The organism is Lysinibacillus sp. DFXJR4 (assembly GCF_057196045.1).
This window is the reverse complement of record NZ_JBXUNW010000009.1, coordinates 79177-136847: the sequence shown is the minus strand read 5'-3', so window position 1 is coordinate 136847 and position 57671 is coordinate 79177. Positions and strand designations below refer to the sequence as shown.

General features: G+C 35.9%; 46 protein-coding genes and 1 riboswitch (2 of these 47 only partly in view). Of the genes, 42 read left to right on the top strand and 4 right to left on the bottom strand.

Annotated features, from left to right (window positions below; all coding sequences use genetic code 11):
* The 10 genes from AC2CGN_RS17325 to AC2CGN_RS17280 all read left to right on the top strand — a co-directional run.
* On the top strand, nt 1-4580 hold the 3' portion of the coding sequence (locus tag AC2CGN_RS17325) for a phage tail tape measure protein (protein WP_484515165.1). It extends 196 nt beyond the left edge of the window; only the last 4580 of its 4776 coding nucleotides appear in the window; its start codon lies off the left edge, out of view; its stop codon occupies nt 4578-4580.
* A complete protein-coding gene (locus AC2CGN_RS17320) occupies nt 4577-5389 on the top strand; it encodes a distal tail protein Dit (protein WP_484515163.1) in 813 nt (270 codons plus the stop codon). Before AC2CGN_RS17325 ends, AC2CGN_RS17320 begins: the two co-directional genes overlap by 4 nt.
* A gap of 22 nt (nt 5390-5411) precedes the next feature.
* Complete coding sequence (locus AC2CGN_RS17315) at nt 5412-8321, top strand: hypothetical protein (protein WP_484515161.1); 2910 nt, start codon at nt 5412-5414, stop codon at nt 8319-8321.
* A gap of 32 nt (nt 8322-8353) precedes the next feature.
* On the top strand, nt 8354-8650 hold the full coding sequence (locus tag AC2CGN_RS17310; RefSeq protein ID WP_484515159.1) for a hypothetical protein: 297 nt from the start codon (nt 8354-8356) through the stop codon (nt 8648-8650).
* On the top strand, nt 8650-8808 hold the full coding sequence (locus tag AC2CGN_RS17305) for a hypothetical protein (RefSeq protein WP_484515157.1): 159 nt from the start codon (nt 8650-8652) through the stop codon (nt 8806-8808). The genes AC2CGN_RS17310 and AC2CGN_RS17305 overlap by 1 nt, the downstream gene beginning before the upstream one ends.
* A 71-nt stretch (nt 8809-8879) precedes the next feature.
* Entirely contained in the window at nt 8880-10163 is a 1284-nt protein-coding gene (locus AC2CGN_RS17300) for a hypothetical protein (RefSeq protein ID WP_484515156.1), read from the top strand.
* Between the two features lie 523 nt (nt 10164-10686).
* Nucleotides 10687-12489, top strand: coding sequence for a phage tail protein (locus AC2CGN_RS17295; RefSeq protein ID WP_484515154.1), 1803 nt, complete (start codon nt 10687-10689; stop codon nt 12487-12489).
* 26 nt (nt 12490-12515) lie between these two features.
* Nucleotides 12516-12710, top strand: a complete 195-nt coding sequence (locus AC2CGN_RS17290; RefSeq protein ID WP_484515152.1) for a hypothetical protein — start codon at nt 12516-12518, stop codon at nt 12708-12710.
* 91 nt (nt 12711-12801) lie between these two features.
* Nucleotides 12802-13206 carry a phage holin family protein gene (locus AC2CGN_RS17285; protein WP_283869405.1) on the top strand — a complete coding sequence of 135 codons (405 nt, stop codon included), beginning with the start codon at nt 12802-12804 and terminating at the stop codon, nt 13204-13206.
* Nucleotides 13203-13874: a M15 family metallopeptidase gene (locus AC2CGN_RS17280; RefSeq protein ID WP_484515150.1), complete on the top strand. Its 672-nt coding sequence runs from the start codon at nt 13203-13205 to the stop codon at nt 13872-13874. The genes AC2CGN_RS17285 and AC2CGN_RS17280 overlap by 4 nt, the downstream gene beginning before the upstream one ends.
* Before the next feature lie 324 nt (nt 13875-14198).
* Here AC2CGN_RS17280 and AC2CGN_RS17275 read toward each other — a convergent pair whose 3' ends face one another.
* Entirely contained in the window at nt 14199-14900 is a 702-nt protein-coding gene (locus AC2CGN_RS17275; RefSeq protein WP_429986004.1) for a ZIP family metal transporter, read from the bottom strand.
* 178 nt (nt 14901-15078) lie between these two features.
* On the opposite strand from AC2CGN_RS17275, the gene AC2CGN_RS17270 reads away from it, so the two are divergent.
* On the top strand, nt 15079-16218 hold the full coding sequence (locus AC2CGN_RS17270) for a zinc-dependent alcohol dehydrogenase (RefSeq protein ID WP_484515148.1): 1140 nt from the start codon (nt 15079-15081) through the stop codon (nt 16216-16218).
* Nucleotides 16219-16300: 82 nt separating this feature from the next.
* On the opposite strand, the gene AC2CGN_RS17265 is transcribed toward AC2CGN_RS17270, so the two are convergent.
* The gene (locus AC2CGN_RS17265) at nt 16301-16870 is read right to left on the bottom strand and encodes an NUMOD4 domain-containing protein (RefSeq protein ID WP_429989642.1); all 570 of its coding nucleotides are present in this window, start codon (nt 16868-16870) and stop codon (nt 16301-16303) included.
* A gap of 227 nt (nt 16871-17097) precedes the next feature.
* On the opposite strand from AC2CGN_RS17265, the gene AC2CGN_RS17260 reads away from it, so the two are divergent.
* From AC2CGN_RS17260 to spoIIP, 11 genes are all read left to right on the top strand, one after another.
* Nucleotides 17098-18708 carry a Na/Pi cotransporter family protein gene (locus AC2CGN_RS17260; RefSeq protein WP_484515146.1) on the top strand — a complete coding sequence of 537 codons (1611 nt, stop codon included), beginning with the start codon at nt 17098-17100 and terminating at the stop codon, nt 18706-18708.
* Nucleotides 18709-19701: 993 nt separating this feature from the next.
* A complete protein-coding gene (locus AC2CGN_RS17255; RefSeq protein ID WP_429989644.1) occupies nt 19702-20124 on the top strand; it encodes an SACOL1771 family peroxiredoxin in 423 nt (140 codons plus the stop codon).
* A 198-nt stretch (nt 20125-20322) separates the two neighbouring features.
* Complete coding sequence (locus tag AC2CGN_RS17250) at nt 20323-21996, top strand: GNAT family N-acetyltransferase (RefSeq protein WP_484515144.1); 1674 nt, start codon at nt 20323-20325, stop codon at nt 21994-21996.
* Nucleotides 21977-22723 carry a hypothetical protein gene (locus tag AC2CGN_RS17245; RefSeq protein WP_429982896.1) on the top strand — a complete coding sequence of 249 codons (747 nt, stop codon included), beginning with the start codon at nt 21977-21979 and terminating at the stop codon, nt 22721-22723. Before AC2CGN_RS17250 ends, AC2CGN_RS17245 begins: the two co-directional genes overlap by 20 nt.
* A 41-nt stretch (nt 22724-22764) precedes the next feature.
* Entirely contained in the window at nt 22765-23715 is a 951-nt protein-coding gene (locus AC2CGN_RS17240; protein WP_484515142.1) for a polysaccharide deacetylase family protein, read from the top strand.
* Nucleotides 23716-23892: 177 nt separating this feature from the next.
* Nucleotides 23893-25161: an imidazolonepropionase gene (gene hutI, locus AC2CGN_RS17235; protein ID WP_484515140.1), complete on the top strand. Its 1269-nt coding sequence runs from the start codon at nt 23893-23895 to the stop codon at nt 25159-25161.
* A gap of 1 nt (nt 25162) precedes the next feature.
* Nucleotides 25163-26152: an agmatinase family protein gene (locus AC2CGN_RS17230; protein WP_484515138.1), complete on the top strand. Its 990-nt coding sequence runs from the start codon at nt 25163-25165 to the stop codon at nt 26150-26152.
* A gap of 204 nt (nt 26153-26356) precedes the next feature.
* Nucleotides 26357-27244, top strand: coding sequence for a 5'-3' exonuclease (locus AC2CGN_RS17225; protein WP_429982893.1), 888 nt, complete (start codon nt 26357-26359; stop codon nt 27242-27244).
* A gap of 185 nt (nt 27245-27429) precedes the next feature.
* Nucleotides 27430-27684, top strand: coding sequence for an RNA polymerase sigma factor (locus AC2CGN_RS17220; RefSeq protein WP_484515209.1), 255 nt, complete (start codon nt 27430-27432; stop codon nt 27682-27684).
* The gene (locus AC2CGN_RS17215; protein ID WP_484515136.1) at nt 27642-27905 is read left to right on the top strand and encodes an RNA polymerase sigma factor; all 264 of its coding nucleotides are present in this window, start codon (nt 27642-27644) and stop codon (nt 27903-27905) included. The genes AC2CGN_RS17220 and AC2CGN_RS17215 overlap by 43 nt, the downstream gene beginning before the upstream one ends.
* Nucleotides 27895-28788, top strand: coding sequence for a stage II sporulation protein P (spoIIP, locus tag AC2CGN_RS17210; RefSeq protein ID WP_429987920.1), 894 nt, complete (start codon nt 27895-27897; stop codon nt 28786-28788). Before AC2CGN_RS17215 ends, spoIIP begins: the two co-directional genes overlap by 11 nt.
* 31 nt (nt 28789-28819) lie before the next feature.
* Here the strand turns inward: spoIIP and AC2CGN_RS17205 are convergent, their stop codons facing one another.
* Together AC2CGN_RS17205 and AC2CGN_RS17200 are read right to left on the bottom strand one after the other, a co-directional pair.
* Nucleotides 28820-29326, bottom strand: a complete 507-nt coding sequence (locus AC2CGN_RS17205; RefSeq protein ID WP_429987918.1) for a C39 family peptidase — start codon at nt 29324-29326, stop codon at nt 28820-28822.
* 224 nt (nt 29327-29550) lie between these two features.
* Nucleotides 29551-29868, bottom strand: a complete 318-nt coding sequence (locus tag AC2CGN_RS17200; protein ID WP_283869390.1) for a thioredoxin family protein — start codon at nt 29866-29868, stop codon at nt 29551-29553.
* 387 nt (nt 29869-30255) lie between these two features.
* Between AC2CGN_RS17200 and AC2CGN_RS17195 the strand changes: the two genes are divergently transcribed.
* The 20 genes from AC2CGN_RS17195 to AC2CGN_RS17100 form a co-directional block, all read left to right on the top strand.
* Nucleotides 30256-32640 (top strand): 3-hydroxyacyl-CoA dehydrogenase/enoyl-CoA hydratase family protein, encoded by a 2385-nt coding sequence (locus tag AC2CGN_RS17195; RefSeq protein ID WP_484515133.1) that lies wholly within the window; start codon nt 30256-30258, stop codon nt 32638-32640.
* 48 nt (nt 32641-32688) lie between these two features.
* Complete coding sequence (locus AC2CGN_RS17190) at nt 32689-33861, top strand: acetyl-CoA C-acetyltransferase (protein WP_369593658.1); 1173 nt, start codon at nt 32689-32691, stop codon at nt 33859-33861.
* Nucleotides 33862-34118: 257 nt separating this feature from the next.
* Nucleotides 34119-35903, top strand: a complete 1785-nt coding sequence (locus AC2CGN_RS17185) for an acyl-CoA dehydrogenase family protein (protein WP_286925772.1) — start codon at nt 34119-34121, stop codon at nt 35901-35903.
* A gap of 311 nt (nt 35904-36214) precedes the next feature.
* Nucleotides 36215-36571 carry an arsenate reductase family protein gene (locus tag AC2CGN_RS17180; RefSeq protein ID WP_429982887.1) on the top strand — a complete coding sequence of 119 codons (357 nt, stop codon included), beginning with the start codon at nt 36215-36217 and terminating at the stop codon, nt 36569-36571.
* 81 nt (nt 36572-36652) lie between these two features.
* A complete protein-coding gene (gene gcvH / locus AC2CGN_RS17175; protein ID WP_054770484.1) occupies nt 36653-37033 on the top strand; it encodes a glycine cleavage system protein GcvH in 381 nt (126 codons plus the stop codon).
* 162 nt (nt 37034-37195) lie between these two features.
* Nucleotides 37196-37537, top strand: a complete 342-nt coding sequence (locus AC2CGN_RS17170) for a toprim domain-containing protein (protein WP_283869385.1) — start codon at nt 37196-37198, stop codon at nt 37535-37537.
* 14 nt (nt 37538-37551) lie between these two features.
* Nucleotides 37552-37863, top strand: coding sequence for a thioredoxin family protein (locus AC2CGN_RS17165; RefSeq protein ID WP_429982886.1), 312 nt, complete (start codon nt 37552-37554; stop codon nt 37861-37863).
* A gap of 56 nt (nt 37864-37919) precedes the next feature.
* Nucleotides 37920-38023, top strand: a riboswitch (SAM riboswitch).
* Between the two features lie 83 nt (nt 38024-38106).
* Entirely contained in the window at nt 38107-39135 is a 1029-nt protein-coding gene (locus AC2CGN_RS17160; protein WP_429986733.1) for a methionine ABC transporter ATP-binding protein, read from the top strand.
* Nucleotides 39125-39793 (top strand): methionine ABC transporter permease, encoded by a 669-nt coding sequence (locus AC2CGN_RS17155; RefSeq protein WP_054770486.1) that lies wholly within the window; start codon nt 39125-39127, stop codon nt 39791-39793. Before AC2CGN_RS17160 ends, AC2CGN_RS17155 begins: the two co-directional genes overlap by 11 nt.
* 61 nt (nt 39794-39854) lie before the next feature.
* Nucleotides 39855-40712, top strand: a complete 858-nt coding sequence (locus tag AC2CGN_RS17150) for a MetQ/NlpA family ABC transporter substrate-binding protein (protein ID WP_429985992.1) — start codon at nt 39855-39857, stop codon at nt 40710-40712.
* Between the two features lie 244 nt (nt 40713-40956).
* Nucleotides 40957-41790: an amidase gene (locus AC2CGN_RS17145; RefSeq protein WP_484515129.1), complete on the top strand. Its 834-nt coding sequence runs from the start codon at nt 40957-40959 to the stop codon at nt 41788-41790.
* A 739-nt stretch (nt 41791-42529) separates the two neighbouring features.
* Nucleotides 42530-43426 (top strand): response regulator, encoded by an 897-nt coding sequence (locus AC2CGN_RS17140; protein WP_429985990.1) that lies wholly within the window; start codon nt 42530-42532, stop codon nt 43424-43426.
* A gap of 2 nt (nt 43427-43428) precedes the next feature.
* Complete coding sequence (locus tag AC2CGN_RS17135) at nt 43429-44472, top strand: HEAT repeat domain-containing protein (RefSeq protein ID WP_429985989.1); 1044 nt, start codon at nt 43429-43431, stop codon at nt 44470-44472.
* Entirely contained in the window at nt 44469-45893 is a 1425-nt protein-coding gene (locus tag AC2CGN_RS17130) for a glycosyltransferase family 2 protein (RefSeq protein ID WP_286925765.1), read from the top strand. The genes AC2CGN_RS17135 and AC2CGN_RS17130 overlap by 4 nt, the downstream gene beginning before the upstream one ends.
* Nucleotides 45890-49081: a hypothetical protein gene (locus AC2CGN_RS17125; RefSeq protein WP_484515126.1), complete on the top strand. Its 3192-nt coding sequence runs from the start codon at nt 45890-45892 to the stop codon at nt 49079-49081. Before AC2CGN_RS17130 ends, AC2CGN_RS17125 begins: the two co-directional genes overlap by 4 nt.
* A 22-nt stretch (nt 49082-49103) precedes the next feature.
* On the top strand, nt 49104-50198 hold the full coding sequence (locus tag AC2CGN_RS17120; RefSeq protein ID WP_484515124.1) for a polysaccharide deacetylase family protein: 1095 nt from the start codon (nt 49104-49106) through the stop codon (nt 50196-50198).
* Between the two features lie 1206 nt (nt 50199-51404).
* On the top strand, nt 51405-52730 hold the full coding sequence (locus tag AC2CGN_RS17115; RefSeq protein WP_484515123.1) for a nucleotide sugar dehydrogenase: 1326 nt from the start codon (nt 51405-51407) through the stop codon (nt 52728-52730).
* Nucleotides 52731-52746: 16 nt separating this feature from the next.
* Nucleotides 52747-54177, top strand: a complete 1431-nt coding sequence (locus tag AC2CGN_RS17110; RefSeq protein ID WP_429982879.1) for a polysaccharide deacetylase family protein — start codon at nt 52747-52749, stop codon at nt 54175-54177.
* A gap of 5 nt (nt 54178-54182) precedes the next feature.
* Nucleotides 54183-56051, top strand: coding sequence for a glycosyltransferase family 2 protein (locus AC2CGN_RS17105; RefSeq protein WP_484515121.1), 1869 nt, complete (start codon nt 54183-54185; stop codon nt 56049-56051).
* Nucleotides 56048-57671 carry the 5' portion of a polysaccharide deacetylase family protein gene (locus AC2CGN_RS17100; RefSeq protein WP_484515119.1) on the top strand. The gene runs 128 nt beyond the window's last position, so only the first 1624 of its 1752 coding nucleotides appear in the window; the start codon lies at nt 56048-56050; its stop codon lies off the right edge, out of view. The genes AC2CGN_RS17105 and AC2CGN_RS17100 overlap by 4 nt, the downstream gene beginning before the upstream one ends.

Sequence of the window (57671 nt, the reverse complement as noted above, 5' to 3'; positions counted from 1 at the left end):
GATTTAAATTGGGTGAGCAACGTAAAAAATATGATGAATTGCTTGCCTCCGGAACAGCAAATACAGAAGCTCTTGAACAACAAGCAATTGCAGTTAATGAAGCTGTTGCTGAATATAATCGTTTAAGCACACAATTGACGGACGTTGATAATCAATTAGGTACACAAACATCAAAATGGAACAAATTTCAAGAGTTTGGTGGAAAAGTGAAATCTGTTGGAGAAAGCATATCCACAGTTACAGCTCCTATAAAAGATTTTGGTGCTTATGCCCTAAATGCAGCAATCGATTTTGAAAGTGCTTTTACTGGGGTTCGTCAAACAGTAAATACTAGTGAGGAAAATTTTAAAAAGCTTGAAGATGGTATAAGAGGTATGGCTAAAGAACTTCCAGTTAGTGCTACAGAAATTGCGGGAGTTGTTGAATCAGCTAGCCAATTAGGAATTGCTGAAGAACATCTTTTATCTTTTTCCCGTACAGTAATCGATATGGGAAACTCTACAAGTATGACTCGAGAGCAGGCAGCAAAGGAATTTGCTGATTTTGCAAACATTGTAGGTATGGGACAAGGTGATTTTGATCGACTAGGCTCTTCAATTACTGAGCTTAGTAGCACTATGGGAATTGCAGCCTCTGACATCATGTCAATGGGAAAGGGATTTGCGGAGCAAGCTTCAAAAATTGGTTTAACAGAAGCGCAAATTATGGGGTTAGCTGCTACAATGTCCAGTCTAGGTATTGATGCTGAAACTGGAGGAGCAGCAATGTCTTCGGTTTTCCAAAAAATTCAGAAAGCAGTGGGTGATGGTGGAGAAAGTTTATCTGGATTTGCGAAGGCTGCTAACATGTCTAGTGCAGATTTTAAAAAAGCCTTTGAAACAGATGCAGCCTCTGCATTAGATGCATTAGTGAAGGGATTAGCTGAAACATCAGAGGGAGGTGCTAATCTAAAAAGCGTGCTTGCAGATTTAGGTGTAAGTGGAAACGAAACGGATGTACTTTTGAGCATGGCGGGTGCCTCTGATTTACTTACATCAGCTGTTAATTCATCTTCAGCTGCTTGGAAGGAGAACACAGCTTTATCAGATAAAGCAGCTGAGCGTTATCAAACTACAGAATCTCAAATAGGAATTATGAAAAACCAGCTATTAGATATTGGGATAAGTATAGGAAAAATTTTAATACCAATTGTTAAAAGTTTTTTAGAAAAACTTCAGCCATGGATTGAAAAGTTCTCTAATCTTAGCGAAGGTACAAAAAAATTCATTGTTATTATTGGAGGGATTATAACTGTAATTGGCCCAATTCTCCTGGCGTTTGGAACATTAATCTCAACAGTTAGTACAATCGTTGGGATATTTAGTAGCTTGGGGTCTATTTTTGCAGTATTATCTGGACCAATTGGATGGATAGTAGTTGGTATTACAGGACTAATAGGTGCTGGGATAGCATTATATAAAAATTGGGATGTAGTAAGTGCAAAAGCAGTTGAAATTTGGGAAGGTATAGCAAACTTTTTCTCAGAGTTATGGACAAATATCACAGAAGTAGCTTCAACTGTATGGAAAGGGTTTAGTCAGTTTCTCTCCGAATTATGGACGTCAACCAAAGACGGGGCCATAGAAATATGGGAAGGGATGGTTAACTTCTTCTCTGAATTATGGACAAGCATTACAGAAGCGGCTTCAATAGCATGGGAAGAGTTTAGTCAACTACTTTCCGAATTATGGACGTCAACCAAAGACGGGGCCATAGAAATATGGGAAGGAATGGTTAACTTCTTCTCTGAATTATGGACAAGCATTACAGAAGCGGCTTCAATAGCATGGGAAGAGTTTAGCCAACTACTTTCCGAATTATGGACGTCAACCAAAGACGGTGCCATAGAAATATGGGAAGGGATGGTTAACTTCTTCTCTGAATTATGGATAAGCATTACAGAAACGGCTTCAATAGCATGGGAAGAGTTTAGCCAACTACTTTCCGAATTATGGACGTCAACTATAGACGGGGCTCTAGAGATATGGACTGGTTTTATAGGAATCCTATCAGATATTTGGACATCAATAGTTGACCTTGCTACTACTATATGGGATGTCATTTCTACTACAATTATAGATATTGTTTCAACTATTATTGATCAAGTAGTGAATGTATTTAACACTATGAGTGAGTTCATTACAGAAATATTTGAAGGAATAAGCAACTATTTCTCTGCTGCTTGGGAATTTATAAAAGGAATTTTTACAGGCGCTTTAGATGCTATTTATAGTGAGGTAGAGATTAGATGGAATAATTTAAAAGAAGCTACTGAAAGTGTATTTAATGCAATAAAGTTATTTTTGAGTGATGTTTGGATAAATTTGAAAAACGCGATTATAGGAGTAGTAGTAAATATTCTTGAATCAGTTGTTTCGGGATGGACAAAGTTTAGTCAGACGACAACAAATACTTTTAATACAATAAAAAACTATTTGATTAATGTATGGGAATCTATTAAAGCAACAGTGGTAAATACAGCAATACAGCTTGTTTCAAACACTATTCAAAAATTTCTTGACTTTAAAATAGCCATAGAAACAAAGATGGGCGAGGTTAAAAAAAGTATTTCTGATATTTGGGATAAAATACTTGGCATTTTCAGTGCCCTTGATTTGCGCAAAATTGGTAAAGATATTATACAAGGTTTAATTAATGGTATTGGTGATATGAAGGATTTTGTATGGAAAAAGGCAAAGTCTATAGCCACATCAATAGGTGATGCGATAAAGGGTGCATTGAAAATCAATTCTCCTTCACGTGTTATGATTGCAATCGGCAAAGGTGTTGGCGAAGGGTTAGCAATTGGGATTGAACAAGGTACTGAGGGAGTAAACAGAGCTGCTGAGAAATTGGCAGAGGCTTCAATTCCGAATTTCACACAACATTTATCTATTTCTAAAGAGGAAATTGAAAAAGTCCAACAAATCATAAGCGATGTAATAAAAGCCAATTCAGTTGAAGTTGAAGCATTACAGAAACTGGCTGAGGATAAAAGTATTGAAATTTCGCAACAGGCCGCAGAAAAAATTACTACAATCAAAAACAATGCAGCAAAAAAACAGGTAGCACTTACAGCAGATCAAATAGCTCAAATCAAAAAAATTGAAGAGCAGGCATTGAAGGATAAAGAAACGGTTACAAAGCAATACGCTGAAAAGATAGAAAAAATTGAATCTAATTCTGCAAATGTAAAATTCAATGCCTTAAAAGAATATGTCGAAGCCCAAAAATCAGCTGGAGAAATGACAGTTAAACAAGAAGCAGAATTTTGGCGATACAGTGCTTCATTATTTAAAGATGGTACAAAAGAAAAGACAAACGCACTAAAAGAGTTTAAAAAAGCCTACTCTGAAATGGCGAAAGATCAATTCGAGAAAGAAAAAGAATATATTGAGAAACGTAAAAAATACAATTCGATATCTCTTGCTGAAGAATTGAAAATTTATGAGGGGTATTTATCTCAATATGAAGCAGGAACAGATGAACGTATTTATTATGAAGACAAATTTTATAATACGAAAAAAGAAATAAGCGAAAAAATTAAAACCATCAATAATGATTATTTAAAGCAGACGCAGGATGTTAACAAGAAATTATTGGATGAAGAGCAAAAGCATAATGATGCTTATAAGAATGCTTTAGAAAGCCGAATAAAAAGCATCAAAGGTTACTTCGGATTATTTGATGAAGTAAAAATTGCTGATCCTGTAGACTCTTCTAAATTGACGCAGGATTTAAGTGAGCAGGTGAATAGCTTATCCCAATGGAGAATTGAGTTATCAAAACTAGAATATCGCAGATTATCTAGTGATATTATAGATGAACTTGAAGCAATGGGCCCAAGTGCCCTTGCACAGCTAGAAGCTTTAAATCGAATGACTGATGCGGAACTGATGCAATATCAAGAGTTATATGAGAAAAAGCTATTAATTGCACGTGAAGCGGCAATAAAGGAGCTAGAACCATTACAACAAGAAACAAAGGCTAAAATCGAGGACCTACGACAAACAGCAAATTCAGAATTGGCAACATTAAATAGTGAATGGCAAGCAAAAATAAAAGAGGTCGTTCTTGGAACAGAGGAAACTTTAGGATCAATGAATGAAATTGGGAAGAATGCTATTCAAGGTTTAATCGATGGTATGACAGGAATGCAATCAACTTTACAACAATCTGTAAATAATATTATCAAAGGTGTTTCACAGACCCTAGAAAAAGTACTTAATTTCAATCCCGCATCTCCAATAGTTCAGGCTGCTGGTGGAAGTTTTGCTAGTGGATTTGATTCAATTATGAAAAGGGCTACAAATATTAGTAAACTATTGGAAAATAGCAATTTGCATGAACCCTCTTCATTATCGCCAAAACAAAAACTCAAAAATAACACTGCTTCTCAAAATTCATCGCCTTCTACCATTATTCTACAATCTGTATTAGATGGCCAAATTATTGGTGAATCGGTAGTAGATGTCGTAAGTGGTAGACAATATAATAATGCAAGCATCCATGCATTAACAAGGGGGTTAAGTGGTATATGAAAATGATTTTAAAGAATGGTCGCGAATTATTGATAAGTGACTACAGTTTAAAATTATTAAAATATTACATCCCTTCTGTTTCAATAGAGCACCAATCGACTGAGGTTGATGGCAGAGATGGCCCAATTTTTACAAGCACACGTTTTAGTGGAAGAACAATTACTGCGAAATTTATGTATAAAGCATTTGATTACCATGATTATAAATTGTTTATTGCAGATATCAATATGCTGTTTTCTCGCAAGGAATATTTTTATATTATTTTCGCTACAGAACCAGGAAAGAGATGGAAGGTCAGATTAGCAAATAGCTACCAACCAAATGAGCTACTTCGGAAAGTAGGGGAGCTAGAAATACAATTTATTTGTGAAAATATATATGCAGAATCTGTTCCAACGACTTTAGATTTAAAGGAATGGGATATTGATAGGTGGGCGTGGGGGATGGGTCTTGATTGGGATGAGGATTTAGCTTACTCATTTAACAGTAATCTTTTCACGATTAAAAATTATGGCAATGTTGCTGTGGATCCACGCAGAAATGACTTAGAAATAACCCTAAAAGGAGTTTTTAATAATAGTGTAACTATTACAAATCACACGACAGGAGAAGTGTATCAATTAAATGATTCTTTATCATCCTCTGATGAATTAAAAATTAGTGGTATTCAATCTTTTAAAAATGGTATTTCTGTTTTTAAAAATACAAATAAAAAACTCCTGTCACTCGCGGTTGGTGTTAATAATTTTTCAGTTTCAGGCGGTACTGTTCACAGTATCGTTTTTAATTTTAGATTTTTATATATGTAAATAAGGATGGTGAAGAAAAACCATGGTAATTAGTCTACACACAACACAATCACCAGTCAGTCGTTCAGAACGAATGAAAATAAATGAGAACTGGCAGCGTATTATTGAAGGATTATCAAAATTACAACTGCAAATTAATATTTTAGCTGGTGGAGAAGAAGTGGATGAGTTAATTTTACGTATTAACCAGGCAATTGAGATGGTATCTACTGCTTTACAAGATACTGAAAAAGTAATTATTGAAGCAAATAAGGCTACTATGAATGCGCAAGAAGCCTCAGATAACGCTAATACTGCTGTACAAGTAATTAATGAGGCAATGGGTGAAGCTGGACAGCTAATGGCGAACTTAGATGCTTTAAAAGCCGAATTAGAGCAAATGAAATATAAATTGGAAACCCTATCCACGGAAGCTGAAGCAGCAACAATAAATGCCAATAATGCAGCACAAGTGGTCACTAATTTAACTGATGCTATAAGTGAGGCAATAACAGTAGCAAATAATGCGACTCAAGAAGCAAATAATGCAGCACAATTAATTGCTGGATGGGGAACTGCTTCAGTATGGAATGCAACAACTGAATATGTTAAAAACAATATTACAACTTACAATGGATCTACCTGGCAATCCCTAACAACTAATAAAAATTCAGTTCCTTCAGAATCAAATAAGGATTGGATATTACTTGCTCAACGGGGAGTGGATGGTACTGGTTCAGTTTCAATGGTAGCCGGCAAATCCCCCGATGCAGATGGCAATGTCCCTTTAACTTCTATTGATATTGGGGCTGAAACTCCTTCTGGAGCGCAAGAAAAAGCAAATAAGATTCAAGAATGGGTTCAGGCACATGGTTTAGGGACTAATCAACCAGAATTAATTTCATTACCAGATTCTTTATTAAATAAAATGGAGTCAGGATTTTGGAATGTTGAAAATAAACCGGGCTCAGTCTCACTTCCAAACGATATTGAAGATTTTCATGTTTATGTAGGCATGAAATCAGATGATCAAAGTGACAAAATCTATCAAACCTTTCTAGCCATTTCCCAGAAGACAGCTAAGACATACACAAGAGTAATTACGAATGATGGGCAGGTTAATAACCATTTAGATGATACAGGATGGATTGAAGGTGGAGAAGGCGGAACAGGTGGTGGCCTAAAATTAAATATAAATACTTACGACCTTCAGACAACTATGGATAATCAAAAAACATGGGATTTACCTAAAGAATTATATGATAAAAACAATGATGAAATTATTGTATTCCATAATGGCATTTACTTACCACCAATTTCATGGGATATTACAGGAAATGCAAGCAGCGGTTATGTCCTAACAATTCCCGATAATCCTATTGAAAAACAAATAGATAATAATGTTAGTATATTGATTTTTAAAAACGTACCTACTACTGGTGATGAACAATTTAGTGGGAGCTTACTAACTGATGGATCTGTAACAATGAATAAATTAAGTCAAGATGTTCAAGACACGATAAACAGTGCTAGTGAGAAGGTTGAAATAGTTGATAATTTATCTGGTGGAGGAAGTAACAAGGCTCTTTCAGCTGAAATGGGGAAAAATTTAAAAGCAATTGTTGATGAAAAGGTAGACAAGACAGAGCTAGATGTTTTAGAAACTGAAGTTAATGAACAATTGGACCAAATGAAACCTAAAGTTGATAACTCATGGCAAAAAGGTGTTTACAATGATACTAATATTACTAACTTGGGAGAATTTACAGCCAAGAGATTATTTCATATAAGTGCTAATAATTGGAATTCGACTACTAATTCTGAGATTACTTGGATTAGAATTCCTGTAGATAGATTTTCAGGCATCATAAAGGTTACGTATAGTTCCTTCTGGAATGTTGAAGATGCATCAGGTGGTGCGACAGTTGTTTATCAGATTGGTAGGTATAAGGACGCTGTTCAGTTAAATGATTTTATAATAGAAGAAATATCTCCTAATTTTGCTAGAAGTTATTATATAAGAGGGCTTAATCCAGTAGATGGTGGTTTGGATATAGGTGTTACAAAAGCACCTAAGGCAAATGGTGATTTGTTAATGAATGTAGAAATACAAGGCATTCCTAGTCCTGCAAAGAGTGTTTTCAAGATGCTTGAAGATGCTACTATACACTTTGCTGATTCAGGTTCATCTACAGGATACGGTTATCCATGGACACCTCAAAGCAGTCAAATACCTACTTATGATGCTATGGATAGATGGGATAATGTTTTAGATAGGTTCCCTCATCATTGTAAAGTTATAGATTCATGGAATAATGCAATTTTTAATGGGTACTATATGACTCAACCACAAATAGAAATGCCTAATCCTACTCATGCACCTGACACTACTTCATGGTGGATGGGTACTGTTACATCACATAATCAGTATTATATAGTGCAGAGCGCTAAGTGTGTGACAGATAACAGGGAATTTGAACGGCAATCTGGAACAGAAGGCTGGGGACCGTGGATTGAAACATCGCCTAGAAAACTTTTTCAATCTGTAAGTAATGGTAAAGCACAAGTAGCATCTGCCATTACTGGTAAAGGAGTTCAAACTGCTTCGGATGCTACATTTGAAACAATGGCTAATAATATTAATGCTATACCAACAGGCAATGGGGTTAAAACACATATTAGGACAATAACAATACCAGCAGTAAATGCAGGACAAACAACCTCTGTAAGTGTAACTACTCCATTTAAGCCAACAGATGCCATGATAAATTTAGACGGAAGGGTTTTACTAAATACAGTAGTCCAAGGAAATGGATGGGCGAATCGACATTCTGTTTCCGATGTTAGACTTGTAGATGCAGGTAATGGAAATTGGACTACATTCTTTGATATAAGGGGTGGTCAATTAGGAGCAGGGGAGCAAACCAATATGGTTATGTTAGTAAGTTATTAACAAGTGATAATAAAAAAGAAAGGAAGAATTTTGTGCAATTAGACAATCGTGTAATTTATAACAAACTAACAGGCACAGTCATCTATCAAACTGGAGAAGCTACAGGAGATGTAGTTCCGCATGAAACTGATGTACAGTTGGCTTATTTGGATATACCTTATGGTTCTTTGGATTATTCAAAATCGTATGTACAACGCATTGATGCAGAAGGAAAGCCGGTAATAAAAGAATATGCAAAAGAACTAACACCAGTAGAAATAGAAAATGCAAAACTAAAAGAAGATATTATTTTACTACAAGCTGATGCAGAAACAGGAGGGATTTTATAATGGTCAATCAAATTGTTGTACGTATTGCAGCAGAGCGTATTATGAACAGTGGTTTAAATCCAAAGACAGGTAAGGTTTATGTAATTGATGACGTTACTAATCCAGACTACCGAAAAGCTATTGAAGACTACATTTTAGAGCATTTTCAAGATGTGTAATAGTTCCATATTGTTCAGTAAACACTACTTATAATATAGTAGTGTTTTATTCTTATTAAGAAGGTGATTTTGTGTATAAAGGTAATCAAATTAGTTATGACAATTTAAATGAGAAGCTCAAGAAAAAAATATCCAAAGCTGATATTGAAATTGTTAATGATTTAACTACAGGTGGTATAGATAAAGTCTTATCAGCTGAACAAGGAAAAAAATTAGACAATATTGTAAATGAACATGTTGCTGAAATAAAACCTAAAGTTGATAATTCATGGCAAAAAGGTTTGTACAATGATACAGACATTATGAATTTAGGGCTAGCACATGCAAAACGTACATTTTTGGTTCGTCCGGAAGATTGGAAAGCATCGGCATTAAATATAGAGATGATGTCTATTGTTTTACCTATAATTAATTTTTCTGGCATTATTAAAGTCACTTATGCTGGTAGTTGGACATATACCAATACAGAAGGTGGCGCAGAAATTATTTACAATTATGCAAAAGCTAGCTCTACTCTAAGGACACATTCTAAAACAATTACTTCAATATCACCTTTGTTCGCTGAAAATTATTTAATTAGAGATTTAAACTATAATGAAAGTGTAGTAACTATACCAATTGTTCGTGTACCTCATGCTAGAAACTATTTAACTATAACTGTTGAGTTGTATATGTCACAATATACTGCTATGAACAATTTAAAAGACGCAACTTTAGTATTTGAAGATTTAGGTACGACTTGGATTAGTTATCCCTGGACACCCCAAACACCTACCTATTTAGCTACAAACACTTATAATCCTAGTTCAAGTATCATGAATTTAAGTGATAAAAGAGCTACTAGAGTATTTCCTCAAGTTAATTGGAAAGCTTCTGCTGGAACACCTGAATTATGGGAAAGTATTCTGGTAATGACTAAATCTGTATGGGGTATTCTGGAGTTAGATATAGCTGGTTACTCGTCAACTGCTGGAGGGGCAAAAATTATAGTGGAACTAGGAATAAATCTACCTTCCGATACTGCTTCACCATCTACTGAGTTTCGTAGAAAGTTAAAAGTGGTCACTTCAAGTACTGGGTTTACTGATAACTTTTTCGTAGAAGTTGAGCATAGAGCATCCGCAAGGTATCTTTTAATTAAGGTATATAAGAGAAACTATAATGACCCAATTACAATATCAGCAACATTTACATCTACAGTTAGTCCACAGACTGCTTTTGAATTTTTAAGAGGTTTTACAGATGGTGCATACTACACAAATATAGCAGGAGTAGACCCTACATTGCAGAAAGACTTTGATACACGAATAAGTGAAAATTTTACCTTGTTAAGTAGTTTTTTAAACAGAAAATAGCATCTGCTACTACTGAAAAGGGCGTTATAACAAGCGCAGATGCTAGTGGCGACGCAATGGTTGCAAACATTAGGGTTATACCTACAATTAAGAAATACGAGGGATCATTCTATGTTCCTAATCTTGCATCAAAACAAACAAGCCAGGGTTTTGTTTCACCTTTATTGGATTTTGAACCGAAATACACTTCATGCGAAGTCCGCACGACACAAAGATAGAATTAGCTTATATAGATATTCAGCTAGTTCGATTAAAAGAAAAATAACTTGGAATTAAAGAATTTGAAGCGATTCTGTAATGAGAAATATAGCACTAGTCAGAATAGGAGCAGAACGTATTATATTTAGTGGTCTTAATCCCAAAACCCATAAGACTTATGTGATTAATGGCATCACGAATCAGTTTAAAGACAAGCTATGTAAGATTACTTTTTAACAGCTATTAAGTGTGTTTAAACAATCTATATTATCTAATAACTTTTATAATATTGGGGGTAAATTTATACAAAAGAAGGTGATATTGTTTGCTCATTGTTACAAATGATACACAGGCCGAGCCTATACTAGAAACAAATTACGAAAAATTTGAAGAGTTGAATGGGGCATTGCGGATCTCATTTAGCTCTTTTTTACATGAAAGCAATCCAGGACATACCTTGCTAGATTTTGAAGCTATAATCGAAGATGAAGATGGTCATGAGTATGTTGTGAAAGAATTTAGTGGTGATACCTTTACCAAAAAAGCTACTGCGGTGCATATCTATTTTTCATTGGTGGATGATTTTAAGTATGAAATCCATGGTGGAACAAGGACGTTTAATGATTTTATGTCATTTGTTCTTGATGGAACCGGTTGGACTTTTATTAATGCAGATGTAGATGGTTATCAATTACTACCGAATTTTGGAGAAGCGAATCCAATTGTTTTAATCGAACAATTGTGTACAGCATTTAACTGTGAACGTCAATTATTACCTGGAAAAGTTATTCGTTTTTCTAAGAAAATTGGTAGAGATAATGACATACAATTTCGTTACCGTCATAATATTGAAACCTTATCATATAGCATCAATACTACAAATTTAAAGACACAAATTCGCGGATATGGTTCAGAGGGGATTGATGTTACTTATACTTCACCTTTAGCTAAATCACCAAGAATTGGTATACGTATTGCAGATCCTATTAATGACGAGAATATAGAATCTATTGAGGAAATGGCAACCCGTTTGGCAAGTGAATTACCTGCAGCACCTGAAACAAATATTAAGGTTAAAGTGACTTCAATAGATGGTGATGTGGGAGATATGGTTTGGCTTATACATGAGGAGCTTAACTTAGAATATCAAACACGTATTTTAAGTAAAAAGACTAAACGGGATTATAGTAATTCAGAGATTGAAGTTGGAAATACACAAGCCAAAAGTATTGTAGATGCCTTATTAAATCAACGTGCTACTATTAATGCTAACGATAAACGCTATCGTTCAAAATTTGAACAAACTAATGATCGAATTGATTTAGAGGTTGAAGAAATAGGTGCATCAATTGCTGCAATTAATATTCGCGCTGATAGTATCACTCAAAGCGTAACAGATATAAGTAACAATTTAAGTAGTCGTATTACTCAAACAGCTATTGAAATTCGAGGTGAAGTATCTGCACAGGTTACAACACTGAACAACAATATTCAAACAGTCCGCAATGATGTTTCTGTTGTTTCTCAAACAGCATCTCAAATACAGTCAACGGTGACTAGTCAACAAACTCAAATAAGCAGTCTTGGAAATAGGGTATATAATGCCGAAAGTAGTATTACACAACAAGCAAATCAAATTCAGTCAAAAGTAAGTGTAACGGATTTTACAGGAAATACAATTACGTCTTTAATCAATCAAACTGCAACGACGATTGGTATACAAGCATCAAAAATCAATCTTGTAGGGGCTGTTACTGTTCTGTCCGATATTACTGGGAATTTGGGAACAATAAATACAGGCACGTTAAATTCTGTAAATATTAACTCCGCATATATAAGAATAAATGAAGATGTTTATATCGGTAACACATTACAAATTGGACCAAGTTGGGCAGATACTTCACCTAAACTCATTAGATTTGGTAATGCTACAGGTGGTTATATTTCACATAGAGGAGATGTAATTGATTTAAGTGCAATGTTTGGGGTAACTATAAATGGAAATCCTGCATTAACTGGAAATAGGGAGGGAATGTCAATAGATTGGAATGGTAAAACAGGTACAAATGGTAGATTATATGTTCGAATTAATGGCATGGATCGAGGCTATATTAATTTTAATGGTTAAAAAATAACAAATAAGGATGATTATAAATGGATTATCAAGTACTATTAAACAACGGACAAACAATTAATTTAAAAAATGCAGAGTTTGATGCAACAGCTTTTACAGCAACACTAAATGATCAAAAAATTACTTTTGTTAATATTGGAGGAGCGATTATTAATAAGCATATTATTGTAAGTGTGTTACCAATGACAGCCGTACAAACAGAAACGCAGTCCTAGGACGAGCGTTATTTTTATTTAATAGGAAAGCCTTCCAGCGTTTTTCGCTTAGGAGGGCTTTTTCTTATGATCTACAAAAGGAAGTGATGTATTGGATAAATGGATAGCAACATGGAGTGGTTTTATGGGTACACTTATTTCTTATTCAGTAAATGGTTTAGGTATGGCTGTAACAGTTTTAATCGGATTTATGACAATTGATTATATCACTGGCATTTTATCTAGCATTGTTAATCATAATTTAAATAGTCGTATTGGTGTAAATGGTATTATACGAAAAATTTATTATTTGATGTTGGTGGGTTCAATTTATTTATTAGCTTTTGTGATACCAGGTATTGAATATGCAGGCGATGGAGCGGCAATAGCATTTTGTGTTTTAGAATTTATCTCAATAACAGAAAACGGTACGAAGATGGGGCTACCTACACCAAATTTTATAAAGAATATATTAGCAATTGTCAAAGATAAAACTGATGAGGAGGATAAAAAATGAGTATAAATATAACGTCAACATGCCGAGATTTAGCACAATTAATGCCAGTCGCACAATTAGCATGCCGACTTCTATTTCAAGAATGCTACAAGTCAGGCATTGATAATATTTTTATCACAGAAACATTCCGCTCACAGGAACGACAAAATTATTTATTTGCTCAAGGGCGAACTAGACCAGGAAATATTGTCACTTGGACACTTTCCAGCAATCATAGCAGTCGTTTAGCATGGGATATTGCGGTTGGTGCCCCACTATCTTTATACGATGTGACTACTCTCAATAAAGTTGGTGTTATTGCTCGCAAGCTTGGCATAACGTGGGGTGGTGATTGGACGGGGAGCATTGATCGACCCCATTTTGAAGTTAAAGCATCTTGGAAAATGCCCATAGGTTATCTATTAGAAGGACAAATAATTGTTCCTAGTAGTAGTAAAATGAAAGTTAAATTAATGGTAGATGAGAAGAAGGAGGCAAATAAAATGACACAAGCATGGAATCCTGCATCACCAACAATGCGCTCAGAATCAGAGAAATATCTAGCACAAGCTATTAAAGAAGGAATTATTCAAGAATCACATTTAAAAGATTTGCAAAACGGGATGATGACAACAGACCGCTTGTTAGGGCTTTATATTACAATCCAGCAGCGACGGGCGAATGAATGATAAAGACACCGCCAAAATGGTGGCGGTGTTCATTAAATGAATATTTACTGTAGGCATAAAAATGCTAATAATATCAGGCTATCTTTCGATGCTTATGCCTATGAATAAATAATCATGCTACTAATCTTTTTCTTTATCTGCTTTATTAAATTCGATTATAAAACTGTATCACGAGAGGAGATTTGTAACGGCTAGCTATTTATTGACTTTGATTTAACCAAAATGCGAAGAAAACTGTAGAACAATCGGAATTTTACAGCAATTAGATGAAAAAAATAGTATTAAATAAAAAAAGCAATCCACATTTTCTCGGTGGATTGCTTTTTATTCGACTAAAGTATGGAATACATAGCTTAATAAATAGCCTAGACAAACATAGATGATTAAGGATTTTAGTGTGACAGAACGAATATGATGCAAAATAAATTCAGATATACTAGTTGTGGCAATTAGGCCAATGGAAATCCCCATCAATAATCCTTGGGCTTTTTCAGATAAATCCCAATATTGACCAATCAATATGAAAATGCTGAAAAAAATAGAGAATACAATGAAATAAAGAAAAAGTCTCCATAGTCGTTCTCCCTGAGATAGTAGTGCTGTTGAAAGTGCAAAGCCCTCTGGTATGTGATGAAGAATAATAGATGCTGTAATGGTAATGCTTAATGCCGCATTTCCTAGTAAATTTCCCACGGTAAGACTAATGGGGATGGTGTGAATAATCATTGCGATTGCTAGTAGGGTGACAGAAGGGTTTTGTGAATGGGAAGAATGAAAGATAGTATCTAATATTCGGAAAATAAAGTAACCAATAAAAATGCCAAGGATCAGACCAAATGTTTGATATAGGTGAAAGGAAGATGGAACGATATCAAGTACTAGTAAGCCAACTAGAAATCCACCACATAATAATGATAAGCCCTGGGTTGTATGCTGGAAAAGCTTCGAGAACACCCAAGCAATTGCTCCTCCTATGCTAATACTAAAAAAAAGAAAACCACCAAGTACCATTGCACTCAACTGCAAAATTCTCCACCTCATCCCAAACTTTCAGCGTATTACAAAATATATGCAAGGTAGAAATGAATATGATAATCGTAAGTTTAAAAGAAAAAGAAACCAAATGGCGATGATTGAATACTACAATTTAATCAAGGAGAGAATATAGACGATTGCTTTAAGTAAACATTAAGGAGTTGCTTATATGAGGGCAGTAACCTACCAAGGTATTAAAGATATACAAGTAAAAAATGTAGAAGACCCTGTATTAAAAAAGAAAGATGATATTATAGTACGCATTACATCTACGGCTATATGTGGCTCAGATTTGCATATCTATAAGGGGGCAGTTCCAGCAGATAAAGATTATGTGATTGGACATGAGCCTATGGGGGTTGTAGAGGAAATTGGCTCTGAGGTGACGAGAGTAAAAAAAGGTGATCGTATCATTTTGCCCTTTAATGTATCCTGTGGTGATTGTTATTACTGCAAGAACGAAATGGAGAGTCAATGTGATTATTCCAACCCTAACCTCGAAGTGAATTCAGGAGGATATCTTGGATTTACAGAGCGATATGGCGATTATCCAGGGGGACAGGCAGAATATCTACATGTGCCATACGGAAACTTTATGCCCTTTGTCATTCCGGAGTCCTGTGAACTAGAGGATGAGGCACTATTATTTTTGTCAGATGTACTCCCCACAGCCTATTGGAGTGTTGAAAATGCAGGAGTGAAAAAAGGAGATACAGTTGTAGTGCTCGGCTGTGGTCCTGTTGGTTTAATGACACAAAAATTTGCTTGGATGAAGGGAGCTAAGCGTGTAATTGCTGTTGATTATATTAACTATCGTTTAGTTCATGCGAAGAAAATAAACAATGTCGAAATTATTAATTTAGAGGATTATGATGAAGTGGCCTTTTATATTCGAGAAATTACTAAGGGTGGAGCGGATATTGTCATTGATTGCGTAGGGATGGATGGGAAGAAGACACCTGTAGAGGCCATCGAACAAAAATTAAAGCTGCAAGGGGGAACTTTAAGTCCAATACGTATTGCAATGGATGCTGTTCGTAAATTTGGTACGATTCAAATCACTGGTGTTTATGGTTCTAAATACAATCAGTTTCCATTAGGGCATTTATTTGAAAGAAATATTTCTTTGAAGATGGGACAGGCTCCAGTTATACATTTAATGCCGCTGCTTTATGATAAAATAATGGCAGGAGAATTTGATCCAAGGGAGATTATTACACATAGGCTACCTCTTGAGGAAGCTAGTAAAGCCTATCAAATTTTCAATGATCGTGAGGATGAATGCATAAAAGTAATTCTTAAGCCATAAAAATAATGGGAAGGCCATTACGCTTTCCTTTTTTTACATAAAAAGGAATACCCTCAGTGAAGTAACACTGAGGATATTTTCATTAAAAGTGTATACCTGGTTTATCTATTAATTTACAACCTGTGCCATATTTTGCTTTTAGGGCACCCTTAAAGGCATTTTGTTCAAGCTCTGGAAATGCTTGCTGCCAAAGTTCAAAGACATTATGGCTAGTTGCAGTCCCTTCCTTTGTTAGGCGAACAATATGAAAGCCATACTCATCATTGCATCGAGCTAATGGACGATTTTCACGTACAGAAATAATTCGACCACTCTGTGTTATTTCATACAAGCCATCATATCCAGTAATCGTACGACTGACTTCATTGCAATCAGCCTTCTTTTCCTCTTTTGTTTCTTCCTTTTCTTCTTGTGCTGGGAGCTGATCCACAATAACAAAATCTTTATGGGAAGCTTTGTCGCTCATTGTTGCCATCACATTCATAATAGAACCTAGATAATGCATAGGTTTCTCTTTTTCTTCCTCAAAAACGAATATATTATAATCGGTTTTATTAATTTTTTTTATAATAATATTTCCTGTTGTAATAGTAAAACCGATAAATTTGTTTTTATTTAGTGCTTGTAATGCTTGCTGCTTCGTTAATATCATTATTAAATCTCCTAAAAAATCATTTTTTCTATTCTACCATAAATTTAATGTGAATGTTCTCGTAAATCAGTGGTGAGACGATGAAGCTTTTATAAAAAAACTGCACAAGAAAAGAAATGTTAGCTATCCTCTTAATTTTAATAATGGTAATATTAAGTAATGTTTGATTATATAGGTTCATTAGCCACATATGATATTTATTTTATTTTGTAGGGAGTGTTAGTAGTTTGATAAATGTATTAGGAGGCATTGGTTTATTTTTACTCGGGATGACCATGCTTACTAACGGTTTAAAGGAGCTTGCAGGGGATGCTCTTAAAAAATGGTTGAATCGATTTACAGGTGGAACAATTAGTTCAGTTCTTTCAGGTACTTTAATGACAATGATTGTGCAATCCTCTACTGCAACAACTCTGATTACGATTGGTTTTGTAAGTGCTGGGCTGTTGACCTTTATACAGTCAATTGGTGTTATTATTGGAGCAAATATAGGTAGCACAAGCACAGGATGGATTATTTCGCTTATTGGCTTCAAAATTAATATGCAGACCATGTCATTGCCTTTTATTGCACTCGGTGTCTTTGTGCAATTATTAGCACCACGTGATTTTAAAGCGATAGGCGGGCTTTTTACAGGTTTTGGCTTACTATTTTTAGGTATTGATGTATTACAGGGAGGAATGGCATCCGTTCAGGATAAAATTCCATTTGATTCTTTTCAGGCGGATTCTATAAGCGGTCAGCTTATTTTAATTGTGCTTGGTCTTGTCATGACGGTGATTATGCAGGCATCTAGTGCAGCAATTGCAGCTACTTTAACCGCCCTTTATGCAGGAGCTATTGATTTTGAACAGGCTGCCTATTTAGTAATCGGACAAAATATAGGAACCACTGCCACAGCCCTTTTTGCTGCAATTGGAGCGTCAACTGCTGCAAAACGGACAGCGATGACGCATGTACTGTTTAACGTGGCCACAGCCATTATTGTTACGATTGGTGCAACATTGATGTTTGCATTAACAAAAAATGTGACGACATTCATGAATGGTAGCTTTGATGAAACATTAGGAATTGCTGTTTTCCACACTTTATTTAGTGTCATTGGTGCCATTATTTTCGTGCCGTTTGTCCGACCGTTTGCGAGGGCAATTGAAAAAATGATACCAGAGAAAGGTAATCATTTAACGCGAAATCTGGATGATAGTGTGGCAAAAATTCCTGGGGTAGCTGTGGAGGTTTCCTTTAATACCCTTCAGGACATTACAAAGGAATTAACAACAGTAATTGTATCCCTTATTCGAAGTAAAAAGATGACAACAGAAGCTGAAAGTAAATTAAATCTGATTGATGATGCGATTGAAAAAACACGTCTGTTTATGGATGCTATCCAATCAACAGCCACGAAGGATCGTCATAAGCATATTTCACTATTACATGCACTTGATCACTTGCTTCGCTTGACTAAGGCATTACGAGAGCAAAATCCAAGCACCTTTCAGCTACAGTCCACTTTAACACAGAAATGGTTGGAGGTACTTGAGGAAGTTTTAGTGATAATTGATGAAGATGAACGCTTGCCAGAGATTTCTGTTCTATTAAAGGAAACATCATCAGAGATGGCAGCTGTACGACGAGATAAACGAAATGCCTATTTCGAGCATTCTGTTGAAAATGTCGTAGAGTTAGAGACAGCTGTTTCGAAAGTAGAAGCGCTTCTATGGATTGATCGTTTAGTCTATCACTATTGGCGCACAACTGCTCGTTTAGCAGAATACCAAACAGCAACGAAAAAAAACCGCCATACTGAAACGGAAAAGAACGTTGCTGCCACAGAATAGAAAAATTGCTCGACTCATGCTTTTGCAAAGAGGGCGAGCATTTTTTATTGCGATTAGTTAGTAAGAAAAGATGCTTAAGTTGTCAAGGCAATTGTTCCGGTAAATAGGAAAAGTCGCTCGGGTAGCCAAGACAATTGCTCAGCTGAGAGGAAAAACCGCTCAGTTGCCCGAGACCCCCGCTCGGCTAAGTGGAGAAATCGCTCGGTTGCCCGAGAACCTCGCTCGTCTGGGTGGAGAAATCGCTCGGTTGCCCAAGAATCCCGCTCGGTTGAAAGGAAGAATCGCTCGGTTGCCAGAGAACCTCGCTCGTCTGGGTGGAGAAATCGCTCGGTTGCCCAAGAATCCCGCTCGGTTGAAAGGAAGACTCGCTCGGTTGCCCGAGAACCTCGCTCGTCTGGGTGGAGAAATCGCTCGGTTGCCCAAGAATCCCGCTCGGTTAAAAGGAAGAATCGCTCGGTTGCCCGAGAATCTCGCTCGGCTAAGAGGAAGACTCGCTCGGTTGCCCAAGAATCCTGCTCGGCTAAGAGGAAGACTCACTCGGTTGCCCAAGAATCCCGCTCGGCTGAGAGGAAGACTCGCTCGGTTGCTCGAGACCCCCGCTCAGCTAAGTGGAGAAATCGCTCGGTTGCCCGAAAACCTCGCTCGGCTAAGTGGAGAAATCGCTCGGCTAAGAGGAAGACTCGCTCGGTTGCCCGAGAACCTCGCTCGGCTAAGAGGAAGACTCGCTCGGTTGCCCGAGAACCTCGCTCGGCTAAGAGGAAGACTCGCTCGGTTGCTCGAGAATCCCGATCAGCTGAGAGGAAGACTCGCTCGGTTGCTCGAGAATCCCGATCAGCTGAGAGGAAGACTCGCTCAGTTGGAAGAGAACCTCTCTCGTGGCATAAAAAGTAGGTAACCACTCTGTGAGGAAATCTGTTAAGCTAAACTGCAAAGATAGTATATGAACATACGCATTATTCAAAGGAGGTTTTTAGGATTCAACATGTATTTCATATGCAGTTAAAATGGTCAGAGGGAAGAAATGGGTTAGGGGAAATTGCTGCAGCTAATCTACACACGAGTATTTCTATTCCTCGGGAAATGAATGGGCCAGGTGTTGGGACAAATCCTGATGAAATGCTATTGGGTGCCGCAGCTACGTGTTATTTAATTACATTAGCTACTTTACTAGAAAATTCAAAGATAGAGGTGTTAGATCTATCTATGCAGGCTGAGGGGTTTGTCGATGTTACCAATGGTGTTTTTACCTATGAAAAAATTGTCCATAGGCCAAGTATGAGGGTACAGAACTGCTCTGAACGTGAGTTAAAAAGAATTTATCGCTTAGCCGAAAAGGCGGAACAGACGTGTATGATCAGCAAGGCATTGAAGGGTAATGTTCAAATTGAATGCTATGTCCAGATTTTGCAGGCTTAGGAATTCAAGACAAAAATAATGATGATCTACGATAAAAGGGTGGGGCTCTCGAGAAGATGTTAATTTTCTTGATAGCCTTCTTTTTTATATTACCTGACAAAAAAAGTTCTAGAAATCATCGCTATGAATATATAGAGTTAAGTGCTAAAAATGCAGTTGAATAGGCTGTCTCTAAGTTTGTTAAGAAAGGTGATTGATGTGCAATTAATTCGCATTAGAACTGATGATGAGCTTATGTGGTACAAAAATATGTGGGATGACATTTTAGCAAATGAAGGCAATGATAATCCATTTATTGAGTTTGTCTGGTTTTATAACTGGTGGCAAACTATGGGGCGAAGAGAGCGTGTGGAGCTTTATGCAGTCGAAAATGATGGTCAAATTATTGCCTTTTTTCCATTTACGATTCGACTTCGTTGGGGAATACGAATCTATTCATTTGCAGGCGAAAATAGCGCCAATTACTCTGGACTTGTAGCACAAAAAGAGTCCATGCTGTCTGCGACGACCTTTGTTTTTGATCAGCTTATAAAAAAGCATAAGCATCTACTATTTTCATTTCATGGTTTACTCGAAAGCAAGGTTTCTACGAAAATATTAGAGCAATATTTTGTAGAAAGGCAACTACCTCCAAGTATTTTTCGAGTAGTAACCCCGTATATTGACTTTCACGATATAGATTTCCATATCCATTTTCATCAATGTAGTAAAAAACACGATATGAATTATCGGGAAAGAATGCTACGAAATGTAGGATCTTTAATAAAGATAACCCCCTCTCAGGACGAGCTTTCGGAAATGTTTAAAATATTGGATAGACGATGGACTAAACGGTTAGATACAAGTGCTTATCGAAAAGGAAAAAAGCGAGATTTTTTAGAACGACTAATGCTTCTTAAAGGTGAATCCCTGCAAGTAAAAATAGACGCATTAGTCTTTGAAAATCAATGGATTGCCTTTACCTATGGAGTTTGCTGTCGTGGGCGATATGTGACGTATGCCCTTGCCTATGAGCCAATGTTTCAAATATTTGGAGCCAGTCGACTAGTGAATCAGGAGAATATTAAACGAGCCTTCTCTGAAAACTACCATTTGTTTGACATGGGTACAGGCTATGAACCATATAAGCTTGACTGGCGCTCTAACATTGACTTTACAAGACAAATGCTTGTCAGCAGTGGGACGAGGCGGGCAAAGATTTTGGCATTTATGTATACATTGAAAGCACAACTAAAGGAATATGTAACAAAGAATCAGCGCCTTGTTAAATGGAGCCGTGACACGTTAGAGCAATTACGATACTTAGTAAAGTATGGAAAAGTCAAAGATTGGCTAGAATATGGACAACTATTCGTAGAAAAGTTTATACGTTTTAAGCAAGTGAATATATATGAATTATCCCCATCAGAAAGTGTACCGCCACAACGACCTGTAGGAAATTTGTTTGAGAAAATGTCCACACAAGAGGCGATGCAGCTTAATCAGGAGGAAATCATTACTCTACTTTATAAGGGATATACCGTATATAAAGATTCCTTTGCAAAAACGATTCAGCCTGCGTTTGCCTTACATACGTCCAAGTTGTATGTAGATACATTGCAAATAATTGAGACTTTGCCAGAGCAGACTTATTTTTTAAGCTATGATGTTTATAAAAATATCGATATAATTACAGCTTTTTTTCAAAAAATCAAACCTACACAAACACTCTGGGTAACAGCAAACTTTTGGCAATGGCGTAAGCGGAAACGCTTGATGAAGCTAGGCTATAAACCTATTTCTCGAATGAAACATTTCAAATGTGTTCGTTTTCAGCGAACGCATGTAGAAAAAAACACAGAGAGTGGGGGCGATGTTCATTCTGTCCATTAAAAGTAAGCGATGGAATATCGCAATGCAGCATTTTTACTTTGTAGAAAAGCCAGCAAATGTTCGAAAATCAATGAAGGTAATTGGCTATACACATTCACTTGTTCCGAGTCGAAAGCTTGTGAAAAGTGAGACAGTTCATATCCATCTTACAGAAAGTGCACTGTCATTATATCTTGCATTATCAGAAAGTAACCGCAAAATACTTCGTCGTGCTCAAAAAGAAGCCTATCAAGTTTTTATTTATAAGGAGCCATCTGAAGAAAATTTACGAGCCTTTCAGCAGTTTTATAATAATTTTGCCAAAAGAAAAAAACTTGAATCCATTAGTAAATCTCAAATGGAAGCCATTATGCTGTTAAATAATCAGGGAGCTTTATGGTTGTCGGAGATTCGAAGCATTTGTGGACAAACTCTATGCTATAGGCTTGATATTGTACATGCTAAAAAAGCAATGTCCTATTATGTTGCCACTTGTCATTCTCAAATGACACTTGATCATTTAAAACGACCTATCCGTTATGCTAATCACTTCTTGATCTGGCATAATTTATTGCATTTAAAGGAGCAAGGATTTGTTTTATACGATATGGGGAGACTCATGGATGATCAAAATATTCGTGAATTTAAGTTAAGCTTTGGTGGACAAGTAGTCAATGTTTATTCGGGCTACATTGCTCATTCTAAAATTAGTGCACTTTTACTGGGCGTGCAAAAATGGAGGAAGTAGCAAACGAACTAAATCACGGGGGTCTCGTGATATCATTGGATTTGAAGTTAAATTGGAGTGCCCATGATACATTTAGATATGGGCGCTACAGCAAAAATATGAATGGTGTACGTCAGGCATTACCTAAAATTTTAGCGTTATTTGAACAATATGGCATTCATGCAACTTGGGCAACTGTTGGGTTATTATTTGCAGAGTCAAAAGCGGAAATGGCTCATTATTTAAGAGGGATCCCTGTGAAATATGACAATATGCGCTATGCGGCTCATATGCAGCTTGCCAAGGTTGGAGAAAATGAAGAACAAGATTTTTTACATTTTGGTAAATCCTTAATCGAGAGAATTAAAAGTACACCTCATCAGGAGATTGGAAGCCATACATTTTCTCATTTTTATTGTTTAGAAAAGGGTCAAACGGAAGCCGATTTTCGCTCCGATTTACATGCTACTGCAATGATTTGCGAGGAGTTGACTGGACCTATGAAGTCGATTGTCTTTCCACGGAATCAGATAAATAAAGCCTATTTTGGAGCATGTCGTGAAGTGGGATTGATATGCTATCGTGGGAATGAAAATCATCCAGTGTATAGCACTCAGAATACAGGCCACACAATAAGGGTCAAAAAATGGTTGGATAGTTATATGAATATAACAGGAAATCATTTGGTAACAATGGAGGAAATGCAAAAGGATACATTAATTAATGTTCACTCAAGTGCATTCTTAAGACCATATTGTGGCCCTTTACGTTTTTTAGAGGGCTTAAAAATGAAACGTATTAAAGAGGCCATGCATGAAGCTGCGACAACAAAGACATTTTATCACTTATGGTGGCATCCGCATAATTTTAGCAAGAAATTAGGGAAAAACTTAGCCATCCTTGAAGAAATCTTACAGTATTATCAAGAGCTATCTCAAAAATATAATTTTCAAAGTTATGCCATGTACGAGGTAGCAGAGCTTTGTCATCAATTATCTAAACAGAAAAAATAGCAAACTAGAAAATGCTCTAGTTTGCGTTTTTTTTTTATTTTAATAATAGAAGTTCTAGCCGCGGAGTGACAATTTTTAAAAAATAAAGGGAAAATACAGAAGTATGCCGAAAATGTAATTACTTATGATACTAAAACATATTGAAAAAGCTTGAAGTATTAATAGGGGGATAAAAGAATGACAGAAAGACAGCAGAGACCAATTTGGATTCAAAATATTTCGCAATTAGTGACACTTGCTAGTGAAAAAAAAGGGCGTATACGTGAGGAAATGAAAGAGTTAGGTATTATTGAAGGAGGAAGTGTCTGGATTGAAGATGGCGTTATTCATGATATAGGGACAACACGTGAAATGATTTTGAAGTATTTATCACGAGCAGAGGAAGCGGACATTGTAGATGCTACAGGAAAAATTGTAACGCCTGGTTTGATTGATCCACATACGCATGTTGTTTTTGGTGGCAGTCGAGAGCATGAATTTGAAATGCGTTTAGAAGGTGCCAGTTATATGGACATTATGAATGCTGGTGGCGGAATACATGCGACAACTAGAAAAATACGAGCACTGTCCGAAGAGCATATTTTCAATCAAACAACGAGACGATTAGATTTATTTTTACAGCATGGTGTGACGACGCTTGAAAGTAAAAGTGGCTATGGACTGGATTTGGACAATGAGCTAAAGCAATTACGCGTGATGCGAAAGTTGCATGAAAAACATCCAATAGATATTGTGCCAACCTTTATGGGTGCTCATGCTGTACCAGAGGAGTACCGGGGTAATCCAGAGTACTATATCAAACTTGTCATAGAGGAGATGATTCCTGCAGTTGTGGAGGAAGATTTAGCTAAATTTATCGATGTCTTTTGTGAGGTTGATGTGTTTACCCCTGAGCAATCAGAGCGTATTTTAGTGGCAGGTAAGAACAAGGGACTTATTCCGAAAATCCATGCTGATGAAATTGCAGAAAATCAAGGAGCATTTGTAGCAGCAAAGGTAGGAGCAATCTCAGCTGATCATTTATTGAAAGTATCGGATGAGGGGATTCAAGCGCTTGCAAATTCAGGTGTCATAGCATGTTTATTACCAACAACAGCATTATATCTTGGCGAAAAGCCAGCCCGTGCAAGAGATTTAATTGACGCAGGTGTGCCTGTAGCTATTTCTACGGATTGCAATCCTGGGTCATCTCCTACTATTTCAATGCCGCTTGTGATGAACCTAGCATGCATTATGATGAAAATGACACCTGCGGAAACTCTGTGTGCTGCGACATATAATGCTGCTTGTGCTCTTCAAATTGAAGACCGAGTGGGTTCTATTGAAGTGGGAAAACAAGCAGATTTAGTACTATGGGATGTACATAATCACCAAAAAATACATTATATTTTTGGAGTCAATCATGTGAAAAAAGTTTGGAAAAAAGGTGTAAAGGTGGTCGGTTAATATGTTTATTCAACCTGAATGTCAATGGAAGCAGGAAAAAGGCTCAGCTATGCATCAATGGATTAAGCAAAAGGAGAATCCGCATCCGAATGACGTAGATATTATCATATATGGAGCTTTATTATCGTATGCAAGTGATCCCTCGAAAAAGGCCCAATACCCAACAGCATTTAGAAAGGTATGGCCAAGCTTTCAATCCTATAATTTAGATGAGCAAGTCGATTTACGTTCATTGGCAGTTGTAGATGTCGGAGATGTAGCCATTCAACCAACAGATAGAATGCTTTCTGAATCGGCTATCGAGGCAGCAGCAGAAAATTTAAGTACAGCCTATACAAAAAGCTTTACCTGTCTTCTAGGTGGAGATCATACTGTTACAGGTTGCTCGCTCAGAGGAATTAAGAATGCATTCCCACAGGAACGAATTGGCATTATTCAAATTGATACACATTTGGATGCTCGTAATCAAGAGGAAATTGGCTTAGCGATGGATTCCCCAATCCAGAAGTTGATAGCTGCAGGCACTGTAGAGGGGAGACATATCTATAATGTCGGATTACATGGTTTTTTTAATTCACCTGAAATGATTCAATATGCAAAAGAGCAAGGTATTCATATGATTACGTTAAAGCAAATGCGTCGTGATGGCATTCAGCTAACAATTCGTGAAATGCTACGTCAGCTGATGTATCAGGTAGATCGTATTTATGTATCCGTCGATTTAGATGCGTTAGATATTACGTTCGCACCAGATGTCCCAGCAGCAACGCCAGGAGGATTAACAGCCTATGAATTATTTGATATTTTAAAGCTCATTGGTGAAAATGAAGGTGTTCGTCATATTGACTTTATTTACGCAGATCCAAAGGAAGGCGACCTACGTTCAGTAACAGTAAAGATGGGCGTAACCGCATTTCTACAATGGCTAACAGGTATTAAATTGGATCATCGTAATCGTCTAACAACAAAAACGAAAGCCTTGATTAGGTAGTGATATGATGAATTATTTACAATAAAATTTTAATCAAGCCTAGCATTAATCTCTCAGAGGATGTCACAGATTTCATTGAGCTAATCCAGATACAATAATTACGCTGGAGCATAATTGATAATAGTTTGCTATAATAGAACAATGTTAATAATTAAGTGATGGATAAATACAATCATTGTATTGTTATAGAGGGGACTATTTATAATGACAACGAAACCAAAATTACTGATAGTTGATGGCATGGCTCTTTTATTCCGTTCATTCTTTGCCTCGGCTGCAATGGGGCATTATATTCGTCTTGCAGATGGTACACCGACTAATGGTGCCCAAGGATTTGTGCGTCATGTACTAACCGCACAATCTATTATGCGACCAACGCATCTTGCTGTTTGTTGGGATATGGGCGCACATACATTTCGCAATGAGTTATTTGATGGCTATAAGGCTAATCGACCAGCACCACCAGATGAAATGCTACCACAATTTGATATGGCGAAAAATTTATCCCAACAAATCGGCTGGAAAAATTTCGGTGTTAAAGGGATGGAGGCTGACGATTTAATTGGCTCAATGATTACGAAATGGCAGGATGAGGCTGACATTACCGTAATTAGTGGGGATAAGGATTTACTGCAGCTTTTAAGACCATCAACAGAAATTGCTTTTACGAAAAAAGGCTATACCGAGTATGACATATATACAGATGCACGCTTTAAAGAGGAGTATGGCATTGAGCCAATTCAATTTGCACAGGTTAAGGCATTTATGGGGGATACGAGTGATGGGTACCCAGGCGTTAAAGGCATTGGACCAAAGCAGGCACTTACACTTATTCAAACATATGGCTCCATTGAAAATGTGCTGACATCATTAGATGAATTAAAGCCAGGTCAACGGACGAAAATTCAAGAAAATGTAGACATGCTAAAGCTATCACACGAGCTTGCAACAATTCAAACAAATATACCAATTGATGCAGAATTCTCTCATCTCATAGTACCAAGCTATGAGCCGCAATTGTTTAAAGAAATTGAGGAACGTGGTTTTACACTAATAGCCAAGCAGGCACGTTCATTGTATACACTAATTTAAAAAACACCATGGTTATCAAACGCAGAGTATAGAATTATGCTCTGCTTTTTTTAATGAAAATTTTTGTAACCTTTTACGAATCTCAAACGAATTATAGATGAATAAGTAAAGGAGGGGAAAGGTTGGTTGATTCGAATAACTTGGAATCAAGAATCGTTGAAATTTACAATTTGTATTATTTAGACGTGTACAGATTTCTTGTTTGTTTTTCGGGAAATCAAAATGATGCGGAGGATTTAACGCAAGAAGTATTTATTCGGGTGTTAAAAAGCTTAACAAATTTTAATGGCAAGTATAATTTAAAAACATGGATTTTTTCAATCGCAAAACATGTTGCAGTTGATCATTATCGAAAAAAACGGTTTGTCTCTTTATTTAAAGATGTTTTTTTAATCAATTGTCCTCGAATGAAAAGAAGCCAGATGAGGTATTTGAAGTAACGGAATTAAAGCGATGTATCCATGAGGCCATTGCAAAATTAAAACCTAATTACAGAGCGGTAATGATTCTTCGAGGCATTTCTGAATGCTCTATTAAAGAAACCTCCGATATTCTACAATGTAGTGAAGCTAAAGTGAAAGTAGATTATCACAGAGCTTTAAAAGAGTTGAAAAGAAAACTGAATATTGATATAGAGGGGGTTTTGACAAATGCAAAATGATAAAGAGATATTTGATCTGTTAAAAGATATGTACCCTCAGCATCCAAGCAAAAAATTTGTTGCTTTGACTGAAAACACACTTAGACAACAAGCGCGAAGTATGAATAAAAAAAGAATAATAACAAGATTCTCTGTTATGACAAGTGTTTTTTTAGTTTGTTCATTTATTTTTTCTTGGTTAATTTTATCTAGCGAAGATAGCAAGGTTTCAATAAATGGTTATGGAGCAGCATCGTCTAATGCAATAGACGAAAAAGAGCCTGTAGTATATATTTATCATTCACATAATACAGAATCATTTATTCCAGAACTTCAAACAGAAAAACCTAATCAGATGTTTAGTCATACTAAAAATGTAACATTGGTTGGAAAAGAGTTAAGTAAAGCATTGAAAAAATTTCAAATTAAAGCAATTCATGACGAAACAGATATAGCTGGAATCTTAAAACGAAAAGGCTTACCATTTTCAGATTCGTATAAAGTATCAAGGGAAAATTTACAACAAGCATTAGCTGAACATAATAGTATACGTATGATTTTTGATATACATCGAGATTCTCTGAAAAGACAGGATTCAACGATTGAAATTAAAGGGGAAAATTATGCAAGAATTCAATTTACCGTATCAAAAACAAGCGAAAACTATGAAGTGAACAAAAAATTTGCAACACAGCTTCATAAGCAACTGGAGGAACTATATCCAGGACTTTCGAGGGGGGTAGAAGAAAAGGAAGTAACTCCTGAAAATACTTATAATCAAGAGCTTCATGATAATTCTATTTTATTAAATATTGGAAGTATAGAAAATACGCTGGAAGAGACGTATAGAACAACTGATATTTTTGCCCAAGTTGTAAAAAATTATCTTGAGGGGAGGAATTAAGAGCATATCTAAACAAAGCAGGCAAGCTAGCTCAAAAAATAGGCGTGATTTTTATAAAGCTCAATACTTTCTCATTATCCTTAAATAAGGCTGTTCGGATTTTACTTTCGCGATTAGGCCCACCATTATCGTGGAAAATTAACAACAGCTCATCATCTCGTATTTCATAGCCAATAAGAGGTACCCAGTGATAGGCAAAGGCGGATTTTTTATCTCGCCAATTCAGGCTGAAATAGCGATCAAAGCGTATGGCTACAGGACGGCCCGCATCAATTTCCTGTAGTGCCTCCTTTAATGAACAATTACGGATATCCCATGTTGGATGGAGACGACGAAGATTACGAATGAGGCGCCATTTAAATAACCCAATCTTCGTACCACCCAGGAGTTTATAAAGCGCATTTATCGGAGGAGCTGACTCGTCTAAATAGTTTAAAATTACATGTACAGTTGTAGGTCCACAGGCAGAATTTCGATAGTTTGGCGAAATGCTTGCATCGTATTGTGATTTTCCATGTAAGGATAGTTGTTGGCGCATCATTTTCTCCTTTGTAACAAGAGCCACATTTCAAAAGAAATGTAGCTCTTGTAATATTTTGTGTCTGTTTCCTTGCGGCTTTTGCTTTCCAGACAATTATACAATTTTTAGTCCAGCTAATTATTGCTGTGAAGATAAGAAATCTGTAACTTGTGGCTGACGCTTCGCTTTCGCCACAGATCAGTAGCTCTTTTATGTCAATTATACAATTTTTAGCCAGTTAATTATTGCTGTGTAGATAAGAAATCCGTTACTTGCTGAGGTGTTTTTGCATTAGCACTATGTAAGTGTGCTAATTTTTCACCGTTTTGGAAAATTAGTAAGCTTGGAATACCCATAACATCATATTTGTCAGCAATTTCTGGTAGCTCATCACGGTTCAGCTCGTACCAATCATATTGGCTGTATTCTTCAATAATTGGATCGATGAACATATTCATACGTGTACAATCAGGGCACCAGCCAGCATAGAACTTCACAAGTACCTTTTGGTCACCAGAGATCAGTTCATTAAATTGTTCAGCAGTAGTAATTGTTTTCATTAGTATTTCACTCTCCTTGCTTTCCATTCTACACATTTTTCACGTATCCTGAAAGTTTTCTGTTTGGGATAATTGATAGCTACTTACTGTCCTATTTTTGCTCGTAAAAAACAAAAAAAGTTGTATATTGCAAAAATAAATGAAGAAAAAAGATTGCTAAATTAGACAAAATAATCTACACTAAAAACAGAAAAAGTAGTTTTATCTTCATTTAGTATTGATAATCGCTGAACGAAGATAGGCCTTAGTTGTATGTCACAGATGTTAGGCTGGATTAAGCTAGTCATACATAAAATCTGGACAAAAATACACAAGGCAAACTTGATATTTTTTTGGCCAAAAAATGAATGGCTATTCATTCAATGGGAGAATAAGGGGGAATTGCTTGTGACTTACAATATTAAAAAAGCAGCTGTTCTAGGTTCAGGTGTTATGGGCTCTGGTATTGCTGCACATTTAGCAAACATCGGTATTCCAACACTATTATTAGACATTGCACCGAAGGAACTAACAGCAGACGAAGAGGCAAAGGGCCTTTCTCTAGAACATCCTGCTGTAAGAAATCGTATTGTTAATGGGGCGCTTCAAAAGTTAGTAAAGCAAAAACCAGCACCACTTACTTCTAAGAAAAATTTATCACTACTAACTGTCGGTAACTTTGAGGATGATTTAGGGAAGTTAAAAGATGTGGATTGGATTATTGAAGTTGTCGTTGAAAATTTAGCAATTAAGCAAAGTCTTTATGAAAAAATCGATGCTGTCAGAACACCAGGAACAATTGTTAGTTCAAACACTTCTGGTATTAGCATTAATGCAATGGCTGAAGGGCGCTCCGAAGATTTTCAAAAGCATTTCTTGGGTACTCACTTCTTCAACCCGCCACGCTATTTAAAATTACTTGAAGTCATTCCAGCCAATACAACAGCACCAGAGGTTGTAAGCTTTATGAAAACATTTGGCGAGGATGTGCTTGGAAAAGGTGTGGTGCTTGCCAAGGATACACCAAACTTTATTGCCAATCGTATTGGAACGTACGGCTTACTAATCACTTTACAAGAAATGGTGAAGGGGAATTATTCAGTGGGTGAGGTGGATTCTGTAACGGGTCCATTAATCGGTCGTCCCAAATCTGCAACCTTCCGTACTTTAGATGTTGTTGGCTTAGACACATTTATCCACGTAGCGAAAAATGTTTATGATCAAACTACTGGTGAAGAACAGCAAGTATTTGCAGTACCAGAATTCCTACAGAAAATGGTGGAAAATGGCTGGCTAGGTGCAAAATCTGGTCAAGGTTTCTTCTTAAAACAAGGGAAAGAAATACTTGAAATTGATCCAAGCACATTAGAATATAGCCCAGTTAAAAAATTAAAAACACCTTCTATTGAAATGGCAAAACAAACGCGTGGTCTAGCTAATAAGGTAAAAGCTTTAACATATGCTAAAGATCGTACAGGAGAATTACTATGGGGTATCTTCGCTCCAACACTCATATACTCTGCACAGCTACATGGCGAAATCGCTGATGATATCGTAGCAATTGATAATGCCATGAAATGGGGCTTCGGCTGGCAACAAGGTCCATTTGAAATATGGGATGCGCTTGGCGTGAAAGATTCCGTAGCAAAAATGGAGGCTGAGGGTCGTGAAGTACCTGCATTTGTGAAAGAAATGTTAGCAAATGGCTTTGACACTTTCTATACAGAAATTGATGGTGACTTAGCGTACTACAATGGTTCCGAATATGTAAAGGTACCAGTGAATGAAAAGGAAATAAACGTAAAACGCTATAAGAAAAAGCATGGTGTTATTAAATCAAACACAGGTGCTAGCTTAATAGACTTAGGTGATGGCATTGCCTTACTTGAGTTCCATTCCCAATCGAATGCTATTGGTTTAGATATTATCCAAATGATTAATTTTGCAGTGGATGAAGTAGAGGCCAACTATAAGGGCTTAGTCATCGGTAATCAAGGGAAAAACTTCTGTGTTGGTGCAAATCTAGGCATGATTTTAGTAGAGGCACAGGATGATAATATTTTTGAGCTAGATTTCGTGATTAAAGCTTTCCAAGATGCGATGCAAAAAATTAAATACTCTCGTAAGCCTGTTGTCGCAGCACCGTTTGCCATGACACTAGGTGGTGGAGCAGAGGTATGCTTACCAGCTGCACATATTCAGGCAACAATGGAAACCTATATGGGATTAGTAGAAGTGGGCGTTGGCTTAATTCCTGGAGGAGGCGGCAATAAAGCACTCTATCAAAAATTCCTTAAAGGTTTACCAAATGGTGTTGAGGTAGACTATCAACATATTGCTAATAAAGTATTTGAAACGATTGCGATGGCAAAAGTTTCAACATCTGGTGAAGAAGCACGTGAGAATAACTTCTTAGACTTTGCTGATGGGATTTCTGTTAATCCAGATCACCAACTATATGATGCAAAACAAGCTGCACTAGCACTTTATGAGGCAGGCTATCAACCACCTGTACCTGCGAAAGTTCCCGTAGTCGGTGCATCAGGTTACGGTACGCTATTAATCGGTGCGCAAGGATTGTTTGAATCAGGCTATATTAGTGAACACGATTTAAAAATCGCTAAAAAATTAGCGTATGTCATTGCTGGTGGGAAAGTTCCATATGGCACTTTAGTCGATGAACAATATCTATTAAACCTAGAGCGTGAGGCATTCCTAAGTTTGGTTGCAGATCCTCTTTCTCAGCAAAGAATGCAGCACATGCTGTTAAAAGGGAAACCACTACGTAACTAATAGAAGAATTAGACAAATCTTGCACATGAAACAAAGGGGGATTATACGATGCGTGAAGCCGTTATTGTAGCAGGAGCACGAACTCCAATTGGAAAAGCAAAAAAAGGTTCTTTAGCAACAGTGAGACCAGATGACTTTGGTGCCGTAGTTGTCAAAGAAACATTAAAAAGAGCTGGCTATGAAGGGCCAATTGATGATTTGATTTTAGGTTGTGCTATGCCAGAAGCTGAGCAGGGGATGAATGTAGCACGCAGTATTGGCGCACTTGCAGGATTACCTGATACAACACCAGCACTAACAATTAATAGATTCTGTTCATCAGGTTTACAAGCAATTGCCTATGCAGCAGAACGAATTATGCTAGGTCATTCAAAGGCGATACTTGCTGGTGGCGTTGAGTCAATGAGTATGGTGCCAATGGTGGGGAATACGCCACGCTTAAATCCGACTTTAGCTGAAACAGCTCCTCAATATTATATGGGAATGGGTCATACTGCTGAGGAAGTAGCACGTCAATACAATGTTAGTCGAGAGGATCAAGATGCCTTTGCTGTTCGTTCACATGCGCTTGCAGAAAAGGCGATTAAAGAAGGAAAGTTCAATGATGAGATTGTTCCAGTAGAGGTGGAGCAACATTTCGTGGATGCTAACAATAAACCACAAGTGAAGAAATTCACATTTAGTATGGATGAGGGTGTACGTCCAGGTACATCTGTTGAAGGTTTAGCAAAGCTACGTCCAGCCTTCCATGTAAAAGGTAGTGTGACAGCTGGTAATGCCTCTCAAACATCTGATGGAGCAGCTGCTGTCCTAGTGATGGATCGGGAGGAGGCTGACAAGCAGGGTCTGACGCCAATGGCAAAATTCCTAGGCTTTGCAGTTGGGGGTGTACCTCCTGAAGTAATGGGTATTGGGCCAATCGTGGCAGTGCCCAAAGCGTTAGAAATTGCAGGATTATCAATAGATGATATCGATTTATGGGAAATAAATGAAGCATTTGCCTCGCAATCTTTACAGGTTGTACGTCATTTAGGCATCGACCAAGAAAAAGTAAATGTGAATGGTGGTGCCATTGCATTAGGTCACCCACTTGGCGCAACAGGAGCTATTTTAACATTAAAGCTTATTCATGAATTGAAGCGTCAAGGTAAGAAATATGGAGTTGTGACAATGTGTATTGGCGGCGGCATGGGGGCTGCAGGCGTATTTGAAATTCTATAATTTTTCGCTAGATAAGCTTGAGGTGTACTGTTTACGGTTGCCTCCGAACATTGTATATTTCAAGCTTTTCTATATATTTTCATCTTGATTGAAGCGTCAATTTATGACTGCTAAATCGAGAAAAGGCCCAGCGGATGTCACAGATTTTGAAAAGGAGCTTTTCGAGCAAGCTTGGAAAGTCTGAACGCAATTATGCTGGGGTGTAGCTGATTAGGGGATTAAATAATCAAAATAGATATATGTGGGAGGAATTAATCATGACAGAAAAAACAACGGATTTTATTAAAGGCGGCGGATTTCTTGTTGAAGATGTGGAATTAGATCGTGTGTTTACACCTGAAGATTTCTCAGATGAGCATAAAATGATTGCAAAAACGACAGAAGAATATGTAACAAATGAAGTGCTACCAGTTGTTGAAAACTTAGAGCATCATGAATTTGAGCATTCAGTTCGTCTTCTAAAGAGTGCTGGTGAGCTGGGTTTACTAGGTGCAGATGTACCTGAAGAATATGAGGGCTTAGGCTTAGACAAAGTATCCTCTGCCTTAATCGCAGAAAAAATGTCCGTAGCGGGTGGATTCTCAATTACGCATGGTGCACATGTGGGTATTGGTTCATTACCAATTGTACTGTTTGGTAATGAAGAGCAAAAGCAAAAATACTTACCAAAGCTAGCATCAGGTGAATTAATTGCTGCCTATGCATTAACAGAGCCAGGTTCTGGTTCAGACGCATTAGGGGCAAAAACAACTGCAAAATTAAATGATGCAGGTACACATTATATTCTAAATGGTGAAAAGCAATGGATTACAAACGCAGGCTTTGCAGATGTATTTGTCGTGTACGCTAAAATCGATGGCGATAAATTCTCTGCATTTATCGTAGAACGTGCATTCAATGGCGTGTCAGTGGGACCTGAAGAGAAGAAAATGGGGATTAAATCTTCATCCACTCGTACATTAGTGTTAGAAGATGCAGAAGTGCCTGTAGAAAATTTATTAGGTGAAATTGGCCGTGGGCATGTGATTGCCTTTAATATTTTAAATATTGGTCGTTATAAGCTAGGCGTTGGTACAATTGGTGGATCTAAGCGTGCATTAGAGCTAGCGATTCAATATACAAACCAACGTCAGCAATTTAAAACAAAACTGTCTGATTTCAATTTAACAAAAGAAAAATTATCAACAATGGCTTCTCAATTATATGCGTCTGAGTCATTAAACTACCGTACTGTAGGCTTATTTGAGGATCGCTTAAGTCAGTTAAACCCTGAGGAGCAAAAGCAAGGAACGGTAATTGCCGGTGCTATTGCTGAGTATGCGATTGAATGCTCGATTGCCAAAGTGTTTGGTTCAGAAACATTAGATTATATTGCAGATGAAGCGGTGCAATTACATGGTGGCTACGGCTTTATGGCTGAATACGAGGTAGAGCGAATTTATCGCGATTCTCGTATTAACCGAATCTTTGAAGGAACAAATGAAATTAACCGTATGATTGTACCAGGTACATTTATGAAGAAGGCATTAAAGGGTGAGCTACCGCTATTACAAGTAGCCCAAAATTTACAGCAGGAGCTCCTTATGCTAATGCCTGAAGATATAGGCACAGAGCCACTAGCACAAGAAAAATACCTTGTGAAAAATGCAAAGAAAATCGCAGTTTTAGCAGCGGGATTAGCAGCACAACGCTTTGGTCCGAAGCTTGATCAGGAGCAAGAGGTATTGGTAAATATTGCGAATATCGCAAACCAATTATTCGCTATGGAATCAGCTGTCTTACGTACAGAAAAAGCGATTGCTCGTGATGGTGCTGAAAAAGCTCATCAAAAATTATTGTACACACAAATCTTCTGTCAAGAAGCATTTGCAGAAATTGAAAAAGAGGCAAAAGATACAATTCTTGCTTCAGCTGACGGAGATGCAGCGCGCATGACGTTATCTGCACTACGTAAGCTAACACGCAATAATCCTTACAACTTAATCGCGAAGAAACGTGAAGCATCCGTTAAGTTGATTGACGCAGAAAAATATGTAGTGTAAATAAATCAAACAGCCCAGCTATCTGTAGTAGATAGCTGGGCTGTTTGTGGGTGAGAAGGGTAGATTTGCAAAAGTAACTGATAGAAACATTAAAGTGAAGGATAGAATTAAGAAAGTGACGGATAGAATTAAGAAAGTGACGGATAGAATTAAGAAAGAAATGGATAGACTGTAGTAGAAGCCTGGGGATTGGTGTGAGAGCAACTGAGAATTGTTTCATTTTGGTTTGTATGGTTATGATGGTATACTACAGAAAATAAGGAAGACACAGAAAATCAGTGTCCTCAAAAAGAAAGTAGAGGAGCCTTTCGATGACGATTCAATTTATCCAATATCCAAAATGTACAACTTGTAAGAAAGCTCAAAAATGGCTAAATGACAACGATATAACTTATGAAGAGGTACACATTGTAGAACAGCCACCTTCAAAGGACGAATTAACAAAGTTATGGCAAGCAAGTGGACTACCTCTTAAAAAGTTTTTTAATACGTCTGGCATGAAGTATCGAGAGCTTGGTTTGAAGGATAAACTTGCCGATATGACTGAGGAGGAGCAGCTTGAGCTACTTGCTTCTGATGGTATGTTAATCAAACGTCCAATCGTTACTGATGGAAAAAAAGTAACGTTAGGGTTTAAAGAATCTGATTTTGAGCAAGCTTGGAAATAGCCGTAATTATCCTTGTTTTTATAGGAGAAGTATGGCACACTGAAAGTGAATATATTACATATTTATGGAGGGGTTTTTTGCATGAGCACACCTAAAGACTTACGATACTCTGAAGAACATGAATGGGTAAAAGTAGAAGATGGAAAAGTACGTATCGGTATTACACACTTCGCACAATCTGAATTAGGAGATATCGTTTTCGTTGAGCTTCCACAAGTTGGCGATGAGATCAAAACAGATGATCCATTCGGTAGCGTAGAATCAGTAAAAACTGTTTCTGAATTATATGCGCCAATCTCAGGTACTGTAGTTGAAGTAAATGCAGATTTAGAAGATAGCCCGGAATTCGTTAATGAATCACCATATGAAAAAGCTTGGATGATCGTTGTTGAGCCTGCTGATGCATCAGAAGTAGAAAAGCTTATGACAGCAGAGCAATACGAAGAAATGGTCGCTGAATAAGACAAGCCCTAATAGAAAAACGTCGGCATTCACCGACGTTTTTTATTATCTTCATGGCTGGGGAGATAGTCGCTTCCAATGGGTGTCTAACATTACCATCGTTGACACTTAATTGATATAATGACTATAAGGAAAAGGGATATGTCTAATGGGGGTGGCGTGATGTTCGAGGGAAAATGCTTAATTGTTGAAGGCCGTTCGGATAAACTTCAAATTGAACCTATTTTAAGTGAAGATGTCACAATACTTTGTACGAATGGTACAATTGGTGTGCATCAATTAGAAGTGCTGCTTGATCCATATGAGGGCTGTGAGCTTTATACATTTTTTGATGCAGATCCATCAGGGGATAAGCTACGGGCATTAATGGACAGACATTATCCAGAGGCAGAGCATTTACGTACAATGCCAACGTATAAAGAAGTTGAGACAACTCCGAGAAAGGTATTAGCCATGATATTGTTGCGAGCACATTTCTCAATCCATAATCAATATATTTTGTAAGGTTGCGTGAAAAAATGGAAGAATGGTCAAAAGAGCAGTGGGTCGCGGCTGTCCAGTCGGGGAAAAAATCTGCCTTTTATTTATATACACCTATGTGTGGTACATGTGCAGTTGCATCAAAAATGATGATGATCGTTGAGCAGTTACTGCCAAAGCTTCAAATCGGCAAAGCAAATTTAAATTTTGTTGAAGAGATTGCCTTAGATTACGAAATCGAAAGTGTACCATGTTTACTCGTCTGTGATGGCGGAAAAGTGACAGAAAAAGTCTATGCTTTTCAATCCGTACCGTTTTTATACGAATTGTTAAAAAAATCAATTGACTGAAGTTTGCTAGCGTGGTAAAGTAACAAATATATTACTAAAACATTGAATATATCGAACTCTTATGAAGAGTGGCGGAGGGAAGTGCCCTATGAAGCCCGGCAACCATCACAACGTGAAAAGGTGCCAAATCACCCAAAGATTTATCTTTGAAAGATGAGAGAACGGTTGAGCGTATAAATACGTGACCCCTTCTACTTGTCTGTGAGTGAAGGGGTTTTCTATATGAGAAAAGGAGTATTCGCTATGATCCAGCTTCAAAATATTACGAAGAAATACAAAACCGCAAATGGCGAATTAATAGCAGTCAAAGACGTAAACCTTTCCATAAATAAAGGTGAAATATTTGGCATTATCGGCTATAGTGGTGCTGGTAAAAGTACAATGATTCGTTTATTGAACGGTTTAGAAAAGCCAACATCTGGTACGGTGATGGTTAACAATCAAGAGTTTTCATCTATTAAGGGACAAAAGCTTAGAGATGCAAGACAAAAGGTAAGTATGATTTTCCAGCACTTTAATCTACTATGGTCTAGAACCGTTGCTGAAAATATCGCTTTTCCACTAGAAATCGCAGGTGTTTCAAAGGCTCAGCGTGATGCACGTGTGAAGGAATTGATTACTCTTGTTGGTTTAGATGGACGTGATCAGGCGTATCCATCACAACTATCAGGCGGTCAAAAGCAGCGTGTCGGCATTGCTCGAGCACTTGCTAATAATCCAGAGGTTTTATTATGTGATGAGGCAACCTCAGCACTTGACCCAGAGACTACCGATGCAATCCTGGATTTACTTGTAGATATTAACGAGCGTTTAGGATTAACTATTGTGTTAATCACACATGAAATGCACGTTATCCGTAAAATCTGCCATCGTGTAGCAGTAATGGAGGCTGGCGAAATAGTAGAACGTGGTGAGGTATTACAAGTATTCCAGGCACCTCAAGCTGCTATTACGAAAAAATTTGTATCACAGATTACAGATACGAAGGAAACGCAGGAGACGGTTGCACAAATAAAAGCAAATTATCCAACTGGACAACTTGTTAAGCTAATTTTTGTGGGAGAAAAAACAGAGCAGCCCGTTATTTCACACCTCGTCAAGCACTTTGATGTAGAAGTTAGTATTGTGCACGGTAATATCTCTCAAACAAAAAATGGTGCTTACGGTACACTTATTGTGCAAATTGATGGAACCGAGTCAAATGTGGCTGATGCACTAGGTTACTTAAATACAGTTGAAGTACAAACGGAGGTGATTGCAAATGCTAACTAATCTCTTTCCGAATGTCGACTGGGAGCGAATGTGGGCAGCTACCTATGAAACACTGTATATGACAGCTATTTCAACCGTAGTAACATTCATCCTTGGCTTATTAATTGGAATCGTATTATTTTTAACAAGTCCCCATCAACTATGGGCTAATAAAATTGTGAATTTCTTAACAGGTTCACTCGTAAATATTTTCCGTTCGATTCCATTTATCGTGTTAATTATTTTATTAATTCCATTTACAAAATTCTTGCTTGGCACAATCCGTGGAGCCAATGCTGCATTACCAGCACTAATTATTGGAGCTGCCCCATTCTATGCACGTATGGTATTGATTGCATTACGTGAAATTGATAGAGGGGTAATCGAGGCAGCTCGGTCAATGGGTGCTAAAACATCTACTATTATATGGAAAGTGTTAATTCCAGAATCATTACCTGCGCTTATTTCAGGTATTACTGTAACAGCTGTAGCGCTTGTTGGTTATACAGCAATGGCTGGAATTATTGGAGCAGGCGGGTTAGGAAACTTAGCCTTCTTGGATGGCTTCCAGCGTAATCGCTCAGATGTGACATTAATGGCAACTATTCTAATCTTAGTAGTCGTATTTATTATTCAATGGATAGGCGATATGATTACAGCTAAAACAGATAAACGTTAAAGGTTATTTCGGTTTTCTGCCGTTAACATACTTTGAACAAAATAAAAGGGAGTGTAATAAAATGAAGAAGCTATTAGCAGGATTATTCTTATCAGTATTAGTGCTAGCTTTAGCGGCTTGCGGTGCTGGTAAAAAAGACGATGCAAGCTCAGGTGCATCAACAGAAGATAAAACAGATAGTAAAGAAAATGTGACATTAACTGTAGGTGCCTCTAATACACCACACGCAGTAATTTTAGAAAAAGCAAAACCGATTTTAGCAAAAGAAGGTATTGATCTTAAAATTGAAACGTATACAGATTATGTATTACCAAACCAAGATTTAGCATCAAAAGACCTTGATGCTAACTATTTCCAACATATTCCTTACTTAGAGCTTCAAATTAAAGATAATGGCTATGATTTCGTCAATGCTGGTGGCGTTCACATTGAGCCAATCGGCATCTACTCTAAAAAATATAAATCACTTGACGAGCTACCAAAGGGTGCAACAATTTTACTTTCTAGCTCAGTTGCAGACCACGGGCGTATGCTTTCATTATTAGAAGCAAAAGGCCTAATTAAACTTAAAGATGGTATCGATAAAACAGCAGCAGAAATCAAGGATATCGCAGAAAACCCTAAAAACTTTAAATTCGATGCTAATACAGCACCTGAAATGCTTGTACAAATGTACGAAAATAATGAAGGTGATGCAGTACTAATTAACTCTAACTTTGCAATCGATAATGGCTTAAACCCTGTGAATGATTCAATTGCTCTTGAAGATAAAGAGTCTCCATATGTGAATATTATTGCTGTTCGTGCTGGAGATGAAACAAAGAAAGAAATTAAAAAATTATTAGAAGTCCTAAATTCGAAGGAAATTCAAGACTTCATCCTTGAAGAATGGAAAGGTTCAGTTGTACCAGTTCAATAATTTATTGTAATAAAATAAACTGTTAAATAGTACAAACCAAGGTTTGTACTATTTTTTTGTAAAAATTGAGTTAGGTTAAACAGGTATTTAAGAAAAAAACCCTACTTTATGAAGAAAAATTATAAAATGAAATATATCCCTATTTATAAAAATTTTCGATATGGTATAACTAGTTTGTAGAAAGGAGTTGTGTAAAATTATTAATAGTCGAAGTTTTAAGTTAGTGATCATATGCATTTTATTTATGTCACTTAATAGTACAATTATACAGGCGGATAATATTACAGAAGATGAACGTTCTACATGGATTTGGAATCCGTGGATACTTGTAGATAACGAAATTAATACCTTGGAGTTTTTAGAAACTAAACAAATAAACAAGGTTTATTTACAAATTGATTATGAAATATCTAAAAAAGTTTATCAAAGCTTTATTGAAAAGGCTACAGCTAAAGACATCCAGATATACGCACTAGCTGGAGAAAGCTATTGGATTACCGAGAATGGAATTGAATATCAAAATCAACTTATGGATTGGTTAGAGCACTATCAACATGAAGCAACAGATGTACAACGTTTTTTAGGGATACATTTAGATATTGAGCCCTATGATACAACTCTTTGGACTACAAAACAAACAACTGCGATTCAGACCTATCAACAATTAGTTGTGCAAGCAAAAAAGAAAGCACAGTCGTTCAATTTACCACTACAATTAGATATACCCTTTTGGTATGATGAGATTTCATACGACACTAAATATGGTAATGGTATTTTATCTGAATGGTTAATTGACCATTCGGATGGTGTGACGATAATGGCATATCGAGATAATTCACAGGAAATTATAAAAATCGCGAAAAATGAAATCGAATATGCCAAACAAATGAATAAAAAAGTTGTTGTAGGTGTTGAGACTTTGGAGTCAAAAGAGGGAGACTCTGTTAGCTTCTCAGAAGAAGGAGAAGCATATATGAATCGGCAGTTGAGCAAAGTTCAAAAATATTTTTCTAAAAAAACGAGCTTTAAAGGTATTGCAATCCACCATCTGGAAAGTTGGATGGAGATGCGACCATAGGCGAGAAGCCATTCAAATGACTTAGAAAACCTGTAAGTAGCAAAAAGGGCATTTTCCCATTTTCCCCCATTGTCATCATAAAGTAAAGAATCTGCAAATTTTCTCCGTTTTATATGAGAAAACAGCAGATTTTTTCTATTTGTATTCCTGCATTGAATCTTCATCTTGTTTAGAATTTGTTCAGTTCATATTGTTATATTCTTATAAAAGGATTTGAATATGATATACTGTGAAACATTTATGAAGTTTCTAACAACATTGTGTAAAAAAATTCCTACATTTATCTTATTTCTCGAAAATGTATGTTAAAATAGAAAAATAATCCAATATGAAGTGGGATAGTTATCCATTTTTATCTTCTTTTGGTAGATGTTTTTTTCTTTGAAAGTATAACATCAGCCGTAAAATAACTCGTACCTCTTAAACCACGAAGTTTCTATTAATAGTTACACTCATGCACGATAAACGCCCAAATAAGTATGTACATTTTGATTACCTATGTGTATTACAACTTTACATGGAGTAGCAAGTAAGATAATCTAGTACAGTTGATTTAGCTGGATTTTGATTGCCTAAACATTCATGCTTGTATAGAGAAGTAGTTAATAAGCAAAAGTGCACATATTTAACAACATATTAATAGGTAATATAATGAAAAAATACTGAATAATAGCTATTTCCTACGATAATTCCACAGTGCAAACAAATATCATATTGAAAAATATTAGAGGAGCATAGGATGGACACTTTAATTAAAACGACACAAAAAGTGGATATATTGAAAGAAAATGATATTTCCCCATTTTTTGATGTGTTAAAGGCAAATATTATTCGTTCACATATGGAATTAACAGTTATTTTTTTAAAAGCAACTGTATCGAATTCCCAGAAAAATAGTATGATTGAAGATTTAGAAGAACAAATTGCTCATTTTCTTGTATCCGAAGTTCGAAATACCGATATGCTTTTTAGGTTAGAGGGAAGTTTACGGTGGGGAATTTTGTTAACACAAAATGGTGAGGAGGAGGGAAATGCGTTTTTAAATCGAATTTTTCAACTCGTAAAAAGTAAGGATTCCCCTTTTAAAATTGATTTAGCTTTTACATTGCAGGGAATCATTGCAGAGGTTAAAAATGATCAAGTAATGTTTGAGGATCTAATTGGTAAACAATTTGATGTTTTTAGTCAACTAACAGAACCTTGGGAAATTGAAAAAGTAACGAGTTTTAAGACGCAGCCAATTGAAAGAGTGAAAGTTAGTATTTTAGAGGAAAATGTTATCTTTGGCGAAGTATTAGAATTAACAGTTCAAAAAATGGTAGTGGATCATTTTCAACTAGAAACAAAAGTTTTTTCAGATGGACATGAATTTTTACAGTCGGATTGGTATTTATCTGGACATACGCATATTGTCATTATGAATGATATTTTGCCCCGTAAAAATGGTCTCAATGTCTTGCATACATTAAGGCAAATGGCTAATCAAAAGAAGTTTATTATTTATATGATGACTAATAGGAAGTCTCAGGGAGATATGATCTATGCATACGAAAGTGGCGTTGATGAGTATTTAATTAAGCCATTTGATTTAAATCTATTTCAAGCACAATTAAAACGAACATTTGCGAGGTTATGATTATGATTGAATTATCGATTCAATTATTATTATATATTATTGCTATTCTTTTATTATTTTGTGGTGTAGTAATGATTTATTTAATCTATCAGAGAAGGTACGAAGAAAGAAAGAAGCATGTGATGGAAAAGTATATACAAAATACAAAAATTCTTTGGCAGGAATACTTTCTAGAGGACGACCGATTTACTGTTACGCTAATTCCTAAAAATAAAATTCAAATATTAGCGGTAGAACACATATTTTTATCGTATTTAAGAAATATATCCAATCCAATTATTCAACAAAAGATCTATACTTTTGCACAGATGTATTTAAAGGAATATTACCAAAATGAATTAAAATCCAGAAACTGGAGTAAGAAAATGAATGCAATGTATCGCATTGCTGATTTCCGTATAAAAGAGCTTATCAGTACTTGTGAAGTATCCATTAAACGCAAACATTCAATAGAAGTATTTCAGCTATTTAAAATCTATTCTATTCTTGAAAAAGAAAAATTTATTCAAGAAATATGGCTATATAATGATTCTTTTTCACAAAGTGAGTATAAAAAGTTATTCTCATATTTAGAAGTAGAGATGCTCCAACGACTTATGGAAAAGATGGAAAGATTACAACAAGCAGCACAATATGCTTTGATTGATACAATTGCAGCAAAAGGTAGTATGGATGTTATCGAGGGACTTGAAGATTTATTAGCAAGTGAGGATACTGAAATTCGTATTCGTACTCTTCGAGGACTAGAAAGAATTGGGATTATCCGAGATTTAGAGACGTATATTCCATTTGTCAATTCGTCAATATGGGAAGAAAGATTAATGGTCGCAAAATTATTTAGGTATGCACCTTTAACATATACTGCCGAGCATTTAGAAAAATTGTTACAGGATAGTAATTGGTGGGTACGATCGCAAGCAGCAAGCACGCTAATTGAAGATCCACGAGGTTATCAGAGATTAAAAGAATTCATTGCCACAACAAATGACCAATATGCAATTGATATGGCTAATGAAGTATTAGGAAAAAGGATGCGTGCAGTATGATTTTACGTGACTATTTAATGTGGTTTTTTGGTGGGTTAATCATAATTTATATGCTACTAGTTATAGTAACGTATGGACTTATGTTCTTCTTTGCTCTTTTAAAGTTAAGAAAGGAACATAGACTTGATCAAACTGAAATGGATGATATGTATATTGATGCGTTCTATTCTAAACCAGTATCTGTCATTATACCTGCTTATAATGAAGAAGTAGGTATTGTGGATAGTATCCATTCTCTACTTAGCTTACACTATCCAGAATTTGAAATAATCATTGTCAATGATGGTTCTACTGATCGCACGCAAGAAATAGTTATTGAGCAATTTCAAATGAAAAAAATCGAAAAAGTTATAAAAATGGAAATCCAAGCAAGTCCGATTGTTCAAATCTATCAATCGCAAATTCACCAAAATTGTTTTTTAGTTGAGAAAGAGAATGGTGGAAAGGCAGATGCTTTGAATGTCGGTATTAATGTTGCAAGATATCCTTATTTTTGCTCCGTTGATGGGGATTCCATTCTAGAGAGTACATCTTTATTACGTTTAATGAAACCTATTGCCTTATCTGATGGTGAGGTAATTGCAGCAGGAGGCAATGTCCAAATTGCCAATGGAATGAATATGCAACTTGGCTCCATATTAGAAACAAACTTATCTAAAAATTATTTAGTGACTATGCAAATTATTGAATACTTTAGAGCTTTTTTAATAGGGCGAATTACGCTAAGTAAATTTAACTTGGTTTTAATTATCTCAGGTGCATTTAGTGTATTTTCGAAAAAATGGGTGGTAGAAGCAGGTGGCTATACTAAAAGTATGATTGGTGAAGATATGGAACTCGTAGTAAAACTTCATCGATATATCCGTAAAAAGAAGGAAAATAAACGTATTGAATTTGTAGAGAACCCTGTTTGTTGGACAGAGGCACCAGAAACGATGGCCGTTTTAAGGCGACAAAGAAGAAGATGGCATCAAGGATTATTAGAGAGTTTATGGAATCATAAATCTATGACTTTTAATCCGAGATATGGCGGTATTGGGTTATTATCCTTCCCCTATTTTTGGCTTATTGAAGGATTAGGACCGATTGTCGAACTTGGTGGATATATTTATATTGTTTTTGCTTTTTTCTTAGGTGATATCTATTATGAGATAGCCATTTTGCTACTTTTATCATTTGTACTTTATGGTGTTGTATTTTCAATGATGGCAGTGCTATTTGAAGCATGGAGCAAAAATAAAACGTTCAAGGTTGCTGACTTAATACGTATGATGTTACTAAGTTTTACAGAAATTTTTTGGTATCGTCCCATTACACTATTTTGGCGCTGTGAAGGTCTTTTGAACTTCTTAGTAAGAAGACGAGAGTGGGGCAAAATGGAACGTAAAGGTATTTCAAGCAAGGAGCAAGAATCGATATGAAGCGAATTTATTTGGGAATTATAGTAGTGCTATTGCTTATAATGATACCAATAGCTCTTTGGTTTGTGTCACCTAATAAACAACTAAATGTTGCCATCATTGATAAAACAGTGAAGGATGAATCATATCGAGAGCATTTAGGGTTGACTTGGCTATTAAATTTTTTAAAGTACGAACATAGAGATGGTCAATATGATGAGTCCAAGGATTATTTTGGCACAATTCCAGATGAAAAAAATAACAGTGTGTCTACTTCTGAAATACCAAAGGATTACAAAGATTATGATGCAATCTATTTGGCGGACACGTATGGTGTCTATGAAGATGATCTTAACTCGAAGCAAGAAAGATTGGGGGCACGCACAAAGAAAATTGTTGGTGGATTAGAATCGCAAGAATGGGATGCGATTATGAAACGTTTAACTAGTACAGAAAAAAGTTTATTTATAGCAGAATTTAACTCTATTGCATCACCAACATCTCCTGAAGTGCGAAATCAAGTGCTAGATTATTTGAAAATAGACTGGTCTGGTTGGATTGGCCGCTATTTTGAAGAATTAGACTATAAAAAAAATAATGAAATTCCACAATGGGTTGTTGATAAATTTAAGGATGACTGGAAATATGAAGGTGGGGGCTTCATATTAGTGAATGACTTTACAGATGAGGTATTTGTTTTAGAATTAAATAAACATATTGATAAAGAAGGTATTTATCTTAATTTCACTAAAGCAGGACAAGAGTTCTTGCATGTTTCATCAAACCCACGATATGATTACTGGTTTGATATTGTTACCGCGAAAAATGAGCAAGATGTTTTAGCGAATTATGAGTGGAGCTTAACTGACGAAGGTAAAAAATTATTAAGTGATCATGATGTCCCTTTTTCATTCGCAGCAGTTGTTTCGGGTGAACAAAAAAATGCTACAAAATATTACTTTGCAGGCGATTTTAATGATATTAATAAAGTGCCATTCTTCTATAAAATAAAAGGGCTAGCATCAGTCTATAAAGTATTACAAAATTTCGCAGATGATGCTTTTTATTGGTCAGCATATGTACCGATGATGAAGTCTATTTTAGAAGAATTTGAGAAAAAAGAAGTTAAGCAGCAATCTGATGGTTCAGCAAAAAATAATTTAGGTTATAATGCGCGTATTAATGATCAAACATTTCAAATTTTAAAAGATGGGCAGTGGGAATCTATCACCCTCAAAGGCGTTAATATGGGAATGGGAAAACCAGGTTATTTCCCTGGGGAGGCCGCCATAACGGAGGATGAATATTATCGTTGGTTCCAGCAGATTGGTAAAATGAATGCCAATACAATCCGAGTCTATACGTTACATCCACCTGGCTTTTATAGAGCCTTAAAAAGATATAATGATGAAGCAGAAAATCCTTTATATGTATTACATGGAGTGTGGATTGAAGAGGAAGGTTTAGAGGAAACTTTAGATGCTTATGATCCTACAACGCTTAAGAAATTTCAAGAAGAAATGAAAACCCTTGTAGATGTTATTCACGGTAATAAATATGTAGAGCATGTAGTAGGGCATGCATCTGGTTATTATGATACAGATGTTTCACAGTATATAATCGGTTGGATTATTGGTATAGAATGGTACCCTCATATGGTGAACGGAACAAATGAAAAGCATCCTACTATTGGGCAGTATGATGGTGTTTATTTCGAAACAAAAGATGCTTCTCCATTTGAATATTGGATTGCAGAGCAAATGGATTATCTTACACAATATGAACAAAAAAATTATGGCTGGATACATCCTATGAGCTTCACAAACTGGGTTACAACAGATTTATTAGATCATCCATCTGAGCCGAATACGGATGAAGATATTGCAAGTGTTAATCCGAATGTCATTTATACAAAAGGGTTAGCGAAACAAACAGGTCAATTTGCATCGTACCATGTGTATCCATACTATCCAGATTTCTTTAACTATGATCAAAAATACTTGTCGTATGTAGATCATCGTGGAGAAAAAAATAGTTATGCAGGTTATTTAGCGGAATTACATGCTGCACATCGTATGCCAATATTAATCGCTGAGTTTGGAATCCCTGGTTCACGTGGTTTAACTCATGATAACCCATATGGTTGGACTCAAGGATTTGTATCAGAACAGGGACAAGGTGAAATATTAACTCATCTGTTTGAGGATATTATGGCAGAGGATTTACTTGGAGGATTAGTATTTACTTGGCAAGATGAGTGGTTTAAACGTACTTGGAATACGATGGACTATGATAATCCGAACCAACGTCCTTATTGGTCTAATGCACAAACAAATGAACAACAATTTGGTTTATTAAGCTTTGATCAGCATAAGGTACAGGTTGACGGAGATATATCAGAATGGAAAGCTCCTCTCTTATATGAACAACAAAAAAACAAGCCTTCAATGAGCGTTGATTATGATGAAAGATACTTGTACCTCCAATTAAAAGGAGATTTACTCAATAAAACATCCTCTACTCAAATTCTATTAGATGTGATTCCGAATCAAGGAAAAACAGCAAAATCAGATTTGAAAGGAGTAACGTTCAGTAATGGTATTGAATTTGTTGTCGAGCTTAATAAGAAGAAGGAGTCACGTATTGTCATTGACCCTTATTATGATTTCTATTCTTATTTATATGGGCATGAATTAAAGCTTATCGACATCCCCTCTCCAAACGTTATGAAAGAAAACACTACGTTCAGTCCGATTTACTATGCTTTAAATAAGGAGCTCTACTTGCCAGAACAGGATATAGCAGTACCTTTTGCAGCTTATGAAACAGGCAAATTAATAGAGGGGAATGGTAATCCGAAGGCAAAGAATTATAATTCCCTTGTTGATTATAATTGGAGCGACAAAGGAATTATAGAATTACGTATCCCTTGGTTACTTCTTCAAGCAAAGGATCCTAGTCATAAAGAGTTTATAGGCGATTTTTATAAAGAAAACGGAGAAGTATCAGTTTTTGTAGATAAAATAAATATAGGTGCATTGTTTGTTAATGATAAGCAGGAGGTTGTGTCTTCGTTGCCAGAGATTGAAAAAGGTGTACTTAATCAATTGCATAGTTTTACATGGGATAATTGGAAGATGCCTAAAACAAAAGAACGATTAAAAAAATCCTATGAAATTATGCAAGAAACATTTAAGAAATTTAAATAGTAATTTAAAGGAGAGATAAAGATTGATTCAGTGGAGAAAGCTTCTCATTATAGCCATACCATTTGTGCTTTTATGTATGAATGGGATGACTATAACGAAAGCAGAATCTTTCATAGAGCACAAAGAAATTACAGATTTGAATAAGGAATGGACGATTACATTTAATCATCCTGTTAATAGCGCATCCATTACTAACTCTTCAATTACAATTAAAGATGAAGCAGGAAATAATTTTCCGATTACATTAGAGGTTAATGAAAATAGAGTGAAAGTGAAGCCTGAAAAATCATACGAAAACTATACGACATATACTTTAAATGTTCAAAATAATATAGAGAATGATAAATCAAAACTCTTAGAAAATAGTTTCAAGTTGATTTTTACTACTAATTTTGCAATTGAGGATATGGAAAAAATAACACCTTTAAATACTGCTAATTATCATGGGCAGGCACTTGTGACACTATCCTATGACGATGGCTATCGAAATTGGTATGATAAAGCATTACCGCTTCACTCAAAATATAATATGCCGGGAACTTTTAATATTATCGGTAATAAGGTGTACTCAGATGATGAAGTTTATATGAATCCATCTCAATTATGGGTTGCATATGATTTAGGTTTAGAAATTGCCTCTCATACACAAAATCATCCATTTCTAACAAGGAAATCTGAAGATGAGATTCATGATGAATTTGCCGAAAGTATCAATACAATAGAGTCTTTATTAGGAAAAGGTGTCGTTTCAACAGTTGCGATCCCCTATTCCGATTACAATAAAGAAATACGGGAAATTGCTATGCAATATTTCGACGGTATTCGTGTACTTGGAAGAGAAACTAATATAATGAATGATTATGATCCGTACTGGCTAAAGTCATATGCCATTATAAATACAACAGAATTTTTAGATGTGAAAAAGTGGATTGACAAAGCAGTTGCTGAGAATTCATGGGTTATCATTATGTTGCACGGTATTACAGAAGATCGATTAGAAGAATATGAAACAACACCTGAAATTTTAGAACAAATTATGAAATATATTAATGATTTAGGTAAAGATTCTATTTTACCAGTGAATACAAAGGAAGGATTACAGCTTACAAAACAATAAATTAAATAAAAATAGAAAGCTGAATCGAAAGATAGAAGTTAAATGTTGGTCATTCAAGCCTAGTATATAATTTAAACTAAAATGAGTAAATTTTGAAGCAACAAATTGTCTATTAGAGAAATGAATAAAAGAAACTTAAAGCAGGCACAGTATACTCTTGTCTACTGTAAGCCGAAATAAAAAAATAGCACACCCTCGTGGTACGCACCATCCAATGGCCATCTATCATAATGCTTTTTTAGATAGGTGGCTATTTTGTATATATTGTCTGGAGTTTTTCGACCAAGGCAACAGTACATTTGTATCTAAGAGGGATGATGGTAAATTACTTCGATTTTATGCCATTATTGAAACGAATCATTTCGCTTTTTCTTTAAAGTGAATAATGAATAATCTAGGATGAATTTTGATATTCAATCGACCTGTATCTTCGAAGATGGTGATTGAATATTTTGTACTTACTAATCTAACCATTTTGGAAGGTCTAAGAAAATATATTTTAATTTGGCAAATCACCAAAAATTGAGAATGACAAAAGCGTAATATATTCATATCAATTGATTGCATGGAGCAAAATAAAAAATGTAGTGAAAAGTAACATGTTGTTTGTGGAAAATCCCCCGAATTTTATTAACTATCTATGTATTAACATTCTTCAGTGTTGTATTAAAAAAATTTTTACTACACTTAAAAGAAATCCAAAATAGCCGAAAAATAATTATAGGTTGAAAATTCACTATGTATGACTTTCTTAATTAAGAGATAAATCAGTTTTGGATAAAATTAATGACATCGTAAATATGCCTCCAATAAAAAACTCCTAACAAAAACTCTAAATTTTTTTACAACAGATTTTGAATAACTTTAGTCAAATTGATAGCTGTATTGAAATTAACGAAAAGCGAATAGTTCTAAAGGATTATAAAACGGTAATGCTTTTATTTTTTATAAATAAATAGTTCCTTTTTTCTTTTTTGATTTAAAATGTTTAGGAATTGTTTAGTTGTATTTAGTACTATATATGTGTTGTAAAATTATTTATCTCGAAATTTAGAGTTAAATGATCTATTTTAACTAAGGGATTTAGAGTGCATGAAATGATGGTCTAATACTTAACAATGAAGTGCAGAGTCATTCGTAACTTCATTTCTAGTTAGACAGAAATATGTTAAAAATAGGCAAAAATAGATAAAGGAGTAATTTTTAATGGAGATCAAAACAGAATCACCAAAGTTAGCTTTATCAAAAAAAATTACAACGAAAAAGGCTATAATTGGCGTTATTGGACTAGGCTATGTAGGGCTACCACTAGCACTAGAAATCACTAATAAGGACTTTCAGGTAATTGGATTTGATAAGGATAATGGAAAAATTGACAAATTAAAGGCTGGTCAAAGCTATATTGTGGATTTGCCAAGCTCAGTCATTCATAAGGCTGTGAGTGAGGATGGATTTGTCCCTACAAATGATTTTTCTAAACTTTCATATGCTGATGTCATTGTTATTTGTGTACCAACGCCAACAACAGCTGATGGAGCACCAAATATTTCATATATTGAAGAAGCCGCTATAGCCATTCAACAAAATCTTTCTAGCAATACACTGATTATTCTTGAAAGCACGACCTATCCAGGGACTACGGAACAAATTGTTCAACCAATTTTAGAAAAAAGCAATTTTGCCATAGGGCAGGATATATTTTTAGCTTATTCACCTGAACGTGTCGATCCTGGAAATGTAAATTTTTCAGTTTCAAATACACCAAAAGTAGTAGGCGGTATAACAGAAGCGTGCTTGGAGGTTTCGAAGCTCTTTTATGAAACTGCACTTAAGACAAATGTATTTTCTGTCACAAGTCCGAAGATAGCTGAAATGGAGAAGTTATTAGAAAATACATTTCGTCAAATAAATATTGCACTTGTCAATGAATTAAGTCGGATTTGCCATAAAATGGACATTGATGTTTGGGAGGTCATTGAAGCAGCTTCGACAAAGCCTTATGGTTTTATGCCCTTTACACCTGGCCCTGGTGTCGGTGGTCATTGTATACCGGTGGACCCAAAATATTTATCGTGGGCTAGCCAACAGCATGGCATTCCGGCAACTTTAATAGAGGCTGCCGATAAAATTAATGATTCAATGCCTAGTTTTGTAGTTGATAGATTGAATAATTATTTAATAGCTCAGAACAAAAAGCTAAATGAAGCAGAGATTGTCGTAATTGGTGTTGCCTATAAGCCAAATATTAACGATTTTCGGGAATCACCCGCATTACAAGTGATTGGTGAGCTAAAGAGAGCGCAGTGTAAGTTAAAGATAGTTGATCCGTTTATTGAGTCATTTACGATAAAAGAGGAAAATTTTAATACGGTGCTATTAACTGAGACTTTAGTCCAAAAAGCAGATGCAATATTAATTTTAACGAATCATAAAAATATTGATTATGCCTTAATCGATCAACAGGCTGCTTTAATTTTCGACACAAGAAATACCCATTTTTTATTTAAAAATGAAGAATATTACAAACTGTAAGGGGAATTTCGTAGACATGAGACAACTAAAAATATGTAGTCTACTATTTATTTTATTGTTAACTGGATGTCAAACTTCTAATGAAGATCATCAGGTCAACCCTGTCGACTCCACCATTGAGATTAAAGAGCATGATGGAACGATGAGCACAGTTTATAGTCATGCCAGCATACTTGACCAAAAGGTTGCAATTACCTTCAACGGACTTGCAGATATGGAGACAATGCAAAAGCTTTTAAAGGCGTTAGATCAGTCCAATATGAAGGCAACTTTTTTTGTGGAAGGTATGCGAATAGCACAGGATCCTGATTTAGTAAAAGATATCTTAGCAAGAGGACATGAAGTAGAGAATGGAACATTAACGTTTCCCGAAATGGCAGATTTAAGCTACGAGGAAACCTATAAGGAAATTTTCTTAGCAAATGAAGTATTTAAAGAACAATTAGGATATTCGCCAAAGTATGTTCGTAGTCGCTCTGGTGACTCCACCGATAATATGCGTTTAGCAACAAAAACACTAAATATGAAGGGTGTCGTAGAATCTTCTATTAATCCTAAAGATCGTAATATGCAAAGTGCAGAGGAGATAATGGATTATATTCATCGTTTTATTAATAGTGGATCGATTATTCATTTAAATACGTATATTAATCCAGCGGTTATTGATGTGATTCCACTATTGTCCCAGTACGGAAAGGAAAAAGGATATGTCTTTACCACATTAACGGAAGTGTTAGATGAACAATATATTGCCAAACCTTTAGAAGAAATTGAGGGCTATGATGCTATTAAAATAAATCCAGATTATCAAAATGTTAAACCTAATATATTCTATCGCAAAAATACAACGAAAAAAGAAATTTCTTTATCCTTTGATGATTGGGCAAGTGAGGAAAGAATTAAAGAAATTTTAGATATTCTTGATAAGTACCATGTAAAATCAACCTTCTTTTTAATAGGAAAGGGTGTGGAGAAGGATCCTCAATTGGCGCGATTAATTGTAAATAGAGGTCATGAGGTTGCAAGCCACTCCTACAATCACCTCGATGTTACGACCATGACTCCTGAAGAATTGCAGGAGGATGTGGTAATGGCGCATAAGGCATTAACATATGCCTTACAGGAAAAGCCTTTACTATATTTTAGACCAAATAAAGGTGTTATTAATGAAGAATCTGCAAAAATTATTGCTGCTACAGGTGTTACTTCGATTGCCATGTACGATATTGCTTCTTTTGATTGGAATTTAGAGTTATCAGCTCAGGATATTTACAATCGTGTAATAAGCAGAGCTGCTCCAGGAAAGGTAATTGTTATGCATATTTTAGATGGGACAAAAACAGTAGAAGTATTACCATCAATAATTGAAAAGCTTCAAAAAGATGGGTATAGCTTTTCAAAGATGTCTACTTGGATTGAAGAAGATTCGAATAAGAAAGTGAATTGATAATCATGAATAAGAAAAAAGAGGTCTTAACGATACCGCGTTCTGATCGGCGAATACTATCAAATATTCCTGACCCAGAAAATATACGAAGTCTTGTGAATCGACGAGGTGCTTCCTATCAAACTGAGGAAATCGACCCTACAGATGTCAATGAAATATATCGGTTACAGCTTCTAAGTCTCCGTTATGAAACTAATTTTGAAGTACAAATTAAAAGAGCTAGGAAAAAAATAACGAATGAAAAGCATTTTGCAGAGGATATTTCTGTTACAGGTATTCTCATCTATTCACTAAGTCCGAACAACTTATTAATGGATGAAATTATCAAAATGAATTTCACTATTCCTGGTGGAGCAATGCCAGAGGGCTATGAATCAAAAGTAAATCTAAAAGCAAAAGTAGTACGTTCCTTTACGAAAGAGGTAGATGGTGAAGTAAGGTACTATTATGCCTGTGAATTTTTGGAGCCATTAAACGATTATATGACAAAAAAGCGTTGGGGACTTTCAATATTTGTAGCAAGTCTATTTCTATTGATAGTTTCGCTTATCGTCATGCTGATGCGAGCAGAAAGTGTCATCTACTTTAGATTTAATAAGTTTCTATATTTATATAGTATTATTGCGGCAACATTTCTACTAAGCAGATATTTATTTGGGATTTTCTATAGAAATGTTCCGATAAATCCTAATTACGAACCGGGTGTTTCAATTATAATTCCTGTTTTTAATGAAGAGGAGTGGATTCACCGCACCATTTTAAGCTGTATAAATCAGTATTATCCTGTTGATAAGCTGGAAGTTATTGTCGTGGATGACTACTCAACGGATAGGACTGAGGAAAAGGCCAAGGAAATGATTGAGCTGATTCATAGTGAGGGTGGACGCTTTAAAACAGAGGATCGCTTAAGCTTCCATAAGCTACCCCAAAATGGTGGGAAACGGGAGGCATTAGTGGCAGGGGTACATCTTGCCAAGCATGATCTAGTTGTTTTTGTGGACTCAGACAGCTTTTTAGAACCCCATGCCATTCGGAATTTAGTGCAGCCCTTCCAGGATCCACAAATGGGTGGTGTAGCTGGACGTACAGAGGTTGAAAATAAATTCACTAATGCATTAACGAAATTACAAACAGTTCGTTATTATATTGCCTTCCGTATAATGAAGGCTGCTGAATCTTGGTTTGATACCGTAACATGTCTATCTGGACCACTAGCATGTTACCGGAAAGAGCTTATTTTGAAGAACGAGACAGCATGGTTAAATCAAAAATTTCTTGGGCAGCCTGCAACCTTTGGTGATGACCGAAGTATGACGAACTATATATTAAAAACACATCGCACGGGCTATCAGGATAATGCTGTATGCTCTACGATTGTTCCATCAGAGTCAAAGGTATTTTTATCGCAGCAAATGAGGTGGAAACGATCATGGCTACGTGAATCACTACGAGCATTTTTATTTATGTGGAAAAAGGAACCATTTATGTTTCTGTTTTTCGTTATCGGTTTAATTGTGCCGATAGCAGCTCCTATTGTGGTTGTCTACAATTTAATTTATGTGCCAATAATGCATGGTATTTTCCCAACCACTTTTTTAATGGGTCTACTATTAATGGCTATGCTGATGAGTCTGGCCCATCTTTTCTTTAGAAGGAGTAAATTGTGGGCATTTGGCTTTATCTTTGTCCTTTTCTATGAATTTATTTTACTATGGCAAATGCCAGTTGCATGGGTTACTTTTTGGAAATCTACATGGGGTACAAGAGAAACACCCCAGGATGTCATAGCAAAGGAAAAGAAATTGGAAAAGCAAAAATTACGAAAATCCCGATTTTCGATTCTAAAAAATAGAAAAATGGGTGAGAAGGAATGAGTAAAAAGAATATTGTATTAAATCCAGCTAAAAAGAATCGAAGGAAAATCATCCGCTCGATAGCACAATTAATCGTCGTTCTATTTTTAGCAGTTGTTTTAATACGTGTCGTATTTTTAACAGAAAAAAGGGTTGAGGAAAAGGTTCCATTAGAAAATAAAGATGGATTTATCGCCTTATCGTATTTTGGTGTGAGTAGAGGTGATTCTCCTAAATATGTATCGAAGAAAAATTTAAAAGAACAATTAGCATTGCTCGAAAGACAGGGCTATAAAACAATTACTCAGCAGGATATTCTAGATTTTTATGAAAAAAATAAGCCACTTCCAGAAAAGTCGTTATATTTATCATTCGAAGATGGTCGTACGGATTCCAGTATCTTCGCTCAAAATATCATGGAAAATCTAAATTATAAAGCGACGATGTTTACGTATGCGAATAAAATGGATACGCGTGATAATAAATTTTTGAAGCCAAAAGACTTGTTATTAATGGAAAAAAGCGGGTATTGGGAATTGGGATCTAATGGCTACCGATTGACATATATTAATATTTATAATGATAAAGGACAGTCATTAGGAATGATTGATGAAAATGATGTGCCGAATAAAACAACGATTGAATATTATAATCACTATTTAATGGATTTTATTCGTAATCCATACATGATCCCAAGTGAAACACGTAAGGAAATGGAAGCACGAATTAAAAAAGATTATAAATTGATGCATGATATATATAAAGAGGAGTTAGGAGAAGTTCCTAGAGCCTATGCTATTATGCACGCAAATTCACTCTATAATAATATGGAGCCGTTAGTACAAAGCGTGAATGATAAGCAAATTAAGGAAACTTTTCGTATGCATTTCAATCGCGAGCAGGGAGCCTATAATAATGCTGATGCTGATTTTTACAATTTAAGTCGGCTACAGGTATCTCCTTACTGGTCTACTAACCATGTGATGATGAAAATTCGTCAGGCAAGTAAGCAAAATGTAGAATTTGAAGTAGGCGATCAAGAGTTAGCTAAGAAATGGTCAATTGTAAATGGTGCTGTACAATTTAAAAACAATGAGATGACCATCACTTCACCCCCCTCTAGTGAAGGTCGAGTACTATTAAAGAAAGCATTGCCAGAACAATATACTGTAAACTTTGCTTTTAAAGGAAATGTTGTTGGACAACAGTCTATCTATTTAAATTATGACGAAAAAAATAATAGCTATATTCGTGTAGCCCTTGTAGATAATGAAATTGTTGTTTCTGAAAAATCAGCAGGAGCTGGTGTTGTTGAGAAGGAACGTTTCCCATTAAATGAAATAAAATGGAATGAAGAGGAGTATGCATTTAATAAAGCAACTGTCTACTCCTATCAGGATACGCAAAGGGGCTCTAGAATAGATGAGGAAGAATATCCAAGAAATCTTACAAAAAAAAGAGTATTTAATATTACGGTCAATAAAGATAAAATAAAAATAGATGTAGATAAGGAATTGTCCAAAACAATTGAAGTAAATCCAGCAATCCAAGGCACTCGTATTGGATTTGGTGCGTTGTTCAGCAAGAAGGATACCACCCATGAACAATATGCGGACGATATATATGATACATTAATCGAAG

Excerpts from the sequence above, each read along its gene's own strand:
- AC2CGN_RS17160 (WP_429986733.1), top strand. The coding sequence starts at position 38,107 with ATGATCCAGCTTCAAAATATTACGAAGAAATACAAAACCGCAAATGGC.
- AC2CGN_RS17125 (WP_484515126.1), top strand. The coding sequence starts at position 45,890 with ATGAAGCGAATTTATTTGGGAATTATAGTAGTGCTATTGCTTATAATG.
- AC2CGN_RS17315 (WP_484515161.1), top strand. The coding sequence starts at position 5,412 with ATGGTAATTAGTCTACACACAACACAATCACCAGTCAGTCGTTCAGAA.
- AC2CGN_RS17170 (WP_283869385.1), top strand. The coding sequence starts at position 37,196 with ATGTTCGAGGGAAAATGCTTAATTGTTGAAGGCCGTTCGGATAAACTT.
- AC2CGN_RS17290 (WP_484515152.1), top strand. The coding sequence starts at position 12,516 with ATGGATTATCAAGTACTATTAAACAACGGACAAACAATTAATTTAAAA.
- AC2CGN_RS17140 (WP_429985990.1), top strand. The coding sequence starts at position 42,530 with ATGGACACTTTAATTAAAACGACACAAAAAGTGGATATATTGAAAGAA.
- AC2CGN_RS17225 (WP_429982893.1), top strand. The coding sequence starts at position 26,357 with ATGACAACGAAACCAAAATTACTGATAGTTGATGGCATGGCTCTTTTA.
- AC2CGN_RS17150 (WP_429985992.1), top strand. The coding sequence starts at position 39,855 with ATGAAGAAGCTATTAGCAGGATTATTCTTATCAGTATTAGTGCTAGCT.
- AC2CGN_RS17180 (WP_429982887.1), top strand. The coding sequence starts at position 36,215 with ATGACGATTCAATTTATCCAATATCCAAAATGTACAACTTGTAAGAAA.
- AC2CGN_RS17265 (WP_429989642.1), bottom strand. The coding sequence starts at position 16,870 with ATGATATTAACGAAGCAGCAAGCATTACAAGCACTAAATAAAAACAAA.
- hutI (WP_484515140.1), top strand. The coding sequence starts at position 23,893 with ATGACAGAAAGACAGCAGAGACCAATTTGGATTCAAAATATTTCGCAA.
- AC2CGN_RS17200 (WP_283869390.1), bottom strand. The coding sequence starts at position 29,868 with ATGAAAACAATTACTACTGCTGAACAATTTAATGAACTGATCTCTGGT.
- AC2CGN_RS17155 (WP_054770486.1), top strand. The coding sequence starts at position 39,125 with ATGCTAACTAATCTCTTTCCGAATGTCGACTGGGAGCGAATGTGGGCA.
- AC2CGN_RS17130 (WP_286925765.1), top strand. The coding sequence starts at position 44,469 with ATGATTTTACGTGACTATTTAATGTGGTTTTTTGGTGGGTTAATCATA.
- AC2CGN_RS17280 (WP_484515150.1), top strand. The coding sequence starts at position 13,203 with ATGAGTATAAATATAACGTCAACATGCCGAGATTTAGCACAATTAATG.
- AC2CGN_RS17270 (WP_484515148.1), top strand. The coding sequence starts at position 15,079 with ATGAGGGCAGTAACCTACCAAGGTATTAAAGATATACAAGTAAAAAAT.
- AC2CGN_RS17185 (WP_286925772.1), top strand. The coding sequence starts at position 34,119 with ATGACAGAAAAAACAACGGATTTTATTAAAGGCGGCGGATTTCTTGTT.
- AC2CGN_RS17205 (WP_429987918.1), bottom strand. The coding sequence starts at position 29,326 with ATGCGCCAACAACTATCCTTACATGGAAAATCACAATACGATGCAAGC.
- AC2CGN_RS17190 (WP_369593658.1), top strand. The coding sequence starts at position 32,689 with ATGCGTGAAGCCGTTATTGTAGCAGGAGCACGAACTCCAATTGGAAAA.
- AC2CGN_RS17320 (WP_484515163.1), top strand. The coding sequence starts at position 4,577 with ATGAAAATGATTTTAAAGAATGGTCGCGAATTATTGATAAGTGACTAC.
- AC2CGN_RS17145 (WP_484515129.1), top strand. The coding sequence starts at position 40,957 with ATGTCACTTAATAGTACAATTATACAGGCGGATAATATTACAGAAGAT.
- AC2CGN_RS17165 (WP_429982886.1), top strand. The coding sequence starts at position 37,552 with ATGGAAGAATGGTCAAAAGAGCAGTGGGTCGCGGCTGTCCAGTCGGGG.
- AC2CGN_RS17135 (WP_429985989.1), top strand. The coding sequence starts at position 43,429 with ATGATTGAATTATCGATTCAATTATTATTATATATTATTGCTATTCTT.
- AC2CGN_RS17110 (WP_429982879.1), top strand. The coding sequence starts at position 52,747 with ATGAGACAACTAAAAATATGTAGTCTACTATTTATTTTATTGTTAACT.
- AC2CGN_RS17305 (WP_484515157.1), top strand. The coding sequence starts at position 8,650 with ATGGTCAATCAAATTGTTGTACGTATTGCAGCAGAGCGTATTATGAAC.
- spoIIP (WP_429987920.1), top strand. The coding sequence starts at position 27,895 with ATGCAAAATGATAAAGAGATATTTGATCTGTTAAAAGATATGTACCCT.
- AC2CGN_RS17245 (WP_429982896.1), top strand. The coding sequence starts at position 21,977 with ATGTTCATTCTGTCCATTAAAAGTAAGCGATGGAATATCGCAATGCAG.
- AC2CGN_RS17255 (WP_429989644.1), top strand. The coding sequence starts at position 19,702 with ATGCAGTTAAAATGGTCAGAGGGAAGAAATGGGTTAGGGGAAATTGCT.
- AC2CGN_RS17230 (WP_484515138.1), top strand. The coding sequence starts at position 25,163 with ATGTTTATTCAACCTGAATGTCAATGGAAGCAGGAAAAAGGCTCAGCT.
- AC2CGN_RS17115 (WP_484515123.1), top strand. The coding sequence starts at position 51,405 with ATGGAGATCAAAACAGAATCACCAAAGTTAGCTTTATCAAAAAAAATT.
- gcvH (WP_054770484.1), top strand. The coding sequence starts at position 36,653 with ATGAGCACACCTAAAGACTTACGATACTCTGAAGAACATGAATGGGTA.
- AC2CGN_RS17105 (WP_484515121.1), top strand. The coding sequence starts at position 54,183 with ATGAATAAGAAAAAAGAGGTCTTAACGATACCGCGTTCTGATCGGCGA.